This is a genomic window from Paracoccus indicus (assembly GCF_003056335.1).
Taxonomy (GTDB): domain Bacteria; phylum Pseudomonadota; class Alphaproteobacteria; order Rhodobacterales; family Rhodobacteraceae; genus Paracoccus; species Paracoccus indicus.
Genome location: NZ_PYWA01000010.1, coordinates 1 through 57,167 on the forward strand (window position 1 = coordinate 1; position 57,167 = coordinate 57,167).

A 57,167-nucleotide genomic window follows, 5' to 3' on the forward strand; every position below is an offset into this window, starting at 1 on the left:
GCCCTAGCGCGAGCAAAACACCCGATCCCATCCCGAACTCGGCCGTTAAGTGCCGCTGCGCCGATGGTACTGCGTCTCAAGACGTGGGAGAGTAGGTCACCGCCAGACCTGGAAAGAGACGCAAATCCCTCTGAAACGATGTCCAATACCCGATCAGGACAAAATTGGCGCGGGGTAGAGCAGCCCGGTAGCTCGTCAGGCTCATAACCTGAAGGTCGCAGGTTCAAATCCTGCCCCCGCAACCAAAAAATATCACCCAAAATTACAAAACCAAACCCCGCAAAAAAAGCGGGGGCTTCACAACGTCCGGCATCGCAGGAAAACCAACCATGCCTGCAAACGCGCTAGCAAGATCCAGTGTAAGCGTCTAGGCAATCCCGCAGATGGCCCCGACAGGTCGAAAGCATGCCCTCACGTCAGTGAGGCCAGAGGCACCGATGTCCCGGTTTCCATCGAACGCTGTGCGGCAAGGCCCATGAGAACCGCCCATCGACCGTCGGCAAGGCTGACCTCGGCATCGTGCCGACTACCGCGAAGCAGTTCCAAGAACCGCTTGTGCTGGTAATAGGTCGATCCGTTGTGGTCGCCGGCCTCCAGCAGGACCGGATCGACGGGAACCGGTTCCAGCCGCGGGCCCTTGGGGTGGCGGGGTGAGATGATGACCTCGGGGGTGGGTGCGGGGCCCAGGTCCTCGGGCCAGAAACGGCCGGGGCCGGGGACGAAGGCCTCGATCTTGCCCAAGGGGCCGATGGCCGAGATCTGTTCCTGAAAGCGTGCGCCCTCGGCGAACATGCACAGCTCCAGCATGGCGCGTGCCCCGTTGGCGAAATCGACGATGACATAGCCGTGGTCGAAGATGTCGGGCCGACGTCCGCCCAGCACCTCGTCCAGGTGATTGACCGCCTGCCCGCCCGAAGCCATCACCCGCACCGGGTCGGATTGCAGCAGGACCCGCATCAGGTCGAAGAAATGGCAGCATTTCTCCACGAATGTGCCGCCGGTCTGATCGTTGAAGCGGTTCCAGCCGCCGACCTTGTCCAGAAACGGGAAACGGTGTTCCTGGATGGTCAGCATCTTGATGCCGCCGGTGACCGCCTGCGCCTGCTGGATCAGCTTGGCGACGGGCGGCATGTAGCGATACTCCATCGCCACCCAGACCGGCGCGGGATAGCTGGCGGCGAAGGCGTCGATCTGGGTCAGCTGCGACAGGTCGGTGAACAGCGGCTTTTCGACCAGGACCGGCAGGGGTCGGCGCGCCGCGATCGCCTGCAGCTGTTCCAGGTGCCGAAAATTGGGGCTGGCGATCAGCAGGCAGTCCAGATCCGCGACCTCCAGCAGGGCCTCGACGCTGTTGACGAATTGCGCCTTGGGGGCCAGGGCGCGGGCGGCGGCGCGCATGCCTGCATCGGGTTCGAAGATGGCGCCGATGGCGGTATCGTCCAGCAGGGCGATGTTGCGCAGGTGTTCCTGACCCATCATGCCACAGCCGATGATGCCATAGGTGACGGTCCGGGTCTTGGCGTGGACCAGGGTCTGGGTGGTCATGCGGATCTCCTCAGATCAGGCGCTGCACGTAAAGCGCCTTGTCGGTGTCGTACCAGGTGCGCGAGAATTCGACGGCACGGGCGGTCTGCGCCCAGGACAGGCGCTGGATATGGGCGGTGACGGTGCCGGGGCGGGGGGCAAAGCGGTCATGCGACCAGTCGGGGACCGGGGCGATGCCCACGCGATCCTCGGCGCGGGTGATCCACAGCTTCAGCGCCCGCTTGTAGGTCAGATAGAGCGAATCCTGAACCTTGTCGCGCGGCACGCGGCCCGCGCCGCCATCCAGCCAGATCTCCTCGATGGCGATGGGGATGTCGTCTAGGAACCGCAGGCGGCGAAAGCGCGTGCCGTGGTCGGATGTGCCGTAATCGGGCTGCGCGGCATCCTTGGGCAGGTAATCGACCGAGATGATTTCGGCATTGGGCAGACCGCCCCCGCCGCTGGCATGTTCCAGCCGAAACATCGAATAGACCGAGGCCACCTGCTGGCCCGCGCGGACATAGTTTCCCGACCCCTGCCGACGCTCGATCAGGCCCTTGTCCTGCAACTGGGCCAGGGCCTTGCGCAGGGTGCGGACGGTGGTGCCATGCGCCTCGGCCATCTCGCGTTCGGGAGGCAGGCGCTGGCCGTCGACCAGGCGGCCCGCCGCGATGTCGCGGATGACCAACTCCTCGATCTGCAGATGGATCGGCAGGGCATCGGGGCGGGGTGTCGATGTGCGGCGGGTCGAATTCAATTCCCCGACCTCCACTTCGGAATAATTGATGCACCATTGATCTACATCAAGGCCAAGGCTATGCAAGGGGAAAGTTCGGATGAACCCGCGGAGGAAAGCATGACCGTCGTTCCCGTCACATCGGCCGATCTGGACCGCGTCGAGGTCGCGTGGTTCTCCGCGCTCTGTTCGGATGATTTCCGCCATCTGGGGGTTCCCGATGACGATTTGCGGTCGTCCTGGGCGCATTGTTCCGACATCGTGAAGACCGCCGAGGCGCAGGGTTTCGGCAACATCCTGTGTCCGTCATCCTATCAGGTGGGGCAGGACACGCTGTCTTTCGTGGCAGGCTGTGCACCGATCACGGACCGCATCAACATGCTGGCCGCCGTGCGCTGCGGGGAAATGCAGCCGATCATGCTGGCACGCACGGTCGCGACGCTGGACCACATGATGCAGGGGCGGCTGACGCTGAACATCATCTCGTCGGATTTTCCGGGTGAGAAGGCCGAAAGCGAGTTCCGGTACCAGCGCTCTCGCGAGGTGGTGCAGATCCTGAAGCAGGCCTGGACGCAGGACCGGATCGACTTCCACGGTCAGGTCTATGACTTCAGCGATGTGACGACGGACCCGGCCAAGCCCTATCAGACGGGCGGGCCGATGCTTTACTTCGGCGGCTATTCCCCCGCGGCGCTGGATCTGTGCGGCGAACATTGCGACGTCTACCTGATGTGGCCCGAGAAGACCGAGGATATCGCCGACCGGATGAAGGCCGCCCATGCTGCGGCCGAACGTCACGGGCGGGTGCTGGATTACGGCTTTCGGTCGCATGTCATCGTCCGCGACACCGAGGCCGAGGCCCGCGAATATGCCCGCGAACTGGTGTCGAAGCTGGACGACGAACAGGGGCGGCTAATCCGCGAACGTGCGCTGGACGCGGGCTCTCTGGGCGTCAGTCGGCAGGCGCGCAACCGCGAGCTGGCCGATCTGGAAGGATACATCGAACCGAACCTCTGGACCGGCGTTGGGCGGGCAAGGTCGGGCTGTGGCGCGGCCATCGTCGGATCGACCGATCAGGTGCTGTCCAAGCTGGAGGAGTTGCAGAAGATGGGCATCCGGTCCTTTATCCTGTCAGGCTATCCGCATATCGATGAGGCCGAGCATTTCGGATCCCGCGTGCTGCCGCAGATGAAGACATGCCAGTTGAACCGGGAATGGGGCCGCGTCCCCGCCACCACGCCGCAGACGCCACTTGGCGCAGGAGAACGTCGCTGAATGGAACGCGTCACGATTGCCGAAGGTCTGTCCCTGTCCCGCCTTGTCTATGGCATGTGGCGGGTGGGCGATGATGCCGACACATCCCCCGCGCATGTGCGCGCCAAGATCGATGCCTGCCTGGACCAGGGCATCACCACGCTGGACCAGGCCGATATCTATGGCGATTACACCGCCGAGGCCATCCTTGGCGCTGCGCTGAAGGCCGACCCCGGCCTGCGCAACAAGGTCGAACTGGTCAGCAAATGCGACATCGTCGCGCCCTGCGGGAAATACGCGGATGTGTCGTGCAAGCATTACGACACCTCGGCGGCGCATATCCGCGCCTCGGTCGAAAGCTCGCTTCGGGATTTCGGCACCGACCATCTGGACCTGCTGCTGATCCACCGTCCCGATCCGCTGATGGATCACCACGAAACCGGCGGCGCGCTGGATGCGCTGGTGCGTGAAGGCAAGCTGCGCGCGGTGGGCGTGTCGAATTTCCGCCCCTGGGATGTTGAACTGCTGCAATCGGCGATGAACACCCGGCTGGCGACGAATCAGATCGAACTGTCGCTGGCCGGCGTGGCGCCCTTCACCAGTGGCGATCTGGCCTTTCACCAGAAGCGCGGCGATGCCGTGATGGCTTGGTCCCCCTTGGGCGGCGGCAGCCTGATGACCGGCGAAGGCCCGGTGCAGGCGGTGCTGGACGAACTGGCGGGTGAATTCGGCGTCGATCGCGCTGCGGTGGCCGTGGCCTTCCTGCTGCGCCATCCGGCGACGATCCTGCCGGTGCTGGGCACCAATTCGCTGCCGCGAATCGCGGCCATCTCGGATGCGGCGAAGGTCGATCTGGACCGCCAGCAGTGGTTCCGCCTCTATCAGGCAGCCTTGGGCCACGAGGTCGCGTGATGAAGCATGGCGCGGCCACCAGCTTCGTTCCCGACGCCGACAACAGCCGCGACCTGCGCGATGCCTTCGGGCGATTCGCCACGGGCGTGACCATCGTGACGGCGCAGGGACGGGACGGCTGCGTGGCGATGACGGCGAACAGCTTCGCCTCGGTCTCGATGCAGCCGCCCTTGGTCCTGTGGTCGCCGGGGCGGGCCTCGTCGCGTTATCCGGTCTTCGTGGGGGCGGATCACTATGCCATCCACGTGCTGGGGGCCGAACAGGAACCGCTGGCCTTCGCCGTGGCGCGCGATCAATCCGCGCTGCCCGCCGACAAGCTGACCTTGAACGAACAAGGTGTGCCGGTCCTGTCGAACTGCCTTGCACGTTTCGACTGCGCCCGCCACGCTGTCCACGAAGCCGGCGATCATGCCATCATCGTGGGGCAGGTCCTGCGTGCCGAAATGCGCGCGGGCGATCCGCTGGCATTCTTCGGCGGCAGGGTGTCGCGGCTGGACATCGGTTAGGCGTCGCCGCATCCCGCTGAGGAGACGGGTCGCGGTATCGGGCGTAGGGGGAATGATGGGTTTTCTGAGCGGGCTGATCAGGCCCTTGTCGCGGCTGAACGACCACGTCCTGCGTGTCGGCCGTGCCATCGGCATCACCGCCGTCGCCGTCATGGTGGTGGTGACGCTGCTGCAGGTCTTCAGTCGATACGTGTTGAACAGCGCCCTGTCCTGGCCCGACGAGGCCGCACGCTTCTGCATGCTGTGGATGACCGGCCTGATGGCGCCGACGGCCTTCCGCGCAGGCGGCTTCGTCGCAATCGACGTCCTGCCCGAGATGCTGCCCGCCACGGTGGCGCGCATCCTGAACCTGATCCTGCTGTGCGTGTCCTTCCTGGTGCTCTATGTCACCATCCCCATTGCCTGGGCCGAGGTGACGGGCATCGGCGGCCGCTTTGCCAGCGCCTCTCTGCATGTGCCGATCTCGCTCGATTTCAGCCAGTGGTACCGCGTGCCGCGCAGCTGGATGATGGCCTCGCTGCTGGTGGGGGCGGTCATGCTGATCGTCGTCAACGTCGAGCTGCTGCTGCGCAATGTCGCGCTGCTGCTGGGGGTGACCGATCTGCCGCGGATCCCCAGAACCGATACGCAAGGGGCCGAATGATGCTGGTCTGGTTTCTTCCGGTCTTCCTGGTCTTCCTGCTGGTCGGCCTGCCCGTCTTCTTCGCGCTACTGGCAGCGCCGGGGCTGCTGCTGTTCCTGAACGGGCAGGAACGCGACCTGACGCTGCTTTATCGCAACCTCTATAACGGCATCGACAGCTTTCCGCTGATGGCGATCCCCTTCTTCATGCTGGCGGGCGAGATCATGAACCGTGGCGGCATCACGCTGCGGCTGGTCGAATTCAGCCAGGCGCTGATCGGGCATCTGCGCGGCGGGCTGGCGCATGTGAACGTGCTGTCATCGATGCTGTTCGCGGGCCTGTCGGGCAGCGCGGTCGCCGACACGTCCGCCCTTGGATCGATGCTGATCCCCGCGATGGAGAAGCAGGGCTATACCCGCAAGTTCGCCGCCGCCATCACGGCAGCCAGCTCGGTCATCGGGCCGATCATCCCGCCGTCGGGCATCATGATCATCTATGCCTATGTCATGGGCGAAAGCGTCGCGGCGCTGTTTCTGGCGGGCCTGGTGCCGGGGGTGCTGGTCGGCGTCGGACTGATGGCCCTGATCAAGCTGATGGCCGACAAATACGATTTTCCGGTCGCCTCGCGCAAATACACCTGGCCCGAACGCGGTCAGGCCAGCCTCAAGGCCTTCTTCCCGCTGATGACGCCGGTCATCATCCTGGGCGGGATTCTCTTCGGCATCTTCACGCCCACCGAGGCTGCCGCCGTCGCGGTCCTCTATGCGCTGGTGATCAGCCTGTTCGTCCTGCGCACGCTGCACATCCGTGAATTGCCCGACGTGCTGGGCAAGGCGGGGCTGACATCGGCCGTGGTGCTGCTGCTGGTGGGGGCGGCGATGTCGTTCAAGACCGTCGTCTCGCTCAGCCATGCGCCCCAGCAGCTGGCGGAATTCATCCTGATCCTGACCGACAACCCGCTGCTGCTGCTGTTCCTGATCAACATCCTGCTGTTCATCGTGGGCATGTTCCTGGATGCGGGTCCGGCGATCATCATCCTGGGACCGATCCTGGGACCGGTTTTCACCGGCATGGGTGTAGACAGCATCCATTTCGCCATGATCATGTGCGTCAACCTGACGGTGGGGCTGGCAACGCCACCGATGGGGTTGGTGCTGTTCGTCGCCTCGGCCGTGTCGGGGGAACGGGTCTCGACCATCTCGCGGGCGATCCTGCCCTTCCTTGCGGTCGAGATCCTGGTGATCTTCCTGATCACCTATTTCCCCGCCATCTCGCTGACGATTCCGCGCCTGACGGGCTTTGCAAACTGACTGTATTCTGTGGGAGGAACATGATGAAGACGACACTGACACTGGCCGCCGCACTGGCCTTGGGCACGGCCATCGCCCTGCCGGCCATGGCGCAGGAATACACCATCCGCGCCGTCGCCAACTCGAACGAGAACGACGAGGATTACGACGGCCTTCAGGTCTTCAAGTCCTATGTCGAGGCTGCCTCGAACGGTGCCATCGCGGTCGAGATCTACATGGGCACGCAGCTGTGCTCGAACGGTGCGGAATGTCTGCAGGGCGTGGCCGAAGGGTCGATCGACGTCTATATCTCGACCTCGGACGGGGCGGCGGGGCTGTTCCCCTATGTGCAGGTGCTGGACCTGCCCTATGTCCTGCCCAACGACCGCGTGGCCGAGGCCGTGCTGTCGGGCGATTTCACCCGCGATCTGCGCGACCGCACCCTGGCCGATTCGGGCGATACGCTGCGGCTGATGACCATCGGCAACACCGGCGGCTGGCGCAACTTCGCCAATACCAAGAAACAGGTGACCACGCCTGCCGATCTGGAGGGCATGAAGCTGCGCAGCGTCGTGGCCGATCTGCCGCAGGAACTGGTTCGCGCCATGGGCGCATCGCCGACGCCGATCCCCTGGCCCGAGCTGTTCACCTCGCTTCAGACCGGCGTGGTCGAGGGAACGCAGAACGGCATCACCGACATCATGTCGATGAAATTCCCCGACGCGGGTCTGAAATACATCACGCTGGACGGGCACGCCTACATGGGCGCCTTCTGGTGGATGTCGAACCAGACCTTCCAGTCCCTGCCCGAGGACATGCGCGTCATCGTCAACGACGGATTCTATCAGCTGCAACAGGCGACTTTCGCCTCGCCCAAGCGCAAGTCGATCCCCGCCTACGAGGAATTCACCGCGGCCGGTGGCGACATCTATGTTCCCACGGACGAACAGAAGAAGGCCTTCGCCGAGGCAGCCCAGCCCGTCTATGACTGGTTCACCGAAAACGTCGATGGCGGCGCCGAGATCCTGGAAACCCTGCGCGCCGACGTTGCCGAGGTTCAGGGCCAGATGGACGAGAACCGCGCCCGCGACATCCAGTAAGACCGCAAGGGGGGCCATGCGCCCCCCTTCGCCAGCCCGGACAATCACGACATGACGCAGATCACATCCGCCCGCCATGCGGCGCAGGCGTTGCAACGGCTGTTTCCCGGCATCGCGCTGGCGCTGATCGTGGCGATGGCCGCGCAGTTCCTGTCGGACCATTATGGTGCGCCGGTGATGCTGATGGCGATTCTGCTGGGCATCGCCTTCAATTTCCTGTCCGAGCACGACCGCACCGGCCCCGGCATCGCGGTCGCGGCGCGCGTCTTCCTGCGGGCGGGGGTGGCGCTGCTGGGGCTTCGCGTCTCGCTGGACATGATCCGCGACATCGGCTGGGGGTTCGTGCTGGTGATGGTCGGCTGCGTGGCGACGGTGATCCTGCTGTCGGTTCTGCTGGCGCGGCTGATGGGGCGCGACCGTGCCTTCGGTTTCCTGACGGGCGGATCGGTGGCGATCTGCGGAGCCTCGGCGGCCATGGCCATCGGGTCGATCCTGCCGCAGCGTCGGAATTCCGAGCGCGATCTGGCCTTCACCGTCATCTCGGTCACGGCATTTTCGACGGTGGCGATGATCCTCTATCCCATCGTGGCGGGGGCCTTGGGGCTGGATGATCACCAGACGGGGCTGTTTCTGGGCGGGACCATCCATGATGTCGCGCAGGTCGTGGGCGCAGGCTACTCCGTCAACGACGAGACCGGCGACATCGCCACGGTCGTCAAGCTGATCCGCGTCACCCTGCTGGCGCCCACGGTGCTGATCGGCGCGCTGGTCCTGCGCCGCCACCATCCGACGACAGGCAAGAGGCCGCCGCTGATGCCGGGCTTCGTCGTGGCTTTCCTGCTGCTGGCGGCGCTGAACTCGGCGCACGTGGTGCCGCAGGCGGTGATCGACCCGGCCTCGACCCTGTCGCGGTCGCTTCTGGTGACGGCGGTGGCGGCGGTGGGGATGAAGACCTCGCTGGGACGGCTGGTCGATGTGGGTGGTGCGGCCTTCGCCATGCTGACCCTGCAGACGCTGGCCTTGGCCGTCCTTGTGCTGGTTCCGCTGCTGCTCGGGGTGGTCTGAGGAAGCGGCGGTGCGACGTCAAGACACTTGCTAACCCCATGCCGCGGCGACTAGTTTTCGTCAAACGAAGCCGCCCGAAGCGTGATCCCCCAAGGGAATGCCGGACCGGGTGTTTGCCGCGAGGTTCCTGATGTTCGAAACCGTCGATGCCGTCCTGCTGGCCCGGATACAATTCGCCTTCACGGTCAGTTTCCACTTCCTGTTTCCCGCCTTCACCATCGGTCTGGCCAGTTTCCTTGCGGTGCTGAACGGGCTGTGGCTGTGGACGGGGCAGACGAAATACCTGGATCTGTTCCGCTATTGGGTCAAGATCTTCGCCCTGGCCTTCGCGATGGGCGTCGTTTCGGGTATCGTGATGTCCTATCAGTTCGGGACGAACTGGTCGGTGTTTTCCGACAAGGCCGGACCGGTCATCGGCGCGCCCATGGCCTATGAGGTGCTTTCGGCCTTCTTCCTCGAGGCGGGCTTCCTGGGCATCATGCTGTTCGGGCGCGACCGGGTGGGTCCGACGCTGCACATGATCGCCTGTCTGGCGGTGGCGGTCGGGACGGCCATCTCGGCCTTCTGGATCCTGTCGGTGAACAGCTGGATGCACACCCCCGCCGGCTTCGAGATCGACCCCGAGACGGGCCAGTTCCTGCCCACCGACTTCTGGCAGGTGATCTTCAACCCCTCCTTCCCCTATCGCCTGATGCATACGGTGACGGCGGCCTATCTGACCACCGCCTTCATCGTGGGCGGCGTGGCGGCGCTGCACCTGCTGCGCCACCGTCACCGTCCCGATCTGGTCAGCCCCGCGACGCGCACGATGTTTTCGATGGCGATGTGGATGGCGGCGGTCTTCGCGCCGGTCCAGATCTTCCTTGGCGACATGCACGGGCTGAACACGCTGGAACACCAGCCCGCCAAGGTCATGGCGATGGAGGGTCACTTCGAAAGCCACCCCGACGGCGCGCCGCTGTATCTGTTCGGCATCCCCAACCAGGAGGAGCAGCGTCTGGATTATGCCATCGGCATTCCCAAGCTGTCCTCGCTGGTCCTGAAACACGATCTGAATGCCCCCCTGGACGGTCTGGACACCATCCCGCGCGAGGATCAGCCCCCCGTCGCCATCGTCTTCTGGTCGTTCCGCATCATGATCGCGCTTGGCTTCGCCATGCTGGGGATCGGACTGTGGTCGCTGGTGGCGCGGGTGCGCGGACGCCTGTTCGAATGGTCGATGCTGCACCGTGCCGCCGTCGCCATGGCACCCTCGGGCCTGATCGCCGTCCTTGCAGGCTGGGTCACGACCGAGGTGGGACGCCAGCCCTTCACCGTCTATGGTCATCTGCGCACCGCCGACAGTGCCGCGCCGCTTGATGCGGCCGCGGTGGGGGCATCGCTCGTGGCCTTCATCGTCGTCTATTTCGCGGTCTTCGGGGCGGGCACCTATTACATCCTGCGCCTGATGAGCCGTGCGCCTGCGGTTTCCGAACCGCGCCTGAAGGATATCACCGACAGCCCGACGCGCACGGCAGGCACCACGCCCGCCCAGCAGCAGATGACCCGCAAGCACAGCCCTGTTCATCCCGGAGAATGACCATGACCATTGCAGAAGGCGTTTCCTTCGACCTGACCGTCATCTGGGCATTCGTGATTGCCTTCGCGGTTCTCGTCTATGTCGTGTTGGACGGCTTCGACCTGGGCCTCGGCATGCTGTTCGCGACCGAGGATGACGAAGAGGACCGCGACGTCATGATGAACTCGGTGGCGCCCGTCTGGGACGGCAACGAGACCTGGCTGGTTCTGGGCGGCGGGGGGCTTTTCGCGGCCTTCCCGCTGGCCTATGCGCTGATCCTGCCGGCGCTTTACGCCCCCATCATCGCCATGCTGCTGGCGCTGATCTTCCGCGGCGTCGCGTTTGAATTCCGCTGGCGCACCAAGCGCTGGCGCGGGGTCTGGGACGTGGCCTTCATCGGCGGTTCCGCCATGGCGGCGCTGGCGCAGGGCATCACCCTAGGCGGTCTGCTGCAGGGCATCGACATCGACAAGGCCGGGCGCGCCTATGCAGGCGGCTGGTGGGACTGGCTGAGTCCCTTCACGCTGATGGTGGGGATCGCGGTCATGGTCGGCTACATGCTGCTGGGCGCGACCTGGCTGGTGATGAAGACCGAAGGCCCGCTGCAGGAACGCATGCGCCGCAAGGCCTGGGTGCTGGGCATCGCCACGGTGATCTTCATCGGCGTCGTCAGCCTGTGGACGCCCTTCCTGCAGGACGGATACTACAGCCGTTGGTTCGGAGGCTGGAACATCGCGCTGGCCGCCGCCGTCGGCATCGCCGTCCTGGCGCTGGCCTTCGGCATGTTCCGCACGCTGACCGTCCGCCATCACGACTATTGGCCGTTCTTCCTGGCGCTCGGCATGTTCGTCCTGGGGTTCGCGGGCCTCGGCTTTTCGATGTTCCCCTATATCGTCCCGGTCGAGATCACCATCTGGGAGGCTGCCGCCCCCCGCAACAGCCAGATCTTCATGCTGGTCGGTGCCGCCATCCTGATCCCGATCATCCTGACCTATACCGCGTTCTCCTATTGGGTCTTCCGCGGCAAGATCATCCCGGGCGAGGGGTATCACTGATGCGTCAGGGTCTGGGTCGCCTTGCCTGGTTCGTGGGGATCTGGCTGGCCAGCGTCGCCTGCATCGGTGCGGTGGCCTTTCTGATCCGGCTGTGGATCGCCTGACGGCTGCGCGCAATCGGGAGCGGACCACAGGTGCAGCGGCCCGCCCCCTTCCGGCAGATCGTGGCAACGGCCATCCGCACAAAGACGCCATCCGCCTCCCGTGGCCCCCGACGCGCCCAGCCAGACGTCGCGCTGCGGGGACAGTCGGGGGGTATATTCCCAAGCCCCATCCCGCAGGACGGCATCGGGTGGCGGCTCCATCCCCGCGCCGGATGCGGTGATCCGGGCCGCGACGGGGGCCAGCCCCGCATCGGTGACCTGCCAGCGTTCCCACCAGGCTGTGCGTTCCACCGAATGCGTCCATTCCAGCATGAAATCCGCCGTGGCCAGCGACAGCAGAAAGGCTCCGCTGGCCACGCAAAGCATCAGGCGACCACCCTGCGCAGCCGCAGCCAGTGCAGCGCCCCGAAGGTCAGCGCCAGCGCGAAGCCAAGCTCATCCGACATCGGCATTGCCACGATCAGCGAAACGCCTGCCGCGAAGGCCAGCGTGCGCTCGACCACATTGGTGCGGTCCAAGAAGTATCCGACCATCGCCACACCCCACAGGCCCACGCCCAGCACGGTCTTCAGCAGGATATAGGCGACCTCGACCGGATAGCCCCAGGCATCGGCAATGGGACCGCCATCCTGCAGCATCAGCGACGGCGTATAGACGGCCATGAAGGGGATGATGAACCCCGCCGCCGCCAGCCGGATCGCCTGCATGGAAATCTTCAGCCCCGAGGTCTTGGCGATCGGCCCCGCCGCAAAACAGGCCAGCGCCACGGGCGGCGTCAGGTCGGCCATGATCCCGAAATAGAAGACGAACATATGGCTAACCAGCAGCGGAACCCCAAGCTCCATCAACGCCGGACCCGCAAGGGACGAGGTGATGATATAGTTCGGGATCGTCGGGATCCCCATGCCCAGCACCAGGCAGGTCAGCATGGTCAGCACCAGCGACAGGAACAGGTTGTCCTGCCCGATGGCGATGATCGCGCCGATGAAGGTCGACGCGATTCCGGTCAGCGTCAGCGTGCCGATGACGACGCCGACGATGGCGCAGGCCATACCCACGGGCAGGGCATTGCGCGCGCCCTGCGCCAGCGCGTCGCGGACGATGCCAATGGTGGGGCGGGTGCCCTTGAAACCCGCGCAGGCCAGCACCAGCAAGGCGATGACCGCCACCAGCAGGTTGATCCCGTATTTCAGGAACAGCGCCGAGGCGATGCCAAGCGCCAGCCAGAAGACGACACGGAAGGCATAGGGCCCGATCATCGCGGCCAGTGGCGCACCAAGGATCAGAACCGTGACCAGCGCCAGCCCCATGGTGCCCGCAAAGATCGGCGTATAGCCCGCAAACAGTAGATAGACCAAAGCGGCCAGCGGCAGGACCAGCGGCCATTGATCGCGCACCGCATGCCAGGGGTTCGGCAGGCTGGCACGCGGCAGGCCTTTCAGGTTGTCACGCCCGGCCTGCAGCCAGACCATCCAGAAGACCACCCCGAAATAGAGCAGCGCCGGAATGATCGCCGCCTTGACGACCGACGCATAGGGGACGTTCAGGGTTTCCGCCATGATGAAGGCGACCGCGCCCATCACCGGGGGCATGATCTGGCCGCCCATGGATGCCGTCGCCTCGACCCCGCCCGCGAAGGCCGGTTTGAAGCCGGATTTCTTCATCATCGGGATGGTGAATTGGCCGGATGCCACGACGTTGGCCACCCCCGACCCCGAAATGGTCCCCATCAGCGCCGATGACAGCACCGCCACCTGCGCAGGCCCGCCGCGCACGCCGCCGACCAGCCCCAGGGCGAAATCGTTGAACAGGTTCAGCATGCCCGCGCGTTCAAGGAAGGCCGCGAAGACCACGAAGATGAAGATATATGCGCTGCTGACATAGATCGGGCTGCCATAGATGCCCTCGGTCCCGAAAGCGAAATGTTCGACGATCTGCTCGAACCCATAGCCGCGATGGATGAAGGGCGGCGGCAGATGCTGGCCCAGGAAGCAATAGGCCAGGAAGATCCCCGCGATCACCGCCAGCGGCCAGCCCATCAGGCGGCGTGCCCCTTCGAAGACCAGCAGGACAAGGATGGTGCCCATCACCAGATCCATCTGGGTCAGAAAGCCCGTGCGGCGGATCAGGTCGTTGTATTCGACCCAGTTGTAGATGCCGGTGCTGAACCCCAGCAGCCCAAGCGCCCAGAAGAAGACCTGCCCCCGCGTCGTTCTGGCGACAAGGTTGCCGACAAGGCCGAAGCCCAGAAGCAGCAGGAACCCCACATGCATGGCGCGGACGACCTGACTGGGCAGGCTGCCGTAGCCTGCGGCCCACAGCTGGAACAGTGAAAAGGCCACGGCCAGCCAGAAGGCCACGCGGCCCATGATGCCCGTGCCAAAGCCGGGGGGCAGGCCCTCGCTGAATTCGGCCTCGGCGGTGGGATCAAGCGTGGCGGGCCCGCTTGCGGGGGAATGGGATGCGGACATCGGGGACCTTTCCTTGGGGATCGGCCCGCGGCCCTTGCCGCGGACCAAGGGGCGCTTACTCGATCAGGCCGATCTCGCGGTAATACCGCTCGGCGCCCGGATGCAGCGGGATCGAGATCCCGTCCAGCGCGGTGTCGGTCGAAATGCCCCCCGCCGCCGCATGGGCCGAGGTCATGCGGTCCAGATTCTCGAACAGCAGCTTGGTCATCTGATAGGCGGCTTCTTCGCTGACGCCCTCATGGCTGATCAGCATGTTGCCGACGGCGGCGGTCGGCACATCCTGATCCTGACCGTTATAGGTGCCCGCCGGGATGACGCTGGGCACGAAGGGCGCGCCGATGGCCGTCACGGTTTCCTCGGGGATGGCCACGATGCTGATGTCATGGGTCGAGGACAGATCCTTGATGAAGGCCACACCCAGCCCGGATGATTGCAGCGTCGCCTCCAGCTGGCGGTTCTTGATCAGCTCGCCCGATTCCGCGAAGGGCAGGTATTCGACCTTGCCCAGGTCGTCATAGCTCATCCCGGCCGCGGCAAAGATGGCGCGGGCGTTCAGCTCGGTCCCCGATGCGGGGGCGCCCACGGACATGGTCTTGCCGCGCAGATCCTCCAGCGTGGTCACGCCGGCCGATGCGTCGGCGACGATCTGGATATAGTTGGGATAGATGGCGGCGATGGCGCGCAGTTCCTCCAGCTTGCGGGGAAAGCCTGCTTCCTCGTTCCCCTCCCACGCGGCCTGAACGCTGTCGCCAAGGGCGAAAGCGATCTCTCCACGGCCTTGTGCCAGCAGGTTCAGGTTTTCCACGCTGGCCTTGGTGGCCTGTACCTGTGTGCGTGCGCCGTCGATGCCATCGGCGTAGATTTCCGACAAGGCGACCCCAAGCGGGTAATAGACCCCCGAGGTTCCGCCCGTCAGCACGTTGATGAAGTCCTGCGCCTGCGCCATGGGCGCGGTGGCCATCAGGCCTCCAAGGGCGGCCGCGGGGATGGCGGTGGCGATACGATGGAACATGTGGTCTCCTCCCATGATGTTCTGGGGCGGAGGTTAGCAAGCAATCCCCCTTGCGTGAACATGATGTTTTGCGCGCCGTGAACTTATCCCAGGTAGGCGCGCAGGCCGGGGGGCGGGTCGTCCAGCAAGGGGGCGGTGTCGCGAGGGGCATGGGCGCGGCCATCCTCGACCAGAATGGTTTGGGGTGAAAAGACGCGGGCGTCCTGCGGATCATGGGTGACCATCAGGACCGTGGCCTCGGTTCCGTCGGCGATATCGTTCAGCAGCGACAGCATTTCAGCCTTCAACGCGGGGCCGAGCGCCGCGAAAGGCTCGTCCAGCAGCAGGATGGGGCGGGCCCGCAGCAGGACGCGAGCCAGCGCGACGCGGCTTTGCTGGCCGCCCGACAGCGCGGCGGGACGGCGATCACCCATGCCGGACAGTCCCACCTGATCCAGAACCTGCGCCACGCGGTTGCGCTGGCTTGTATCCAGACGCAGATCAGGCCGAAGCCCCATGCCTATATTTTGTCTTATAGTCAGATGCGGAAACAAATTATGGTGCTGGAACAGCGTCGATATGGGTCGATCGCCCGGCGCCATGCCGGTGATGTCCTGCCCGTTCCACATCACCTTCCCCTGATCGGGGAACAGAAAGCCGCCAATCAGCGACAGCAAGGTGGATTTGCCCGACCCCGAAGCACCGATCACCGCGAAACGTCCGCCTTTGGGCAATGTCAGATCGGCGCAAAGACTGAAATCATCCTGACGAAATGCGATGTCCCGCAATTCAAGCATCCAGCCGCCCCCCCTTGTCGAAGACCCAGAACAGCCCGAAGCTGAGCGCCATCAGCAGCACCGCCGCCCCCGCCGCATCCGCCATGCGATAGCTGTTCATCAGCTGATACAGTTTCAACGGCAATGTCGGCTGATCGCTGGCGAACAATGTGATCACGCCCAGATCGCCCATGGCAAGCGCCGCCGCAAGCCCCCCGGCAAAGCCCAGGGGACGCGCAAGACGCGGCAGGGTCAGGTAGCGCAGCCGCGCCCAACCCCGCAGGTCCAGCGAGGCCGCCAGCTGGCCGTAATCGTCCTGCAGGCTGCGCGCCGCCGGGATCAGCGCCCGCAGCCCGAAGGGCAGGGCCATGGCGGCGTTGATCGCCACCGTCACCGGCAGCGCCATCTGCTGAGGGCCGGCCATATCGCGCAGCAGGATGAACAGCCCCGTTCCCAGAACCAGAGGCGAGGCGATCAGCGGCAGCATGCCCGCCGCCTCGATCCAACGGCCAGCCCCACGCGCGATGGTCAGGGCCAGCGTCAGGCACAGCATCACCGCCAGCAGGGCCGAGATCACCGCCATCACCACCGACCGCCCCGCCGCCCACCAGATATCGGCCTGCAGCATTGGCAGACGCGGCACGCCCACCGCCATTACCGCCGCCAGCGGCCACAGCAGGAACCCCGCCGCCAGTGCAATGACCGCCGCATCCGCCGCAACGCGCCAGCCGCGCGGACCGGTCGGACCTTGGCCAGCGTCCATGCCCGCCCCGAAGCCCGCCGGAATGGCGATCCAACGCGCGGCCAGCATCGCGGCGATGCACAGACCGATCTGCACCAGCCCAAGCGTCGCCGCCCGTCCCAGATCGAAATCGAAGCGGAAGGCCTGATAGATCGCCAGCTCGACCGTCGTGGCACGCGGGCCACCGCCAAGGGCCAAAGCGACGGTGAAGGATGTGAGGCACACCAGGAAGACCGCCAGCCAGACGCCCGGCAGGGCCGCGCGCAGCATCGGGCGCTCCAGATGACGGGCGATGTCGGCGGGCGCAAAGCCCAAGCTGCTGGCTAGGCGGAAGCGTTCGGACGGGATCGCCTGCCAGCCTTGTAGGATCAGCCGCACCGACAGTGGCAGGTTGAAGAAAACATGCGCCAAAATCACCCCCTGCCAGCCATAGATGCCGATCTCGGGCAGGCCCAGGGCACGCAGACCCTCATTCAACGCGCCATTGCGCCCGAAGACCGAGATCAGCCCCATGATCGCCACGATCACCGGCAGGATGAAGGGCGCCCCCAGCAGGGTCACCAGCAGCCCGCGTCCCCGGAACCGTCGCCGCGCCAGCGCCCGCGCCACGGGCACGGCCAGCGCCGCCGACAGCGTGGCCGACAGCGCCGCCTGCCAGATGGTGAAGCGCACCGCCCGCCAGTCCCATTCGCCCAGACCCGACAACCCGCCCGCCTGCCATGCGACGGCGGCCAGCGTGCCAAGGATCAGGGCGCCCAGTCCGGCGGCGACGATGCGTCCCGCGATCACCCCGCGAAGGCGCGCAGCCATTCGTCCAGCGCCGGTTGGCGCAGGGCTTCGGCCTCGTCCTCGGAATAGAACAGCGTCTTGTCGGGGCGGGGCAGGTCGCGCATGACCTGCGGCCAGTCGTCCTGCGGCAGCTTGGCGGGTAGGGACCAGTTGGCAAGCGGAATGGTCTTCTGGAACTCAGGCGTCAGGATCCAGTCCATGAACTGCTGCGCCAGTTCGGGCTGATCGGTCGAGGCCACCTGCGCTGCCAGTTCGGCCATGAAGTAATGACCTTCAGGGAAGATCGCGGCCTTCTTGGTCAGGTCATCCTCGGCCGCGATGTGATAGGCGGGCGAGGTGGTGTAGGAGAGGACCATGTCCGCCTCTCCGTCCGTGAACATGCCATAAGATTCCGACCAGCCGCGCGTCACGGTCAGCACCTTGGGGGCCAGCTTGGCCCAGGCATCCGGCGCATCGTCGCCATAGACCTGCTTGACCCAGAGCAGCAGCGCCAGACCGGAAATGGACGACCGCGGGTCCTGAATGACGATCTTCAGGTCGTCGGGCGCGTCCAGCAATTCCTGAAAGCTGGCGGGCGGGTTTTCCAGCCGCGTGTTGTCATAGACGAAGGCGGTTTCGCCCCAGTTGTAGGGCAGGAAGATGTCATCGGTCCATTCCACCGGCAGCGACATGTCCGAGGTGTCCTGCCCATGGGGCGCGAACAGACCGGATGCGCGGGCGCGGGCGGTGACATCGGTGTTCAACCCGAAGACGATGTCGGCATCCGTCCCCTCACCCTCCATCAGCAGGCGGGGCAGGATATCGCCGGTGACGAAATCCAGCGTGCAGTCGCAGAAGGCCTCGAACTCGGACTTGATCTTGGGGCCGGGGCCCCATTCGCTGGCGATGTAATCGCTGGCATAGACGGTCAGCACCCGGTCCTGTGCCAGTGCGGGGGTCGCGGCCAGCAGGGCGGTGGCGATCAGCAGGGGTTTCACGGTGGCCTCCTCTCAAACGGGTTTCGAAAGAAAGGACAGCCGTCACCTTCCCTCCGCCGGGTATCAACCGGATCAGGTTCAACGGGTCCGCAACTGCGTCTCAGCCCATGCAGGGCACCCCGAGGTAGGCTTGAATGTAATGGTTTCACCGCAGCGCGCAAGCGGCTAGATACGGGGGCCAGAAGGAAGCCCAAGGACCGTCATGACCGACCAGCCCACCCCGATGATGGCGCAGTATCTTGCGATCCGCGAGGCGAACCCCGGTGCGCTGCTGTTCTATCGCATGGGCGATTTCTATGAAATGTTCTTCGACGACGCAGTCCAGGCCGCAGCCGCCTTGGACATTGCGCTGACAAAACGCGGGACGCATCAGGGCGAACCGATCCCGATGTGCGGCGTGCCGGTCCATGCCGCCGAAAGCTATCTTCTGACGCTGATCCGCAAAGGGTTCCGCGTGGCCATCGCCGAACAGATGGAGGACCCCGCCGAGGCCAAGAAGCGCGGGTCGAAATCGGTCGTCGCCCGCGATGTCGTCCGCCTTGTCACCCCCGGCACCCTGACCGAGGAATCGCTGCTGGAGGCGCGCCGCCACAACTTCCTTGCCGCCTATGCGCAGGTCCGCGACGAAGGGGCGCTGGCTTGGGTCGATATCTCGACCGGGGCGTTTCAGGTGATGGAATGCCCGCCTGCGCGGCTGGCCCCCGAACTGGCCCGCCTGACCCCGCGCGAGGTCTTGGCCGTGGGGTATGAATTCGAGGAGTTGGTCCAAGATGCGGGCGCCGCCCTGACCGACCTGCATCCCGGCGCCTTCGACAGCGCGGCCGGTGCGCGGCGGCTCTGTGCGCTTTACGGCGTCGAGACGCTGGACGGTTTCGGCAGTTTCACCCGGGCCGAGCAGGGCGCGATGGGCGCCATCGTCGATTACCTGGACATGACGCAGAAGGGCAAGCTGCCGCTTCTGCGCCACCCGGTCCGCGAACAGGCGGGCGGCGCGATGCAGATCGACGCGGCCACCCGCCGCAATCTGGAACTGACCCAAGCCCTGTCAGGCGGTCGCGAAGGGTCCCTGCTGGCGGCCATCGACCGCACCGTGACGGCCCCCGGCGCGCGTCTGCTGGAACGCCGCATCAGTGCCCCAAGCCGCGATCTGTCGCTGATCCATGCGCGTCAGGATAGCGTAGCCATGCTGGTCGACGACCCGCGACTGCTGGCCGATCTGCGCGGCGCGCTGGCCCGCGTGCCCGACATGGACCGCGCCCTGTCGCGGCTGGCGCTGGAACGCGGCGGTCCGCGCGATCTGGCGGCGATCCGGGCGGGGCTGACCCAAGGGGCCGCGATTGCCGAGCGTCTGCCGGATGACGCCGCGCAGGTGCTGCGCGACGCAGTGGCCGATCTGACCGGCCATGACGACTTGATCGACCTGCTGGATGATGCGCTGGTGGCCGAACCGCCCCTGCTGGCCCGCGACGGCGGTTTCGTGGCCGAGGGGCATGACGAGGATCTGGACCAGACCCGCCGCTTGCGCGACGAAGGGCGTGGCGTCATCGCGGGCATGCAGGCCGACTATGCCGCGATGGCCGGTGTCGGCAGTCTGAAGATCAAGCACAACAACGTCCTGGGCTATTTCATCGAGACGACCGCCACCCATGCCGAACGCATGATGGCCGCGCCGCTGAACCAGACCTTCATCCACCGCCAGACGACCGCCAACCAGATCCGCTTCACCACGGTCGAGCTGTCCGAGCTGGAAACCCGCATCCTGAATGCCCGCGATCGTGCCTTGGAGATCGAGCGCGGCATCTTCGACCGCTTGCGCACCGCCGTTCTGGACCGCGCCGGTCCCATCGGGCAAGCGGCGCGGGCACTGGCCGAGATCGACCTGGCGGGTGCCTTTGCCGACATCGCATCCGGCGAGGGTTGGGTGCGCCCGCGCGTCGACGACAGCCGCGCCTTTTCCATCACCGGCGGGCGGCATCCCGTCGTGGAACGCGCGTTGAAGCGCAAGGCCGAAAGTTTTGTCGCCAATGATTGCGATCTGACCCAGGGCGCGACCCCGGCCATCTGGCTGCTGACCGGTCCCAACATGGCGGGCAAATCGACCTTCCTGCGCCAGAACGCCCTGATTGCCGTTCTGGCGCAGGCGGGCGGTTTCGTCCCCGCCAGCCACGCCCATATCGGCATCGTCAGCCAACTGTTCAGCCGCGTCGGCGCTGCCGATGACCTAGCGCGGGGCCGGTCGACCTTCATGGTCGAAATGGTCGAAACCGCCGCCATCCTGAATCAGGCCGACGACCATGCGCTGGTGATCCTGGACGAGATCGGGCGCGGCACGGCCACCTGGGACGGGTTGTCCATCGCCTGGGCCGTGATGGAGCATCTGCATGCCGCCAACCGCTGCCGTGCGCTGTTTGCGACCCATTACCACGAGATGACCGCCCTGACCGCGCGACTGGAGGGCGTTGAAAACGCCACCGTCGCCGTGCGCGAATGGGAAGGCGACGTGATCTTCCTGCATGAGGTGCGCAAAGGTGCCGCCGACCGCAGCTATGGCGTGCAGGTGGCGCGGCTGGCCGGTCTGCCCGCATCCGTGGTGGACCGGGCACGCGAGGTTCTTGACGCGCTGGAATCGGGCGAACGCGAAGGTGCCGCCCGCCCCGCCGCGCTGATCGACGACCTGCCGCTGTTCCGTGCAGCCCCGCCCGCCCCTGCGCCCGCAAAATCATCCCCGCTGGACGCGGCGCTGAAAGCGGTGCATCCCGACAGCCTGACCCCGCGCGAGGCGCTGGATCTGGTCTATCAACTGAAAGCCCTGACCGAGGACGCCGAACCATGAGCTACAACACCTTCGGCCGCGAATTCCGCTTCACCACCTGGGGCGAAAGCCACGGCCCCGCCCTGGGCGCGACCGTCGACGGCGTCCCCCCCGGCGTTCCCCTGTCCGAGGAATACATCCAGCGCTTCATGGACCGCCGCCGCCCCGGCACCAGCAAGCACACGACCCAACGGCGCGAGGCCGATCAGGTCCGCATCCTCTCGGGCGTCTTCGAAGGGGTGACGACCGGAACCTCGATCCAGCTGATGATCGAGAATACCGACCAGCGGTCGAAGGATTACGGCGACATCGCCACCAGCTTCCGCCCCGGCCATGCCGATATCAGCTATCACCTGAAATACGGCGTGCGCGATTATCGCGGCGGCGGTCGGTCCTCGGCGCGGGAAACGGCGGCGCGGGTGGCCGCGGGGGCGGTGGCCCATGCGGTGCTGGCCAAGCTGGCCCCCGACATGCAGATCATCGGCTACATGGTGCAGATGGGCACGCTGCGTCTGGACCGCGACCGCTTCGATGCGGAAGCCATCGACACCAACCCCTTCTTCCTGCCCGATGCGGGCGCGGTCGAGGCTTGGTCCGACTATCTGGACGGCATCCGCAAGGATCAGAACAGCGTCGGCGCCGCGATCGAGGTGCTGGTGCGCCACTGCCCGCCGGGCCTCGGCGCGCCGGTCTATGCCAAGCTGGACACCGATCTGGCCGCTGCGATGATGTCGATCAACGCCGTCAAGGGCGTCGAGATCGGCGAGGGCATGGCCGCAGCAAGCCTGACCGGCGTCGACAATGCCGACGAGATCCGCATGGGCGAAGACGGCCCCGAGTTCCTGTCGAACCACGCAGGCGGGATCCTCGGCGGGATTTCGACGGGGCAGGACATCGTGGTGCGGTTTTCCATCAAGCCGACCAGCTCGATCACGACGCCGCGCCGCTCGATCAATTCGCGGGGCGAGGAAATCGAGGTCATCACCAAGGGCCGCCACGACCCCTGCGTCGGCATCCGCGCCGTCCCGGTGGCCGAGGCGATGGCCGCCTGCGTGCTGCTGGATCATCTGCTGATGGACCGCGCGCAGACCGGCGGCCTGCGCGGGCGCATCGGTCAGGACTGATCGGCCAGAAAGGCGTCGACCTCGGCGGCCGAGGGGATGGCATCGCCCGCCCCCGGTCGCGTCACCTGCAGCGCCGCCGCAGCCGATGCGCGGCGCAGCGCATCGGGGATTGGCAGCCCCGCGTCCAGACCAGCCGCGAAATAGCCCGCGAAGGTGTCGCCCGCGCCGGTCGTATCCACCGGCGTCACCTTGAAGGACGCCTGTTCATGCGTCTGGCCGCTGGTCAGATCGCGATACTCGGCCCCCTTCGATCCGCGCGTGATCAGCAGACCCTGAACCGGCAGATCGCCGGGCATGGCGGCGAAGAGCTGCGCGGCCTCGCCCTCGTTCATGGCCAGAATGCTGACATGGGGCAGGATCTGGCGCACGGCCTCCAGATCGAAGGGCGCGGCGGAATAGATAACCCGTGCGCCTGTGGCATTGGCGACCTCGGCGGCGGCGACCTGGCCGTTGGTTTCATTCTGGATCAGCAGCGTGTCGGATGCCCCGATCCCCGCCAGCGCTTGCGCCAGACGGTCGTCGCCAATAGCGCGGTTGGCACCGGGGTGGATGACGATCGCATTTTCAGCATGGGCATCGACCATGATGATGGCGTGGCCTGTGACCTGATCGACCATCCGCGCGACGTGATCGGTGCCGACGCCTTTTTCGGCCAGCCGCTCGATCACCCAGTCATCGCCCGACCCCATCGCGCCCAGATGATGCGTCACCGCCCCGGCCTGCGCTGCGGCGACCGATTGGTTCGCCCCCTTGCCGCCAAGCCCTGAATCGTGACCGCGAGAGGTCAGCGTCTCGCCGGGTTGGGGCAGGCTGTCCAGCCGATAGACCCGGTCGATGTTGATGGACCCCAGATTCCAGATCGCCATGGCCGTCTCCTCCGTTCGACGGGCGACATCTGACCGAGGCTGCGGCCCCTTGTCCAGAGACGAAAAAACGCGCCCGTTTCGGGGCGCGTTCCTTCAGGTCGTGATGATCGCGGGCGATCAGTGCTTCAGCTTGCCCTTGTGGGGTGCCCAGAGGCGCTTGTTCACCAGGTACAGCAGTGCGCTGAGGACGATCAGGAACAGCACGGCGACCAGGCCCACGGACTTGCGATCCATCATCTTGGGCTCGGCGGTCCACATCAGGAAGGCCGAAACGTCGGTCGCCATCTGATCGACGGTGGCCGGGGTGCCGTCGGCATAGGTCACGCGGTCTTCCGACAGCGGTGGCGGCATGCCGATCCAGCCGCCGGGGAAGGCGCTGTTGCCGTAAAGCACCGATCCGGCCTGTTCCTGTTCCTCGCCGGTATAGCTGGTCAGAACGGCGTGGATGTATTCCGGTCCGCCGATGCCCTTGACCAGCTGGTTGATGCCCAGGCCGATAGGCCCGTGGAAACCGGCCCGTGCCTTGGCCATCAGCGACAGGTCGGGACCCATGCCCATGCCCGAGACGGTCGGGAAGTGGTCGGTGGCGACGCGGTCACGTTCCTCGCCGGTGGCTTCGTCCACGATGGGCAGAAGCGTCGCGGCATAGGCGCGGACCTGATCCTCGGGCAGGCCGGGGCCGCTTTCGTCCGACAGGGTGCGGATCGGGACGAACTTCATGCCGTGGCAGGCCGAGCAGACCTCGGTATAGACCTGAAGGCCGCGCTGCAGCTGGAACTGGTCGTAGCTGCCGAAGGGGCCTTCGAAGCTGAAGTCGATGTCCTCGATATGGGCGGCACCGTGGTCGCCGCCGTGATCGTCCTCGCCCTCGGCGTGACCGGCATCTGCATGCTCGGTCTCGCCGTGATCGGCTTCGGCGTCGCCGTGGTCCGCCTCGGCCTGGGCCTCGGGCTCGGCTGCGGCGGGTTCTTCCGCGGCAGTTTCCTCGGCGCCGGTCTCGGCCGGGGTGGCCACGAAGGTCGTGCCCTCGGCGGGCGCGTCCTGCGTGCTGTCTGCGGGCTGCATCGGCACGGTGGTCGTGGCGGCCTCCTGCGCCAGCGCGAAGCCGGTCGCAGAGATCGTCAGGGCCAGCGCGGCCGTGAGCGTCTTGGTTCTCAGGGTCATTGCTTGGCTCTCCTTACTCGGCCGGTGTCGCCTTGGCGCTGTAATGCGCATTGAAGTCTTCCTCGATCGTGGCCGGCATGGGCTCGGGCTTCTCGATGACGCCCAGAAGCGGCAGGATGACCAGGAAGTAGGCGAACCAATAGGTCGAGGCCAGCAGCGCGATGTAGGGGTAGGGACCCGTCGTCGGCATGGCGCCGACCCACATCAGCACGACGAAATCGACGGCCAGCAGCCAGAACCACCACTTGAACTGCGGGCGGTAGCGGCCCGAGCGCACGCGAGAGGTGTCCAGCCAGGGCACCAGCGCCATGACGATGATCGCACCGAACATCGCCAGTACGCCGAAGAACTTGGCGTCGACGATGCCGAAGGACAGGAACTGCACCAGCTGCACGGCCCAGACATCGCCGTCGAAGGCGCGCAGGATGGCGTAGAAGGGCAGGAAGTACCATTCGGGAACGATATGGGCGGGCGTCGCCAGCGCGTTCGCCTCGATATAGTTGTCGGGGTGACCCAGATAGTTCGGCATGAAGCCCACGATCGCGAAGAAGACGACCATGATGACGGCCAGCGCCAGCAGGTCCTTGATCACGAAATAGGGCCAGAAGGGCAGGGTGTCCTTCTGCGCTTCCTCTTTCGAACCGCGGCGGACCTCGATGCCCGTCGGGTTGTTGTTGCCGGTCGAGTGGAAGGCCCAGATGTGGACGATCACCAGGCCCGCGATGACAAAGGGCAGCAGGTAGTGCAGCGAGAAGAAGCGGTTCAGCGTCGCGTTGCCGACGGCGGGGCCGCCCAGCAGCCAGGTCTGCAGCGATTCACCGATGCCCGGAATGGCACCGAAGAGACCGGTGATCACGGTCGCGCCCCAGAAGGACATCTGACCCCAAGGCAGCACGTAGCCCATGAAGGCCGTGGCCATCATCAGCAGATAGATCAGCATGCCGACGATCCAGGTCACCTCGCGCGGGGCCTTGTAGCTGCCGTAATAGAGGCTGCGGAAGATGTGCAGGTAGACCGCGACGAAGAACAGCGAGGCGCCGTTCGCGTGCAGGTAGCGCAGCATATAGCCGCCGTTCACGTTGCGCATGATGTGTTCGACGCTGGCGAAGGCCATGTCGACATGGGGCGTGTAGTGCATGACCAGCACGATGCCGGTGATGATCTGCAGCGCCAGGCAGAAGGTCAGGACGATGCCCCAGATCCACATCCAGTTGAGGTTCTTGGGCGTCGGGATGACAAGCGTGTCGTAAAGCAGTCCGGCCACCGGCAGACGGCGGTGCAGCCAGCGTTCGAAGCCCGACTTGGGCTGATAATGGTCGTGCGGTATTCCGGCCATGAGAACCCTCCTCAGCCCAACTGGATGGTGGTGTCGTTGATGAACGACGCCACGGGAATGTGCATGTTCTGCGGTGCGGGGCCACGGCGGATACGGCCTGCCGTGTCATAGTGGCTGCCGTGGCAGGGGCAGAACCAACCCCCGAAGTCGCCGGCGCCGTCGCCGATCGGCACGCAGCCCAGGTGGGTGCAGACGCCGATCTGGACCAGCCATTCGCCGGCCTCGTCCAGGGTGCGGTTTTCATCGGTGGCGGGCGATCCCGCCGGCAGGTTCGGGTTCTCGGCGTCCTGATCGACCAGTTCGTTCAGCTCGACCGCGCGTCCGGCCTCGATCTCCTCGGCGGTGCGGCGGCGGATGAAGACCGGCTTGCCCAGGAACAGGACGGTGATCTGGGATCCTTCGGTCACGCCGCTGACATCGACCGGAATCGAGGCAAGGGCCTGAACGTCAGCCGAGGGGTTCATCTGGTTCACAAGCGTCCAGGCGGCGGCACCGGCGGCCACCGTGCCTGCGCCCGCCGCGGCATAATAGAGGAAATCCCTCCGGGTGCCTACGTGGTCATCTGCGTGGGACACGGGTCATACTCCAATTCGGGCCGAAATTCAGGCCGATACGACATTCCGGGCCACGTCCGGGACGCAGCCTTCGCGTGGCGGTTCTATCGTTCAAATTCCTGTCAGTCCAGACTGTAACCCGGACGGAACCTGCGCATTTCGACGCATCTGTCGCAAATCCACCACGTTCCCGTCACAGCAGGCCTTCGGCGCGGAAACTCAGTTCGCGCGATTTTCCGATGATCAGGTGATCGTGGATGGTGATCGACATGCTTTCGGCGGCCTGCGCGATGCGGGCCGTCATGGTGATGTCCGCATCCGAAGGCGTGGGGTCGCCCGAGGGGTGGTTGTGGACCAGGATCAGGGCCGAGGCGTTCAGCTCCAGCGCCCGTCGGATGATCTCGCGTGGATAGACGGGAACGTGGTCGACGGTGCCGCGGGCCTGTTCCTCATCGGCGATCAGGACGTTCTTGCGGTCCATGAAGAGGACACGGAACTGCTCGATCTCTCGATGGGCCATGGCGGTGTGGCAATAGTCCAGCAGTTCTTGCCAGCCCGACAGGACGGGGCGGTGCATGACGCGGGCGCGTGCCAGGCGCTGTGCGGCGGCCTCGACGATCTTCAGCTCGGTCACCACCGCGGGGCCCACGCCGTCGATGGCCTGCAGCCGGGCGGGGGTTGCGGTCAGAACGCGATTGAAGTCGCCGAACGCCTCGATCAGGCGGCGCGCCAGCGGTTTCACGTCCTGCCGGGGAATGGCACGGAACAGGACCAGTTCCAGCATTTCATAGTCGGGCATGGCGGCGGCACCGCCCTGCATGAAGCGGTCGCGCAGACGCGCACGGTGATCGGCAAGATACGAGGGGGCAGTCTTGCCGCGCACGGGGACCACCGGCACCACGTCGTCGGGCGCGGGGTCGAAAAGCGATTGGGGCATTTCGCCAAAGGAACGATTCGGGTCCATGCCCGCAAGCATGGACCCGATCGGTAAACAAAGGGTTAAACCGCGATCAGCGGGTCATCCCGTCCCAGAAGCTGCGGACCTTGTCGAAGAAGCCGTCGGACTGAGGGCTGTTGTCGGCCTTCACCTCCTCGAACTCGCGCAGCAGCTCGCGCTGGCGGGCGGTCAGGTTCACGGGGGTTTCCACCGTCAACTCGATCAGCATGTCGCCCAGCTCGCCACCCGCTCCGGCACCGTGGCGCAGAGGGGGCATGCCCTTGCCGCGCAGGCGCATCTGGCGTCCGGTCTGGCTGCCCGCGGGCACCTTGACGCGTGCGCGACCGCCATCGATCGTCGGCACCTCGACCTCGCCGCCAAGGGCTGCGGTCGCCATGCTGACGGGCACCTGACAGGCCAGCATCTTGCCGTCGCGCAGGAAGATCGAATGCTCCTGCACCTCGACGAAGATATAGAGATCGCCCGCCGGGCCGCCGCGCAAGCCGGCCTCGCCTTCGCCCGCAAGGCGGATGCGGGTGCCGGTTTCCACGCCTGCGGGGATGTTCACCGACAGCGTGCGTTCGCGTTCCAGACGGCCTGCGCCGTGGCAGACCTTGCAGGGGTTCTTGATGATCTGACCGGCGCCGCCGCAGGTCGGGCAGGCGCGTTCGACGGTAAAGAAACCCTGCTGCGCGCGAACCTTGCCCATGCCCGCACAGGTCGGGCAGGCGGCAGGCTGGGTCGCGCCCTCGGCGCCGGTGCCGTCGCATTCGTCGCAGGCGGCCGAGCCGTTGACGGTGATCGGCTTCTGCACGCCGACATAGGCCTCTTCCAAGGTGACCCGCAGGTTGTAGCGCAGGTCTTGGCCGCGTTGAGCGCGCGACCGTCCGCCGCCACCGCCAGCGCGACGCCCGCCCATCATGTCGCCGAAGAGATCCTCGAAGACATCGGCGAAGGCCGAACCGAAGTCGCCCTGCGGACCGGCACCGCCGCGACCGCCGAAGCCGCCGCCGAAACCACCGCCGCCGCCTTCGAAGGCCGCATGGCCGAAGCGGTCATAGGCCGATTTCTTCTGTTCGTCCTTCAGGCAGTCATAGGCCTCGTTCGCTTCCTTGAAGCGGACCTCGGCGGTCGCATCGTTGGGGTTGCGATCGGGATGCAGTTCCTTGGCCTTGGTGCGATAGGCCTTCTTGATCTCGTCGGCCGAAGCCCCGCGGCTGACCCCGAGCACCTCGTAATAGCAACGCTTGCTCATGTGTCGTCCTATTCCTTTGCCTCAAAGAAAGCGGGCCGGTCCGCATCGGAATGCAGACCGGCCCCTTTCTGAGAGTCGGCCTCGATCAGCCGCGCTTCTTGTCTTCGCCCAAGTCTTCGAAATCGGCGTCCACGATGTCCTCGTCGACCTCGCGTTCCGTTTCCTCGGAGGAGGCGGCCTCGTCGCTGCCTTCCTGAGCCTTGTAGATGGCTTCGCCAAGACGCATCGAGGCGTCCATGACGTTCTGGATGCCGGAACGGATCTTGCCCGCGTCTTCCGACTTCAGGGCCTCTTCCAGCGCACCGATGGCCAGTTCGATGGCTTCGACGGTCGAGCTGTCGACCTTGTCGCCATGATCGGCCAGCGATTTCTTGGTCGAATGGATCAGGCTTTCGGCCTGGTTGCGGGCCTCGACCAGTTCGCGACGGTTCTTGTCGGCTTCGGCGTTGGATTCCGCATCATCGACCATCCGCTGGATGTCCTCGTCGGTCAGACCGCCCGAAGCCTGGATGGTGATGTTCTGTTCCTTGCCGGTGCCCTTGTCCTTGGCCGAAACCGAGACGATGCCGTTGGCGTCGATGTCGAAGGTCACCTCGATCTGGGGCATGCCGCGCGGTGCGGGCGGAATGTCCTCGAGGTTGAACTGACCCAGCATCTTGTTGTCGGCAGCCATCTCGCGCTCGCCCTGGAAGACCCGGATCGTCACGGCGTTCTGGTTGTCCTCGGCGGTCGAGAAGATCTGGCTCTTCTTGGTCGGGATCGTCGTGTTGCGGTCGATCAGGCGGGTGAAGACACCACCCAGGGTCTCGATGCCCAGGGACAGCGGCGTCACGTCCAGCAGAACCACGTCCTTGACGTCACCCTGCAGAACACCGGCCTGAATGGCGGCGCCCAATGCGACGACCTCGTCGGGGTTCACGCCCTTGTGGGGTTCCTTGCCGAAGAAGTCGGTGACTTCCTGGACGACCTTGGGCATGCGGGTCATGCCGCCGACCAGAACGATCTCGTCGATCTCGCCCTTGGCGCAACCGGCGTCCTTCAGGGCTTCCTGAACGGGCTTCATGGTGCGCTTGATCAGATCGGCGACCAGGCTTTCCAGCTTGGCGCGGGTCAGCTTCATGACCATGTGCAGCGGCTGGCCGTTCGAGCCCATGCTGATGAAGGGCTGGTTGATCTCGGTCTGGCTGCTGCTGGACAGTTCGATCTTGGCCTTCTCGGCGGCTTCCTTCAGGCGCTGAAGGGCCATCTTGTCGGCAGTCAGATCGACGCCATGCTCTTTCTTAAACTCATCGGCCAGGTAGTTGACGATGCGCATGTCGAAGTCTTCGCCACCCAGGAAGGTGTCGCCGTTCGTCGATTTGACCTCGAACAGGCCGTCATCGATTTCCAGGATGGTGATGTCGAAGGTGCCGCCGCCAAGGTCGTAGACCGCGATGGTCTTCGTCTCTTTCTTGTCCAAGCCATAGGCCAGGGCAGCCGCGGTCGGCTCGTTGATGATGCGCAGAACTTCAAGGCCGGCGATCTTGCCCGCATCCTTGGTGGCCTGGCGCTGTGCGTCGTTGAAATAGGCCGGAACGGTGATCACGGCCTGGGTCACGGTCTCGCCCAGGTAGGATTCGGCGGTTTCCTTCATCTTCTGAAGGATCATCGCGCTGACCTGGGAAGGAGAGTAGTTCTCATCCTTGACCTGCACCCATGCGTCGCCATTGCCGCCGTCGACGATGCTGTAAGGGACCAGCTTGCGGTCCTTCTCGACGGCTTCGTCACCGATGCGGCGGCCGATCAGGCGCTTGACGGCAAAGACAGTGTTGCTGGGGTTCGTCACGGCCTGACGCTTGGCGGGCTGGCCGACCAGACGTTCGCCATCCGTGAAACCCACGATCGAGGGCGTGGTGCGTGCGCCTTCGCTGTTTTCGATGACCTTGGGCTGGCTGCCGTCCATGATGGCCACGCAGCTGTTGGTGGTGCCAAGGTCGATGCCGATGACTTTAGACATATGGATATAACCTCTCTTGCGGCGATATTTTGAGCTACGGGTCCGTTTTGGCCCCCGCGGCCCGATCCCTTGCTTTGAATTAGACCCGATACGGACCGGGCTGCTTCGGGGGTGTATATAGGGATGCAATTCTGCCCCGCAAGCACCGCCAGGCCGCAAAATCGGCCCTTTATGACGCCTTTTGCGTCCTCTTGGGGCAGGAATTTACTGCGTGGCGGCCCAGCTGATCGATTCGTGCTTGCGCGTGGTGAAGTTGATCAGAAGCCCGATCATCAGCATGGCGATGGAAAACCACAGCGGATAAAGCAGGATCGTCTTGTGGGGCGAATAGTTGATGAACAGGAAGCCGCGTTCCTGGTCGATCAGGTGAAACAGCGGGTTCCAGAAGAACCACGGCAGGATGAAGGTCGGCATGGTGTTGGCCACGAAGAACTTGCCCGATGCGAACATGTTCACCCGCTGATAAAGCGTCGTCAGCATCTTGGCGGTGGCGGGCGACCAAGGCCTGATCCCCAGGAAGACCAGCCCGACGCAGCATCCCGAGAACCAGGACAGCAGGAACAGCGACGCCGCCCCGAGCGGGTCGTAGATGGTGATGGGCGTGAACAGCACGTGATAGGCCAGAAGCAGGACGATGATGCTGATGGCCTGCTTGTAGAGAATCGCCAGCGCCGCCCCCGAGATCAGCACCGCAGCGTTCAGCGGTTCATGCTTGATGATCCCCGACGAGACCGAGTGGCTGGCCGAGACCGCCCCCACCGATTGCACATGCAGCATGAAGATGAAGATGCCCGACATGATGTACAGCAGGAAATCCCCGCGAAGCGGCGCCGTCTTGATGCCGACCAGCGCGTAAAGCGCCAAAAACACCAGCATGAACAGCGAAGTCTGCACGATCGTCAGCAACAGGCCGACGGCGGCGTTGCGGTGTTCGGTGCGCAGGTTGTAGACCGTCTGGTGATAGATCAGCGCCAGCGTGGTGAAGGCCGCCTGGACCATGTTCCGGCTTTGACGTTGCTTGAACAGCATTCCGACACCTCGGCAAGGAAATGATGCGGGATTGTCGCAGCCTCGGGGCAGCCATGGTGGCGGTGCTTGCCGATATCCCTTTGCGGCATCATAAGGATGGCAGGACCCTCACGCAATCCGGCATGGCCGGACAGGCCCCGCCACGTAAAGGAAAGTGAATGCAATTCGACCGATTGACCACCGAAATGCGCCGCCTTGCCCTGCTGGCGGGCGAGCGGATCATGGAAATCTATCAGTCCGACGACTTCGAGACGCGCACCAAGGCCGACGATTCCCCCGTGACCGAGGCTGACGAGGCTGCCGATGCCATCATCTCGGCCGGCTTGCGCGAGGCTTTCCCCGACATCCCGCTGGTCACCGAGGAACAGGCCGAGACCCATGGCCAGTCGCTGTCCACCTTCCTGATCGTCGATCCGCTGGACGGCACCAAGGAATTCGTCAAGCGCCGCGGCGATTTCACCGTGAACATCGCCTATGTCGAAAACGGCGTGCCGGTGCGCGGCGTGGTCTATGCACCCGCCAAGGACCGTCTGTTCTATACCAGCGCCGACGGCATGTCGGTCGAGGAGAAGGCCCCCTTCGGCGAGGCTCCCGGCAAGGTCGAGCCGATCGGCGTCAACGCCACGCCCGACAACCGCGCGCTGATGGTCGTGGCCTCGAAGTCGCACCGCGATGCGGCCACGGACGCCTATATCGGGCAGTATGCCGTGCGCGACATGACCAGCGCCGGATCCTCGCTGAAGTTCTGCCTGGTGGCGACCGGAGAGGCGGATCTCTATCCACGGCTGGGCCGCACGATGGAATGGGATACGGCCGCCGGCGATGCCGTCCTGCGCGGGGCGGGCGGTCAGGTCGTGCGCTTCGACGACCACAGCACCTTCGTCTATGGCAAGCCTGGGTTCGAGAACCCCTTCTTCATCGCCTATGCCCCCGGCGTCCTGCTGGTGAAGCCGTAAGATGTCGGTCGTCATCGTCATACCCGCGCGCCATGCCTCGACGCGCTATCCGGGCAAGCCGCTGGTCGAACTGCGCGGTGCTGGCGGGCAGGCGCGCAGCCTGATCCGGCGCAGCTGGGACGCCGCCATGGCGGTCTCGGGCGTGGACCGGGTCGTGGTGGCCACCGATGACGACCGCATCCGCGATCATGCCGAAGGTTTCGGCGCCGAGGTCGTGATGACCTCGACCTCCTGCCGCAATGGGACCGAGCGCTGCGCCGAGGCGATCGCCAACCTTGGCATCACCCCCGAAATCGTCGTGAACCTTCAGGGCGACGCCCCCCTGACCCCCGCCTGGTTCGTCGAGGATCTGTTCGCGGGCCTGCGTGCCGCCCCCGATGCGCAGGTCGCCACGCCGGTCCTGCGCTGTTCGGGCCGGATGCGTGCCGATCTGATCGCCGACCGCCACGCGGGTCGCGTGGGCGGGACGACGGCGGTCTTCGGGCATGACGGGCAGGCGCTCTATTTCTCGAAAGAGGTCATTCCCTTCGTGCCGGGCGATGTGGCGGATGACGCCGACAGCCCGGTCTTCCACCATGTCGGCGTCTATGCCTATCGCCCTAAGGCGCTTGGCGAATATGCCGGCTGGCCCGAAGGAACGCTGGAAAAGCTGGAGGGTCTTGAGCAGCTGCGTTTCCTGGAACGCGGGCGCCACGTCCTTTGCGTGCAGGTCGAGGCGCGCGGGCGCCAGTTCTGGGAACTGAACAACCCCCAGGATGTCGAGCGTCTTGAACAGATGATGTCCGAAATGGGTCTGGACTGACCGCCCTCGCGCCATCGGTGCCGTCAACTTGGGCGGGAACTGTGAACAATTCGCAACATAATCGCGGAATGGCTTGGCGGGTAACTGCCTAGAATATAGTCTCTCTATTGAAATCCAGACCGCTGCGTGTAGGCAGGGGCGAATATTGAAGGTGGCCCGATGGGTCGCCGTGTTATCAGAGGTAGTTGAAATGGGTCGCAAGGTTACAAAAGCCATCTTTCCGGTTGCAGGTCTGGGGACTCGTTTCCTGCCAGCCACCAAGAGCATCCCGAAGGAGATCCTGTCCCTTGTCGATAAGCCGCTGATTCAATACGCAATCGACGAAGCGCGCGCCGCGGGCATCAAGGAATTCATCTTCGTCACCTCGCGTGGCAAGGGTGCGCTGGAAGATTACTTCGACCATTCGCACGAGCTGGAATCGAACCTGAAGAAGGCTGGCAAGGACAAGCTGCTGGACACGCTGCGTCAGACCAACATGGATTCGGGCGCCATCGCCTATATCCGCCAGCACAAGGCCTTGGGCCTGGGTCACGCCGTGTGGTGCGCCCGTCGCCTGCTGTCCGATGACGAGCCTTTCGCCGTCGTCCTGACCGACGACGTCATCCAGGGTGAGCCGCCCTGCCTGCAACAGATGATCGAAGCCTACGGCGAGACCGGCGGCAGCATGGTCGCCACCATGGAAGTCGCCCCGGAAAAGGCGTCCTCCTATGGCGTGCTGGACGTGGCCGAGGACATGGGCGCCATCGTCCGTGCCAAGGGCATGGTCGAAAAGCCCGCGATGGGCACGCAGCCGTCGAACCTGGCCGTGATCGGTCGCTATATCCTGGCGCCGAGCGTCATGAAGAACCTGAACAAGCTGAAGCAGGGCGCGGGTGGGGAAATCCAGCTGACCGACGCCATCGCCGAGGAGATCGAGGCCGGACGCGACGTCTTCGGCCTGCGCTTCCGCGGCCAGCGCTTCGATTGCGGGTCCAAGGCAGGCTTCCTGCAAGCGACCGTGGCCTTCGGCCTCGAGCGTGAGGAACTGCGCGACGAATTCTCGGAGTACCTGCATCACGTCATGGCAACGAACCGCGCGGCCGAGTGATCTGATGACCGGGAATGTTCTGGTCACGGGCGGTGCGGGCTATATCGGCTCGCACGCCTGCAAGGCCCTGTCGCAGGCGGGATATACCCCCGTCACCCTGGACAACCTGACGACCGGTTGGCGGGATGCCGTCAAGTTCGGCCCGCTTGTCGAAGCAGACCTGATGGATCGCGCGGCGCTGGACGCGGCATTCGCCGAGTATCAGCCTGTGGCTGTGCTGCATTTCGCAGCGCTGTCGCAGGTGGGCGAAGCCATGGCCGAGCCGGGAAAATACTGGCGCAACAACGTCGCGGGTTCGCTGAACCTGATCGAGGCGGCGATTGCGGCGGGTTGCATGAACTTCGTCTTCAGCTCGACCTGCGCCACCTATGGCGACCGCGACGGCGAGGTGCTGGACGAGGATACCCCGCAGGCACCCCTGAACGCCTATGGCGCCAGCAAGCGTGCCATCGAGGACATGCTGGTCGATTTCGAGGCCTCGCACGGGCTGCGCCATGTCATCTTCCGCTATTTCAACGTGGCGGGTGCCGATCCCGACGGCGAGGTGGGCGAATTCCACCGCCCCGAGACGCATCTGATCCCGCTGATCCTTGATGCGGTGGACGGCAAGCGCGCGGCGCTGACCATTCACGGCACGGATTATCCCACGCCGGACGGCACCTGCATTCGCGATTACGTCCATGTCATGGATCTGGTCGATGCGCATGTGAAGGGCCTGGAGTGGCTTCAGGCCGACAAGGGCAGCCGTGTATTCTGTCTGGGCACGGGCGACGGATTCTCGGTCCGTGAGGTCGTGGATGCCACCCGTCATGTGACCAACCGGCAGGTGCCGATGGTCGATGGGCCGCGCCGTGGCGGCGATGCCGTCAAGCTGGTCTGCGGCAGCCAGCGTGCGAAGACCGATCTGGGGTGGACGCCAGATCGTTCGACCATGAAGCAGATGATCGCGGATGCGTGGCGCTGGCATCAGGCGGGCGACTACAAGCAGTGAGCTTCGGCCCCGTTCGCAACGCCTGGCAGGCCTATCGTGCCAGGTGGAAGCGACGTGAACTTCTGTGGCGCGCCATCAAGGCGCGCCGCGACCTGCAGCCCGTGATCGATCGCACCGGCCTGATCGATCCCGACGACATTCTGGTCGTCACCACGCTGCGCAACGAACTGTCCCACCTGCCGGGTTTTCTGGATCACTATCGTCAGCTTGGTGTCGCGCATTTCCTGATGGTGGACAATGCCAGCGACGACGGATCCGACCGCTATCTGGCGGCGCAGCCCGACGTGTCGTTGTGGCGTTGTCAGGCCAGCTATCGCCAGGCGCGCTTCGGGCTGGATTGGGCCAACGCCCTGCTGATGCGGCATGGCAACGGGCATTGGTGCGTCACGGTCGATGCGGACGAACTGCTGATCTATCCGCATCACGATACGCGCCCCTTGCCGCAGCTGACCGCCCATCTGGACGCCTGCGGCATCGCGGGCATGGGCGCGTTGATGCTGGACCTCGCCCCAAGCGGGCCCGTGGGCGGTGCCGACGCACCCGAAGGGGCACCGCTGGCGCAGAGGCTGCCCTGGTTCGATCCGGGCCCATATCGTGCACAACGGATGATGCCGCGTCGCAACCTCTGGGTGCAGGGCGGTCTGCGGGTACGGGTCTTCTTTGCCGATGAACCGGCCCGATCGCCGACGCTGAACAAGCTGCCGTTGATGCGCTGGAACTGGCGGCAGGTCTATGTGAACTCGACCCATTCGGTGCTGCCGCGGGGACTGAACGATCTTTACGACGGGCCGTCCGATCCGCGGCTGTCGGGGGTGCTGCTGCACGGCAAGTTTCTGCCCGACATCGTTGCGAAATCGACCGAGGAGCTGATCCGTCGCCAGCATTTCGCCCGCCCCGAGGCCTATGCCGATTATCACCGCGCGGTGGCCCGCGGGCCGGTGCTGCGTGATGAAAGCTCGCAGCGTTTCACGGGTTGGCCGCAGCTGGTGCGCTTGGGTCTGATGGGCACAGGTGATTGGCCGCAGGACCCCGAACCCTGAAAAACCCTTGCCAAGCGGGACCATGGGGCACATTGCTAGGGTCTATGCGATTGTTGTGGAATTTCCGATATCCGGCCGGCGGTGGCGATGCGTATCACTAGACTGCCCATCTCGGATCGGCTGAGCAGACGGGTCGAGCGCCAGTATCTGATCGCGCGGGCATTCAACCGACGCCGCGCCCTGAAATCCGTCGTGAACCGCACCGCGCAGATCCGCAAGGGTGATGTTCTGGCCTTCGTGACGATGCGCAATGAACGCGTCCGGCTGCCCTATTTCCTGGAGTATTATCGGAACCTCGGGGTGAAGCATTTCCTGTTCGTCAACAACAACAGCCAGGATGGCAGCGGCAATTATCTGGCCGAACAGCCGGACGTGTCGCTGTGGTGGACGAACGCCGGCTACAAGCGGTCGCGGTTCGGCATGGATTGGATCAATCGGCTGCTGATGAAATACGGGCATGGGCATTGGTGCCTGACCGTCGATCCCGACGAATTCCTGATCTATCCGCACAGCGACACGCGCCCCTTGCAGGCGCTGACGGACTGGCTGGATGCCTCGGGGCGTCGGTCGTTCCCCGCGATGCTGCTGGACATGTATCCACGTGGCAACATCGAGGACGAGATCTATCGGGAAGGCGTCGATCCCTTCACCATCGCCCGGTGGTTCGATCCGGCGAACTATACGATCACCAAGAACCCCTATTACGGAAACCTGTGGATCCAGGGTGGCCCGCGGACGCGCAACTTCTTCACCTCGGACCCGAAGTCGGGGCCGGCGCTGAACAAGACGCCGCTGGTGAAATGGTCGTGGCGCTATGCCTATGTCAGCTCGACCCACATGCTGCTGCCCCGGTCGCTGAACCAGGTCTATGACGAGGATGGGGGCGAACAGGCCTCGGGGTGCCTGCTGCACGCCAAGTTCCTGTCCACCTTCGCCGACAAATCCGCCGAGGAGCTGGATCGCCGTCAGCATTATGCCAACAGCAAGGAATACAAGGCCTATCACGCCGGGCTGACCAGTGGCACCGACCTATGGTGCAGCGAATCACGCGAGTTTCAGGACTGGCGTCAGCTGGAGGATCTGGGCCTGATGTCGCGGGGGAACTGGGCATGACCGGGGCCGCGGGCATCCGCCTTGGCGTCATCCTGTTGTGTCACGCCCAACTGGATGTTGCGGCGCATATGGCGCGCATCTGGGTCGGGGGCGGGGCCAAGGTCGTCATCCATATCGATGCCAAGGCCCCGGCCAAGGCCGTGACGGCCATGAAGGACAGCCTGAAGGATCTGCCCGACATCGCCTATTCGCGCCGGATATCCTGCGATTGGGGGCGTTTCTCGCTGATCCAGGCGACCCAGGATGCCGCGCAGCTGCTGCTGCAGAAGCATCCCGACCTGACGCATGTCTATCTGGCATCGGGGTCCTGCCTGCCCCTGCGTCCCGTGTCCGAACTGCGCGAATACCTGGCGACGGACCCCGAACGCGACCACATCGAAAGCGTCAGCGCCAATGATGTCGGCTGGACGGTCGGTGGCCTGAACGAGGAACGCTTCACGCTGTATTATCCGCTGGACTGGCGGCGCCAGCGTTGGCTGTTCGACCGCCTTGTGGAATGGCAGCGTTGGCTGAAGATCAAGCGTCGCCCGCCGAAGGGCTTCGTGCCCTACCTGGGGTCGCAATGGTGGTGCCTGACCACGGCCACCCTGCGCGCGATCCTGGGCGACCCGCAGCGCGAGGAATTCGACCGCTATTTCCGCCTGACCTGGATCCCCGACGAAAGCTATTTCCAGACGCTGGCCCGTCGCCACGCGATGCGCATCGAAAGCCACAGCCTGACCCTGGCCAAGTTCGACCAGGACGGAAAACCCTATCAGCTCTATGACGACCACGCCCGCATGCTCGAGGAATCGCATTGCTTCGTGGCGCGCAAGATCTGGCCGGGTGCCAGGCTGCTGCTGGAACATTTTCCCGTCGCCCGGACAGAGGACAGCGAACTGCGCCCGCCGCAGCCGCAGCGCTTCGAACGGATGATCAGCCGCACGGTGCGACGTCGCACCCAGGGGCGGCCGGGGCTTTACATGCAGAGCCGCTATCCGCGAAAGGACAGCGAGAACGGCAAGACCTCGGCCCCCTATGCGGTCTTCCAAGGCTTCACCGACATCTTCCCCGGCTTCGAGGACTGGCTGGCGGGCGTCATCGACGCCGACATCCACGGCCATCTGTTTTCCCCCGAGATGGTCGAATTCGCGGGCCGTCCCCGGATCGGGCCGGGGGCCATATCGTCGAACCCGCAGATCCGCGATCGCGATCCGCAGGGCTTCCTGACCGCGCTGATCCGCATCTCGCCGCGGATGCAGGTCTTCCAGACCAGCCCGCGCGACAATCAGGCGCTGAACTGGTTCATGGCCACCGATCCCAACGCCCATATTCACGTGGTCACCGGGGCCTGGATGCTGCCCCTGCTGGAATCCGAGATGCCCTTCGACGATATCCGCCGTGTCACCGCCATCCTGCAACGCGCCGAGACCGATCACCTTGCGGTCCTGAACTCGGTCTGGGTCAAGGCACGTGTGCAGGTCCATGAACTCAGCGATTTCCTGGCCCGCCCGCAGGGCGTCATCATGCAGGCGCTGCAGCAGATGCCCGTCGCGCCAAGCATGCTGGACAGCATGCCGCGGATGCGCAATCTGGACGGGTTGCCGGAACTGCTGCGCCGGTTGCGCAACTCGGGGCTGAAGCCGCGCCTGTCCGGCGACGGCCTGCCCCTTGTCGACACATCTTTGCCTGAAAGGACGGCCGCCGAATGACCGAACCATTTCGCAGCTTCGTGATCTTCGCCGAAATGCGGACCGGTTCGAACCTGCTGGAGGCGACCCTGAACGGGCTGCGCGGCGTCACCTGCTTCGGCGAGGCCTTCAACCCCTACATGATGGGCTGGCCCGACAAGGACGAGCTGGAGGGCGTCACCCGGGCCGAGCGCGAGGCCGACCCGATGGTGCTGCTGCAGCGGCTGATCGACAAGCCGGGGCATCTGTCGGGCTTCCGCTATTTCCACGATCACGATCCGCGCATCTTCGACGCCATCATGAACGATGCCAGCTGCGCCAAGATCATCCTGACGCGCAATCCGCTGGACAGCTATGTTTCGACCCGGCTGGCATGGGAAACCAACCAGTGGAAGCTGAACGAGACCGAGACCCCGATCCCCGCCACCATCACCTATGACGGCCCCGAGTTCCGCCAGATGCTGGATGCGGTCGAACGCTTTCAGGCGCGGGTGCTGCACCGGATGCAGGTCTCGGGGCAGACCGGCTTCTGGCTGGGATACGAGGATCTGCGCGATGCCGACGTGATGACCGGGCTTGCCCATTGGCTGGGGCGGACCGATGTGGCGCGTCTGGAACCGGCCCGCGACCAGGTCCCGCAGAACCCGCGCGAACTGGCCGAAAAGGTGAAGAACTTCGATCAGATGCAGCAGGACCTGCAGCAGGTCGATCCCTTCATCTTGCGCCGCATCCCGAACTTCGAACCGCGCCGTGGGCCTTCGGTCCCCAGCTTCACCGCCGTCGAGGCGGGGCAGGGGCTGCTTTATATGCCGGTGCGCTGCGGTCCGGGCCCGCAAGTGCGCGACTGGATGGGTAAGCTGGGCGATCTGGGGCATGATTTCACCCAATCCAGCCTGCGGCAATGGAAACGCAGGCACCCCGGCCATCGCAGCTTCACCGTGCTGCGCCACCCGTTGCATCGGGCGTGGCATGCCTTCCAGCAGGTGCTGACCGACGGGCCGGTCGAATTGCGCCGGCTGCTGCGCGAGGTCCAGCGCGTGCCGCTGCCCGATGACGGCGATCTGCCCGGTCTATCACAGGATCAGCAGCTGGACCTGTTCAAGCCCTTCCTGAACTTCCTGCGCCGCAATCTGAACGGCCAGACCACGCTGCCGACCTATGCCGCATGGGCCAGCCAGTCCGAGGTGATCTCGGGCTTTGCGCGTTTCGCCACGCCCGACATGCTGATCCGCGAAGATCGGCTGGGGCAGGACATGGAGCTGCTGGCGGGGGCGGCGGGGATCGGCAATGCCAAGCTGCGTCACCTGCAGATCGATGCCATGCCGGAATTTCTGCTGCGCAAGCCGCTGATCGAGGGGGCGAGGGCGGCCTATCTGCGCGACTATATCGCCTTCGGGTTCGAGGACCCGGCGTAACGGAAAAAGGGCCGCATCGGGATGATGCGGCCCCCCTTCGGGATCAGGCTTTCAGCAGGGCTGCCAGCTCGGCCTGCTTTTCGCGGACCAGGGCGGCATCGCCGTCGGCCTCGACGTTCAGACGCACCACCGGTTCGGTGTTCGACTTGCGCAGGTTGAAGCGCCACTTGCCGAAGTTCAGCGACACGCCGTCCAGATCGTCACGGCTGTCGGCCTTGGGCTCATAGGTCTCGATCAGGCGGGCGATGGCCGCATCGGGATCCTCGATGTAATAGTTCGTCTCGCCCGAGGAGGGATAGAGGCTCATCCGCTCTTCCAGCAGTTCGGCCAGCGTCTTGCCCTTGCGCGACAGCAGTTCGATCATCAGCAACCACGGGATCATGCCGCTGTCGCAGTAATAGAAGTCGCGGAAATAGTGGTGGGCCGACATCTCGCCGCCATAGATGGCGCTGACGTCGCGCATCTTGCGCTTGATGAAGGCGTGGCCTGTCTTGCTGACCACGGCCTCGCCGCCGGCTTCCCCGATCATGGCGCGGGTGTTCATGATGACGCGGGGGTCATGCACGATCTTCTCGCCCGGCGATTTTTCCAGAAAGGCCGCGCCCAGAAGGCCGACGATATATTCGCCGGGGATGAAGCGGCCGTTCTCGTCGAAGAAGAAGCAGCGGTCGAAATCGCCATCCCATGCGACGCCCAGATCGGCCTTTTCGGCGATCATGCGTTCAACCGTGGGGGGCTGGTTTTCGTCCAGCAGCGGGTTCGGGATGCCGTTCGGGAAGCTGCTGTCCACGTCGTGATGCATGCGCACGAAGGTCAGCGGTGCACCGCGGCGTTCCAGTTCGGCGGCGATGGCATCAAACGTCGGGCCTGCGGTGCCATTGCCCGCATTGACCAGGATCTTCATCGGGCGCAGCGCGTCGATATCCACGAAATCGGCCATGCGGCTGGCGTATTCGGCGCGGGCATCGCTGAAATCGGTGACGCTGCCCTTGGTGGCGGGGGCGAAATCGCCGTTTGTCGCCAGCTCGACGATGGGCGGCAGTTCCGTCGCGGGGTCCAGCGGCGCCGAGCCGCGGCCCACGATCTTCATGCCGTTGTAGTTGATCGGGTTGTGCGAGGCCGTGACCTCGATCCCGCCATCGGTATCCTGGTTGCCGGTGTGGAAATACACCTCCTCGGTGCCGGCCAGACCCAGGTCCAGCACGTCGGCGCCGCCATCGGTCAGCCCCTCGATCAGGGCCTTCGCCAGTTCGGGCGAGGATTCGCGGCTGTCGCGCCCCACGACCACGCGCTTGGCATCGCGGGCCTGCGCAAAGGCGCGACCGATGCGATAGGCGACATCGGGGTCCAGGTTCTTGCCCAGTTCGCCACGCACGTCATAGGCCTTGAAGCAGGTGATCTCGCGCCTGCCTAGCTGATCTTTTCCGGTCATTCCGGGTCCTCCGATGCTATCCTTGCCATCAGCGCTAACAGGTTCAGGCTTAAATTCAAGTCGCCGAGGTGGCGAGGGAATGAAATGCCCACCTGCAACCTTGGAAGCAGGTGACGACGCATCGACACAGGGTTAAGTTCCCTGAAAACAGCCAAGAGGACATTCATGGACGCCGTGACCCTGATCCAGACCTATTACGATGCCTTCAACGCCGGTCAGACCGACCGCATGCTGGACCTGCTGCATGATGACGTCGAACATCATGTCAACGAGGGGCAGATCCGCAAGGGGCGCGACCTGTTCGCCGCCTTCAACGCCCATATGACCGAATGTTACCAAGAGAACCTGACCGACATGGTGATCATGGCCAATGGCGACCGGGCGGCGGCCGAATTCGTGGTGAACGGCACCTATCTGAAAACGGATGAGGGGCTGCCGCCGGCCAACGGCCAGACGTACCGCCTGCCCGCGGGGGCCTTCTTCACCATCCGGGACGGCAAGATCGCCCGCGTCACAACCTATTACAACCTTGCCGATTGGATGCGGCAGGTCGGCCAATGAGCGTGACCACCCGCGTCCTGACCGGACAGGCGCTGGCCGATGCGCTGGACGATGTTGCACGGCTGCGGATGGCCGTCTTCCGCGACTGGCCCTATGTCTATGACGGGGATGCGGATTACGAACGCGAATACCTGCAGGCCTATCTGTCGCCCGGTGCCGTGGTCGTCGCGGCACTGGACGACGACCGGATCGTGGGGGCTGCCACGGGCGCGCCGATGGCCGATCACGCCGCCGATTTCGCCGCTGCCTTTCAGGACCGCCCCGAGGATCTGTCCGACATCTTCTATTGCGCGGAATCGGCACTGCTGCCCGAGTATCGCGGGCAGGGCATCGGGCATGCCTTCTTCGATGCGCGCGAGGATCACGCCCGCAGCCTAGGCCATCGCTACAGTGCCTTCTGCAGCGTGATCCGCCCCGATGATCACCCCGCCCGTCCCGCGGATTACCGCCCGCTGGACCCCTTTTGGCGCAAGCGCGGTTACGAACCGCTGCCCGGCGTCGTCGCGCGGTTCGCATGGAAGGATTTGGGCCAGCCTGAGGAAACCGACAAGCCGCTGCAATTCTGGATGAAAGCCCTGTGAGGATCGCCACCGCCGCCTATCCCATCAACTGGTTCGACAGCTTCGACGATTACCGCGCCAAGATCAGCCGCTGGGTGGCCGATGCCCTAGGCGCCGATCTGCTGGTCTTTCCCGAATATGCCGCGATGGAGCTGGCCTCCCTGGGCGGGCGCGACGTGGCGGGCGATCTGGAAGCAAGTTTGCATGAGGTCGCCCGCCATGCCGATGCCATGCGCGATCTGCATGCGGCGCTGGCGGCGGCGCATGGCTGTCATATCCTTGGTGGGTCGGGCCCGGTCTTCGATGGGCCGCGTCCGGTGAACCGTGCCGTGCTTTATGGCCCGCAGGGCGTCATCGGCCATCAGGACAAGCAGATCATGACCCGCTTCGAGCGTGAGGATTGGGACGTGACCGGCGCGCCCGGGCTGCGGGTCTTCGACACGGCGCTGGGCCGCATCGGCATCCTCATCTGCTATGACAGCGAATTCCCCCTGCTGGGCCGGGTGCTGGCCGAGGCGGGGGCCGAACTGCTGCTGGTGCCCAGTTGCACCGATACCGTAGCCGGTTTCCACCGCGTGCGCATCGGCGCGATGGCGCGGGCGCTGGAAAGCCAATGCGTCGTGGTGCAGGCTCCGACCGTGGGCGATTGCGACTGGATGCCCGCGCTGGACGAAAACCGCGGGCGGGCGGCCATTTATGGCCCGCCGGATGGCTTCTGGCCCGAAACCGGCATCATTGCCGAAGGGGCGATGGACCAGCCGGGCTGGGTCGTGGCCGACGTCGATCTGTCCCGCGTTCGTCAAAGCCGCGCCGATGGGGCCGTCCTGCCTTTCGCGCATTGGCCCGAACAGGCCCGCAGCCGCCTGCTGATCGATTAGTGCCGGGATTTACACGAAATTAACCCGATTGCGCTTTAATCGTGACATGAATGCCCCATATCCTGCGGTCATGCTTTATGTCACCGATACCATCGCCATCGAGGAATGGGAACTTTCCGAACAGTTCACCCGGTCGCAAGGTCCGGGAGGGCAGAACGTGAACAAGGTCGAAACCGCCGTCGAATTGCGATTCGAGGCGGCAAGATCGCCCAATCTCTCGGACACCGTGAAGCGCCGGTTGCAAAGGCTGGCGGGTCGTCGCTGGACGTCCGAAGGGGCGCTGCTGATTCTGGCGCAGGAAACCCGCAGCCAGTCCCGCAACCGCGAATTGGCCCGGGAACGGCTGGCCGAACTGATCCGCAAGGCCCTGACCGCCCCCAAGCGCCGCATCGCGACCCGGCCCACCTTGGGCAGCCAGCGTCGTCGCCTGAAGGCCAAGACCGTGCGGTCGGGCGTCAAGGCGATGCGCGGCAAGGTGGACGACACGGAATGAGCCGGTTTTCCCGCGTCATCAACATGCTGCTGGGGCGCAGACCCGTCGCCATGCAGGTCGGCGCGATCTGCTGCGACCCTGACGCGCAGAAGGTGCTGCTGGTGACCAGCCGCGACACGGGGCGTTGGGTCATACCCAAGGGTTGGCCGATGGCGGGACGCAGCCTCTCCGAGGCCGCAGCCCAGGAAGCGTGGGAGGAAGCGGGCGTTCGCGGTGACATCAAAACGCGCGAATACGGGCGCTTCGGCTATGACAAGGGGCAGGACAGCGGCTTTGCCGTTCCGGTCGAGGTTCGGGTGTTTCTGCTGTCGGTCACGACCCTTCACGATGACTTCCCTGAAGCCGAAGAACGCAAGCGGCGCTGGTTTTCGCCTGCCGAGGCTGCCCGAATGGTGATTGAGCCGGAACTGAAAGCCTTGCTGAACAGTTTGAAACACCATGATTTCCAGCTTTGACCCCCGCCCCGACTTGCGTTTCTCTGCATGAGCGAACGCCCAGGTTTCAAGACGCTCGACAAGGATCTTGGTCGCATCACCCATGCCGAGGTCGCGCAGATGCATGCCTTCCGCCCCGTCTGGCGGCTTGGGCTGTCGATGCTGGCCCTTGTGGGGGTATTGCTGATCTTTCTGGCCTTGTCGGGGGCCGCGCCGGGGGTCTTGGCCACGGGGGCCGGACTGATCGTGGCGGCTTGGCTGGGCGTGGCCATCGGGTCGAACGATGTCGCCAACTCGCTTGGGCCTGCGGTCGGGGCAGGGGCGATCCGCCTGCTGCCGGGACTTCTGCTGGTGGCCGGGGCGGGACTTCTGGGCGCCTTTCTGGCCGGAGGTGCGGTCTCGGACCGGCTGGCGGGGGGGATCATCGATCTGGCCCCCGTCAGTCAGGGCATTCGCGGTCCCATGGTGATGGTGGCGGCCCTGATCGGGGCGGCATCCTGGATCACGGTGGCGACGGGGATCGGCCTGCCGGTCAGCACCTCGCATTCCATCGTCGGCGGGATCGCCGGTGCGGGTGCGGTGGCCTTGGGTGTTACGGCGGTCCATTGGACGACGGTGCTGATGATCGCCTCGGTCTGGATGGCAACGCCGCTGGTGGCGGGCGGTCTGGCCGGGCTGCTGCTGGCCTTCCTGCGTGCCAAGGTGGTCGATGTGCCCGACCGAGGAGAAGCTGCCCTGCGCTGGTTGCCGGGCATGGTCGCCACCATGTGCGCAGCCTTTGCCGTCTATATCTGCGTGCTGACCTTCGACGGATCGCGGCTGATCCTGATGCAGCCGGCGGCGGCGGCCCTTGCAGGTGCGGCAGGTTACGGCGTCACGCATCGCGGCGTTCTGCGTGAACTGCAGGACCATCCCAAGAAGCCCAGCACCAAGCGCCTGCTGCGTCCCGCGTTGCTGATCGCGGTGGTCATCATGGGCTTCGCGCATGGCGCCAACGATGTCGGCAACATCGCGGGCCCCTTGTCGGTGATCCTCAAGGGGCAGGTTCCCGATTGGCAGATCGGGCTTGTGCCCTCGGTCATCCTGATCGGGGCGGGGCTGGCCATCGCGGCGGGCACGCTGCTGTTCGGGCGGCGGCTGGTCAACATGGTCGGCAGCGGCATCACCAAGCTGAACGCGGGGCGGGCTTTCTGCGTGTCGCTGGCGACGGCGGTGACGGTTCTCGGGGCCTCGGGGTTCGGGCTGCCGGTCTCGACCACCCATGTGGCTGTGGGTGGCATCTTCGGCGTGGGTTTCGCGCGCGAATATCTGGACCGCCGTCGCGGCGCCCGCCACGACGCCATGCCGGTCGAGGAGACACGCCGTCGCATGCTGGTTCGCCGCAGCCACGTCGTGACGATCACGGCCGCATGGCTGATCACCCTGCCGATCACCGCATGCCTTGGTGCGCTGGCCTGCGCCCTGGTCCTGCGCGCGACGGGGGTCTAGACGGTGACGGCCTGGGTTTCCTGCGTGCCGACGCCGAAGACCCGCTTGTAGCGTTCGATCTCGGATGCGGGGCCGGTGGCCTTGGCGGGGTTGTCCGACAGCTTGACCGTCGGCCTGCCGTTGGCCGCAACCGCCTTGCAGACCAGGCTGAAGGGCGCCAGCCCGTCGCCCGGCACCAGCCCGCGGAAATCGTTGGTCAGCAGCGTGCCCCAACCGAAGCTGACCTTGACCCGCCCGTGGAACTGCTTGTGCAAGGCCACAATACGGTCCTGATCCAGCCCGTCGGAAAAGATGATCAGCTTCTGGCGCGGATCCTCGCCCCGGTCCTTCCACCACTGGATGGCAGTTTCCGCGCCCGTGGCGGGATCGCCGCTGTCGATCCGGATGCCGGTCCATCCGGCCAGCCAGTCGGGCGCATCGTTCAGGAAGCCCGCGCTGCCATAGGTGTCGGGCAGGATCATGCGCAGGTTGCCCTCGTGTTCCTCGTGCCAGTCGGCCAGCACGTCATAGGGGGCCTGCTTCAGCGCCGCATCGGTTTCGGCCAGCGCGGCATAGACCATGGGCAGTTCATGGGCGTTGGTGCCGATTGCCTCGATGTCGCGATGCATGGCGATCAGGCAGTTCGAGGTGCCGATGAAGCGGTCGCCCAAGCCCTCGATCATGGCCTGCACGGCCCAATCCTGCCACAGGAAGCTGTGGCGGCGCCGCGTGCCGAAATCGGCGATGCGCAGGTCGTCCAGCTTGCGCAATGTCTCGATCTTTTCCCACAGGCGCGTCATGGCGCGAGCGTAAAGGACCTGCAGCTCGAACCTTCCCATGTCCTTCAGGACGGCGCGGGACCGCAGCTCCATCAGGATCGACAGGGCGGGAATTTCCCACAGCATCACCTCGGGCCATTTGCCCTCGAAGGTCAGCTCGTATTGGCCGTCGCGTTTCTGCAGGTGATAGGCGGGCAGGCGCAGCCCTTCCAGGAACTCCATGAAGTCGGGGCGGAACATCTGGCGCTTGCCATAGAAGGTGTTGCCCCGCAGCCATGTGCTCTCGCCGCGCGTCAGCGACAGGTCGCGCACATGGTCCAGCTGTTCGCGCAGCTCGCCCTCGTCGATGATATCGGCCATGCGGACCGATTTGCTGCGGTTGATCAGGCTGAAGGTGACATTGGTTTCCGGGTGGTTGCGGAACACCGACTGGCACATCAGCAGCTTGTAGAAGTCGGTGTCGATCATGGACCGCACGATGGGGTCGATCTTCCACTTATGGTTATAGACGCGCGTGGCGATATCGACCATGACCGCTTTCCTTATGGCATTTCGTCTTTGGTGCCTGTTCCGCCCCGCGGGCGCAAGCCCGGGTCAGGCCAGCGTCACGCCCGCCTGGCGCATGGCCTGGCGGGCGGCGTCAAGGCTGCCGTCCATGTCGATGGCGCGGCAGGCATCCTCGATCACCCGCGTTTCGAAGCCCAGGCTGGCGGCGTCGATCGCGCTCCAGGCGACGCAGAAGTCGTGGGCAAGGCCCACCAGCGACAGTTGCGTGATGCCGCGTTCGCGCAGATAGCCCGCCAGCCCGGTCTGGGTCTTGCGGTCGTTTTCGTGAAAGGCGGAATAGCTGTCGATTCCGGCGCGGAACCCCTTGCGCAGCACCATGTCGGCCCGCTTGACGTTCAGGTCGCGGTGAAAGGCGGCGCCCGGCGTGCCGATGACGCAATGGCGCGGCCACAGGACCTGCGGACCATAGGGCATCTGTGTCACGCTGAAGGGTTCGGCGCCCTCGTGGTTGTCGGCAAAGCTGGCGTGATCGGCGGGGTGCCAGTCCTGCGTCAGGATGACGGTCGGAAAATCCTCGATCAGCCTGTTGATCGGCCCGACGATCTGATCGCCATGAGGCACGGCCAGATTGCCGCCGGGGCAGAAGTCGTTCTGCATGTCGATCACGATCAGCGCCTGAGTCATGGATGACCTGTCAAATTGCCTTGGGTGCGCAGTAAGCCGAAGCCATGCCGCCAGCGTCAACCCCCGATGCATCGCGAACCCTTGCCCCGACCCGCGCCGCTGTCTAAATCACGCCCATGCTGATCGTTGCCGCCCTCTATCATTTCGCCAAGCTGCCCGACCCCGCCCTTCGGCAGGAACCGCTGCTGGATCTGTGCCGCGCGCAGGGGCTGTGCGGCACGCTGCTGCTGGCGCGCGAAGGCATCAACGGCACCATCGCAGGCCCGCGCGAGGGGATCGATGCGGTGCTGGCGCATATCCGCGGCTGGCCGGGCTTCGGCGGGCTGGAATGCAAGGAAAGCACGGCCGCGACCCCGCCCTTCGCCCGCATGAAGGTGCGCCTCAAGTCCGAGATCGTGACCATGGGCCAGCCGGACGTGGATCCGACGGCGGCTGTCGGCAGCTATGTCGACGCGCGGGACTGGAACGAGCTGATCAGCGCCCCCGATGTGGCGGTCATCGATACCCGCAACGAATACGAGGTGCAGATCGGCACCTTCCAAGGCGCGGTCGATCCGGGCACCGCCAGCTTCCGCGATTTTCCGGCCTGGTGGGAGGAGAACGCCCATCGCTTCCACAACAAGCGGATCGCGATGTTCTGCACCGGCGGCATCCGCTGCGAGAAATCGACAAACTACCTGATGTCGCAGGGCGTCAAGGACGTCTTTCACCTGAAGGGCGGCATCCTGAAATATCTGGAAGAGGTCCCGCAGGACGACAGCCTGTGGCAAGGCGAATGCTTCGTCTTCGATCAGCGCGTCAGCTTGGGGCACGGGTTGCAGCAGGGGCAGCACCTGCTGTGCCACGCCTGCCGCCGCCCCCTGTCCCCCGAGGACCGCCAGCGCCCCGAATACGAGGAAGGCGCCTGCTGCCATCGCTGCGTCGACGAATATACCGAGGCCGATCGCGAGCGCTTTCGCGAACGCCAGCGTCAGTTCGACCGGAACGGCTGAGGGGCGCCCTCAGCCTGCCGCGCCGACGCCCCCCGCGGCGATGGCCGCCATGTTCAGGATGTCGCTGACGGTCGAGTTCGTCGAACAGATCTGGATGGGCTTCGGGACGCCCGTCAGGATCGGGCCGATGACCGTCGCCCCCGCCATTTCCTGCAGCAGCTTGACCGAGATCGACGCCGAATGTCGCGCGGGCACCACCAGCACGTTGGCGGGCGCGGTCAGGCGGCTGAACGGATAACGGGCGGCGGCCTCGGGGTTCAGGGCCACGTCCACGGTCATCTCGCCCTCGTATTCGAAATCGACGCCGCGGGCATCCAGCACGCGGGCCGCATCGGCCATCTTGATCGCGCGTTCGCTGACCGGATAGCCGAAGTTCGAAAACGACAGGAAGGCCACGCGCGGGTCCAGCCCCAAGCCTCGCGCCACGGATGCTCCACGGCTGGCGATATCGGCCAGATCCTCGGCCTCGGGCCATTCATGGACCAGCGTGTCCCCGATCAGCACGATGCGGCCCCGATGCAGCACGGCGGTGATCCCCACGGCCCCATCCTGCGGGCGCACGTCGAAGACATGGCCGATCTGCGCCAGCACCGGCGCGTTCTTGCGGGTCGCGCCCGTCACCAGCCCGTCGCCATGGCCATGCGCCAGCATCAGGGCGGCAAAAATGTGGCGGTCGCGGTTGGCCAGCTTGTAGGCGTCCTCGCGGTCGACGCCCTTCCGTTGCAGGCGCTGGTAGAGGAAATCGTGATAGCTCTCCAGGTGGCGGGTGTTGCCGGCGTTCACCACGGTGATCTCGCGGAAGGCGTCGCCCATGCCGAGGGTCTCCAGTTCGGATTTGACCTCGGCTTCGCGGCCGACGACGAGCGACTGGCCCATGCCGCCGCGCTGCCATGCGACGGCAGCGCGCAGCACGCGGGGATCGTCGCCCTCGGCAAAGATCATCCGGGCCTGCTTGGACCGGGCGCGGGCATGGATGCCCTGCAGGATCGAGGCGGTCGGGTCCATCCGGTTCTTCAGCGTCTGGACATAGCCCTCCATGTCGATAATCGGACGGCGGGCGACACCGGTGTCCATACCTGCGCGGGCGACGGCGGGCGGGATGACATGGATCAGGCGCGGATCGAAGGGTGTCGGGATAATGTAGTCGCGCCCGAACTGCAGCTTGCGGCCATAGGCGACGGCGACCTCGTCGGGGACATCCTCGCGTGCCAGTTCGGCCAGGGCGCGGGCGCAGGCGATCTTCATCTCGTCGTTGATGGCGCGGGCGTGGATGTCCAGCGCACCACGGAACAGATAGGGGAAGCCCAGGACGTTGTTCACCTGGTTCGGATAATCGCTGCGCCCGGTGGCCACGATGGCATCGGGGCGGACGGCATGGGCGTCTTCGGGGGTGATCTCGGGGTCGGGGTTGGCCATGGCGAAGATCACCGGATTGTCGGCCATCGCGGCGACCATGTCCTGCGTCACGGCCCCCTTGGCGCTGACGCCCAGGAAGACGTCGGCGCCCTTCATCGCCTCCTCCAGCGTGCGGGCGTCGGTGACGACCGCATGGGCCGATTTCCACTGGTTCATGCCCTCGGTCCGGCCCTGCCAGATCACGCCCTTGGTGTCGCACATGATGCAGTTGTCATGCCGCGCACCCATGGATTTCAGCAGCTCAAGGCAGGCGATGCCCGCAGCCCCCGCGCCGTTCAGGACGATGCGCACATCCTCGATCTTCTTTCCCGACAGTTCCAGCGCGTTGATCAGACCGGCGGCGCAGATGACGGCGGTGCCATGCTGGTCGTCGTGAAAGACCGGAATGTCCATCAGTTCCTTCAGGCGCTGCTCGATGATGAAGCATTCGGGCGCCTTGATGTCTTCAAGGTTGATGCCACCGAAGGTCGGCCCCATCAGCTTGACGGCATTGATGAATTCGTCGGCGTCTTCGGTGTCCAGCTCCAGGTCGATGGCGTTGACGTCGGCGAAGCGCTTGAACAGGACCGCCTTGCCCTCCATCACCGGCTTCGAGGCCAGCGCCCCCAGATTGCCCATCCCCAGGATCGCCGTTCCGTTCGAGATGACGGCGACCATATTGCCCTTTGTGGTGTAATCGTAGGCCGTCTCGGGGCGGTCGGCGATGGCCTGCACCGGCACTGCGACGCCGGGCGAATAGGCCAGCGACAGGTCGCGCTGCGTGGTCATGGGGGTCGATGCGACGATGTCGTATTTCCCCGGCCGCGGTTCCAAGTGATAGGCCAGCGCCTCTTCGGGGGTGATCCGGGTGCTGCGCGTGGTCTTCTCGGTCATGGTGGTCCCCCAAAGCATCTGTCCGACATGCTTAACGCGCGGTTCCGGGGGCATCAACGCGCAACCCCAAGGGGGTTGCGCTAACAGCGGATCAGATCGTGACCTTGCCGAAACTGTCGCGCAGGGCGTTGGACCAGGCGGCGCTCATCTGCATGAAATCGGCGTCGCCATCCTCGATCCGGCGGCGCAGGGTGATGCCGCAATGGTCGCGCGCGATGACCGCCAGATCCAGCGGCATGCCCACCGACAGGTTGGACCGCAGCGTCGAATCCATCGACAGCAGCACGGCCTTCTGGGCGTCCTGCAGGTCGGTCTGCGGCGTGACCACGCGGTCCAGGATCGGCTTGCCGTATTTGTGTTCACCGATCTGCAGGAAGGGGGTGTCCTCGGTCGCCTCGATGAAGTTGCCCTCGGGATAGATCAGGAACATGCGCATGTCGCCGCCCTGCCGCTGGCCTGCGACGATCATGCTGGCGGATGCCTGCTGCTTCAGATCACGGCACTGCTCGGCGATCTCGCGGCGGGTGCGCGACAGGGTGTCACCGATGATCGTGGCAACGCGCAGCATCGTCGGCGCCTTCAGGATCGAGGTGGTCTCATCGGCCAGCTCATCCTCGATCGCCTCTTCCAGGCGGGCGATGGTGGTCTGGGTGACCGACAGCGATCCGGCCGTCATGATGGTGATGATGCGTTCGCCCGGGTTCTCGAAGAAGAACATCTTGCGATAGCAGGATATGTTGTCCAGCCCCGCATTGGTGCGGGTGTCCGACAAGAGCACCAGCCCGGCATCCAGTTTCAGTCCGACGCAATAGGTCATCGGCAGTCGTTTCCCTTCGTATTCCAGCGCGCAGACTAGGGTTCTGCCGCAGGCAGGGCAATCTGTTCTGTCGGACAGGCGCGACGTCGCCTTTCGCAAGACAGTTCTTGGCAACAGGCTTTCACATCGTGCAACTTCGGGACATCACGATATTCGGAGCCTTCGACATGCCCAATCCCCTTGCCCTGACCCGCCGCGGCTTTCTGACCTCGGGGGTGGCCGGTCTGACGCTGGTGGCGCTGCATCCCTTCTCGGCCCGCGCCGAGGCGGGGCAGGCGCATCTGCGCATCATGGAGACGACGGACCTGCATGTGCATGTCTGGCCCTATGATTACTATGCCGACAAGCCGGTCGATACGGCAGGTCTGGCCCGGACGGCGGCGCTGGTTCAGGACATCCGGTCGCAGGCCACGAACTCGATCCTCTTCGACAACGGCGATTTCCTGCAGGGCAACCCGATGGGCGATTACCTCGCCTATGAGCGCGGCATGGCCGAGGGGCAGATGCACCCGATCGTGACGGCCCTGAACGAGGTTGGCGTCGCGGCAGGCACCCTGGGGAACCATGAATTCAACTATGGCCTCGATTTCCTGAAGAACACGCTGGCGGGGGCGGGCTATCCGGTGGTCTGCGCCAATGTGGTGACGGAACGCGGGGCCACGCCCGACCTGGATCAGACGCTGGTGCCGCCCTATGCGATCATCGACCATCAGCTGACCGACGGGGCGGGCGAACAGCATCCACTCCGCATCGGCGTCATCGGCTTTGTCCCGCCGCAGATCATGCAATGGGACCGTGCGCATCTGGAGGGCAAGGTCACCACCCGCGACATCGTCGAGGCCGCCGAGGCCTGGGTGCCCAAGCTGCTGGAACAGGGGGCCGAGCTGGTCGTGGCCCTGTCCCATTCCGGCATCGGCGATGCGCAGGCGGTTCAGGGGATGGAGAACGCCTCGGTCCCGCTGGCGGGCGTTCAGGGGATCGACGTGGTCCTGACCGGCCACCAGCACCTGGTCTTCCCCGGCCCCGATTTCGACGGTGTCGAGGGCGTGGATGTGGCGGCGGGCACCATCAACGGCAAGCCGGCGGTCATGGGCGGCTTCTGGGGCTCGCACATGGGTCTGGTCGATCTGCTGATGGAACGTCAGGGCGACCGTTGGGTCATCGCCAGCCATCAGTCCGAGGCGCGCCCCATCTATGAACGCGACGAGGATCGCAATGTCACGCCGCTGGTCGAAAGCGTCGCCGCCGTCGAGGATGCGACCAAGGCCGAGCATCAGGAAACGCTGGATTACATCCGCCGTCCGGTGGGACAGACCAGCGCACCGCTCTACAGCTATTTCGCGATGGTGGCGGATGATCCCTCGGTGCAGATCGTGTCGAACGCACAGTCGTGGTATATCCAGCAAATGATGGCGGGGACCGAACACGAGGGGCTGCCGATCCTCTCGGCGGCGGCGCCCTTCAAGGCGGGCGGACGCGGGGGGCCGGATTACTATACCGACGTTCCGGCGGGCGATATCGCCATCAAGAATGTGGCCGATCTGTATCTGTATCCCAACACCATCCGCGCGGTCCGCATCACCGGCCAGCAGGTCAAGGACTGGCTGGAGCGCAGCGCCGGGGCCTTCAACCGGATCACGCCGGGACAGGCGGATCAGCAGCTGATCAACCCGGATTTCCCCAGCTACAACTTCGACGTGATCGACGGGGTCAGCTATCGAATCGACCTGTCCCAGCCCGCGCGTTTCGACAGCGAAGGGGCCGTGGCCGACGCAGGCGCGAACCGGATCGTCAATCTGATGTGGCAGGGCAAGCCGCTGGACAAGGCAGCCGAATTCATCGTGGCGACGAACAACTATCGTGCCTCGGGCGGGGGATCATTCCCGGGTGCGGATGGCTCGACCGTCGTCTTCGAGGGACCTGACACCAACCGCGACATCATCGTGCGTTATATCGTCGAACAGGGGACCATCGACCCGCAGGCGGATGGCAACTGGTCGTTCGCGCCCTTGGACGGGGCAACGGTGCTGTTCCAGACCGGACCGGGGGCGGCGGATTACGTTACTGATATCACCACGCTGGACATCGCCGCTGCGGGCGAGGGGGAGGAGGGCTTCGCCCTCTATCGCATCACCTTGTGACCGCGTGAGATCCGGGGGCGCAATGCCCCCGGACAGGTCACTGTGCCAGTTCCTCGACCCGGACGGCGACGGCCAGTTCCTCGGCGCCGCTGCCCATGGCCACGCCGCGGATGGGGGCGGCGTCGGATGCATCCAGCCCGGACCCAAGCCGGACATAGCGTTCGTCGGGGCAGCATTTGTTGGCGGCGTCGAAGCCGACCCAGCCCAATCCCTGCACATGGATCTCGGCCCAGGCATGGGCGGCGTCATGGGCCTGCCCGTCGATGGTCGAATGCAGATACCCCGAAACATAGCGCGCCGGCAGGTTGCGGATACGCGCCAGCGTCAGCAGCGCATGGGTATGGTCCTGACAGACGCCTTCGCCCAGTGCCAGCGCCTCGGCGGCGGTGGTGGCATGGCCGGTCACGCCCGGCTTGAAGGCGATCTTGTCGGTAACCGTCGATGACAGGCGATGCGCCAGATCGAGGCTGTCGTCGGTGCTGCCCTGCACCGATGCCGCCAGATCGCGCAGGGCGTCGTCGGGCCTGGTAGCAGTGGTGTCGCGCAGGTAGGCCATCGGGTGGATCATCTCGCGGTGGCCGCGCAGGACGCCGGCCAGATCGCGGGTGTCGATGCGACCCTCGATGCTGATGGTCACCTGATCGACGGGGCCGCGCACGGTCCAGCCCTCGATCCAGTCGCCCGCCCCGTCGCGAAAGCCCGGCCCGCGAATGCCGTCCGTCACGTCGATCTGCCATTCGTGGATCTTCTGCCCCTCGAAGATCGAGGGCGTCAGGCGCAGGCTTTGCACCAGGTTCCGGATCGGGCGGCCATAGCGATAGGTCGTCTCATGCGAAATGCGCAGTTTCATGGCCTTACGCGCCCCCCAACAGGTAATCCTGGTGCACCAGGTTCGAGATGGTCCCCAGTTCGCGGATGAACCAGCTGAGGAATTCGTGCAGACCTTCGTCGAAGATCATGTCGATGTCGCGGCCCTGCAGCTGTTCCAGAACCTCGCGTGCCTTGTCGCGGGCATTGCTGTCGACCGCGTCGCCATAGCGCCGGGCCAGCCCCTCCAGGTGCCAGACGACCTCATAGAGCGAGGTGATCAGCGACCGCGGGCTTTCGCCGTTCAGGATCAGGAAATCGGCCACCTGACCCGCGGTGATGTCGCCGCCATAGGCCCAGTGATAGGCGCGATGAGCGGAAAGCGACCGCAGGATCACCTGCCATTGATAGGTGTCCAGCCCCGAGCCGACGAATTCAATCCGTGGCAGCAGGACGAAATACTTGACGTCCAGCAGGCGGGCGGTGGCATCGGCCCGTTCCAGCCCATAGCCCAGGTTCATGAAATGCCAGCCGTCGTTGCGCAGCTGGGTCGCATTGATCGCGCCCCGCACGGTCGAGGTATGGCCCGTGGTGAAATCCGTCAGCGAGGCCGTGCCCAGCCTGCTGCGTGGGGTATTCTCGATCTTGCGCAATTCCTGATAGGTGACGTTCAGCGCGTCCCAGACCTGGCTGGTCAGGGCGGTGCGGACGATGCGGCCCGCCTCGCGCGCCTTCTCGATGCAATTGACGACGGACGACGGGTTGTCGCGGTCGAAGAAGATGAATTCCTCGATGTTTTCCTGACTGATCTCGCCGTATTTGGCGGTGAACATGTCCGAGGTGCCCGAGGCCTGCAGAAGCGATCGCCATTCGTTCTGATACCCCGCGTCGGTATTCGGCAGAAGCGTGATACGCTGACCCACGTCCAGCAGACGGGCGGCGGTTTCGGCGCGTTCCAGGTGGCGACCCATCCAGAACAGGTTGGCGGCGGTACGGCTGAGCATCGTGTTACGTCCCCTCATTCCGACAGCACCCAGGTGTCCTTGACGCCGCCACCCTGAGACGAGTTCACGACAAGGCTGCCGTCGCGCAGCGCCACGCGCGTCAAGCCGCCCGGCACCAGCTCGATCCGGTCGCCGCACAGGCAATAGGGGCGCAGGTCGACGTGACGGGGGGCGATGCCCTCATCGACGAAGGTCGGGCAGGTGGACAGCGCCAGCGTGGGCTGGGCGATATAGTTCGACGGATTGGCCTGGATCTTGGCGCGGAAGGTCTCGATCTCTTCCTTGGTGGATTTCGGGCCGACCAGCATGCCGTAGCCGCCCGAACCATGCACCTCCTTCACGACCAGGTCACCAAGGTTCTCCATGACGTATTTGTAGTCGTTGTCCTTCCACAGCGTCCAGGTCTGGACGTTGTTCAGGATGGGTTCCTCGCCCAGATAGAAGCGGACCATTTCCGGCACGAAGGTATAGATGGCCTTGTCGTCAGCCACGCCCGCGCCGGGGGCCGAACAGATCGACACCCCGCCCGCGCGATAGACGTTCATCAGGCCGGGGATGCCCAGCATGCTGTCGGGGCGGAAGCACAGCGGGTCCAGATATGGGTCGTCGATGCGGCGATAGATGACGTCGACGCGGCGCGGGCCGGTTGTCGTGCGCATGTAGACGAAGTCGCCATCGACGAACAGATCCTGCCCCTCGACCAG

At 65.1% G+C, this 57,167-nt stretch carries 50 protein-coding genes, 1 tRNA gene, 1 rRNA gene, 1 pseudogene and 1 riboswitch (1 of these 54 running past the window's edge); of the genes and pseudogenes, 29 read left to right on the top strand and 24 right to left on the bottom strand.

Going from position 1 to position 57,167, the window contains the following annotated elements:
- Nucleotides 1-108, top strand: a 5S ribosomal RNA gene (rrf, locus tag DDE75_RS14975); the annotation flags it as partial.
- Nucleotides 109-168: 60 nt separating this feature from the next.
- Nucleotides 169-245 (top strand) — tRNA-Met (locus DDE75_RS14980).
- A gap of 166 nt (nt 246-411) precedes the next feature.
- Here DDE75_RS14980 and DDE75_RS14985 read toward each other — a convergent pair.
- Entirely contained in the window at nt 412-1,545 is a 1,134-nt protein-coding gene (locus DDE75_RS14985) for a Gfo/Idh/MocA family protein (RefSeq protein ID WP_108503193.1), read from the bottom strand.
- Nucleotides 1,546-1,555: 10 nt separating this feature from the next.
- Entirely contained in the window at nt 1,556-2,296 is a 741-nt protein-coding gene (locus DDE75_RS14990) for a GntR family transcriptional regulator (protein ID WP_245894768.1), read from the bottom strand.
- Nucleotides 2,297-2,380: 84 nt separating this feature from the next.
- Here DDE75_RS14990 and DDE75_RS14995 point away from each other — a divergent pair, with 84 nt between their 5' ends.
- From DDE75_RS14995 to cydB, 9 genes are all read left to right on the top strand, one after another.
- Nucleotides 2,381-3,535, top strand: coding sequence for an LLM class flavin-dependent oxidoreductase (locus tag DDE75_RS14995; RefSeq protein ID WP_108503195.1), 1,155 nt, complete (start codon nt 2,381-2,383; stop codon nt 3,533-3,535).
- Nucleotides 3,536-4,426, top strand: a complete 891-nt coding sequence (locus tag DDE75_RS15000; protein ID WP_108503196.1) for an aldo/keto reductase — start codon at nt 3,536-3,538, stop codon at nt 4,424-4,426.
- Nucleotides 4,426-4,932: a flavin reductase family protein gene (locus DDE75_RS15005; protein ID WP_108503197.1), complete on the top strand. Its 507-nt coding sequence runs from the start codon at nt 4,426-4,428 to the stop codon at nt 4,930-4,932. Before DDE75_RS15000 ends, DDE75_RS15005 begins: the two co-directional genes overlap by 1 nt.
- Before the next feature lie 55 nt (nt 4,933-4,987).
- Nucleotides 4,988-5,575: a TRAP transporter small permease gene (locus tag DDE75_RS15010; RefSeq protein WP_108503296.1), complete on the top strand. Its 588-nt coding sequence runs from the start codon at nt 4,988-4,990 to the stop codon at nt 5,573-5,575.
- Nucleotides 5,575-6,864 carry a TRAP transporter large permease gene (locus DDE75_RS15015; RefSeq protein ID WP_108503297.1) on the top strand — a complete coding sequence of 430 codons (1,290 nt, stop codon included), beginning with the start codon at nt 5,575-5,577 and terminating at the stop codon, nt 6,862-6,864. Before DDE75_RS15010 ends, DDE75_RS15015 begins: the two co-directional genes overlap by 1 nt.
- 20 nt (nt 6,865-6,884) lie before the next feature.
- Entirely contained in the window at nt 6,885-7,943 is a 1,059-nt protein-coding gene (locus DDE75_RS15020; RefSeq protein WP_108503198.1) for a TRAP transporter substrate-binding protein, read from the top strand.
- Nucleotides 7,944-7,994: 51 nt separating this feature from the next.
- Nucleotides 7,995-9,008: a YeiH family protein gene (locus DDE75_RS15025; protein ID WP_108503199.1), complete on the top strand. Its 1,014-nt coding sequence runs from the start codon at nt 7,995-7,997 to the stop codon at nt 9,006-9,008.
- Between the two features lie 130 nt (nt 9,009-9,138).
- Entirely contained in the window at nt 9,139-10,587 is a 1,449-nt protein-coding gene (locus tag DDE75_RS15030) for a cytochrome ubiquinol oxidase subunit I (protein ID WP_108503200.1), read from the top strand.
- Nucleotides 10,584-11,621 carry a cytochrome d ubiquinol oxidase subunit II gene (gene cydB, locus DDE75_RS15035; RefSeq protein ID WP_272482571.1) on the top strand — a complete coding sequence of 346 codons (1,038 nt, stop codon included), beginning with the start codon at nt 10,584-10,586 and terminating at the stop codon, nt 11,619-11,621. Before DDE75_RS15030 ends, cydB begins: the two co-directional genes overlap by 4 nt.
- Here the strand turns inward: cydB and DDE75_RS15040 are convergent.
- The 6 genes from DDE75_RS15040 to DDE75_RS15065 all read right to left on the bottom strand — a co-directional run bounded on the left by DDE75_RS15040 (nt 11,615) and on the right by DDE75_RS15065 (nt 18,471).
- On the bottom strand, nt 11,615-12,091 hold the full coding sequence (locus DDE75_RS15040) for a DUF1850 domain-containing protein (protein ID WP_245894769.1): 477 nt from the start codon (nt 12,089-12,091) through the stop codon (nt 11,615-11,617). The genes cydB and DDE75_RS15040 overlap by 7 nt on opposite strands.
- On the bottom strand, nt 12,091-14,196 hold the full coding sequence (locus DDE75_RS15045) for a TRAP transporter permease (protein ID WP_108503299.1): 2,106 nt from the start codon (nt 14,194-14,196) through the stop codon (nt 12,091-12,093). Before DDE75_RS15045 ends, DDE75_RS15040 begins: the two co-directional genes overlap by 1 nt.
- Nucleotides 14,197-14,251: 55 nt before the next feature.
- Complete coding sequence (locus tag DDE75_RS15050) at nt 14,252-15,208, bottom strand: TAXI family TRAP transporter solute-binding subunit (RefSeq protein ID WP_108503202.1); 957 nt, start codon at nt 15,206-15,208, stop codon at nt 14,252-14,254.
- An 83-nt stretch (nt 15,209-15,291) separates the two neighbouring features.
- Entirely contained in the window at nt 15,292-15,984 is a 693-nt protein-coding gene (thiQ, locus tag DDE75_RS15055; protein WP_108503203.1) for a thiamine ABC transporter ATP-binding protein, read from the bottom strand.
- Nucleotides 15,977-17,515: an ABC transporter permease family protein gene (locus tag DDE75_RS15060; RefSeq protein WP_108503204.1), complete on the bottom strand. Its 1,539-nt coding sequence runs from the start codon at nt 17,513-17,515 to the stop codon at nt 15,977-15,979. The genes thiQ and DDE75_RS15060 overlap by 8 nt, the downstream gene beginning before the upstream one ends.
- On the bottom strand, nt 17,491-18,471 hold the full coding sequence (locus DDE75_RS15065) for a thiamine ABC transporter substrate-binding protein (RefSeq protein ID WP_108503205.1): 981 nt from the start codon (nt 18,469-18,471) through the stop codon (nt 17,491-17,493). The genes DDE75_RS15060 and DDE75_RS15065 overlap by 25 nt, the downstream gene beginning before the upstream one ends.
- 31 nt (nt 18,472-18,502) lie before the next feature.
- Nucleotides 18,503-18,603, bottom strand: a riboswitch (TPP riboswitch).
- Nucleotides 18,604-18,673: 70 nt separating this feature from the next.
- On the opposite strand from DDE75_RS15065, the gene mutS reads away from it, so the two are divergent.
- Nucleotides 18,674-21,304 carry a DNA mismatch repair protein MutS gene (mutS, locus tag DDE75_RS15070; protein ID WP_108503206.1) on the top strand — a complete coding sequence of 877 codons (2,631 nt, stop codon included), beginning with the start codon at nt 18,674-18,676 and terminating at the stop codon, nt 21,302-21,304.
- Nucleotides 21,301-22,407: a chorismate synthase gene (gene aroC / locus DDE75_RS15075; RefSeq protein ID WP_108503207.1), complete on the top strand. Its 1,107-nt coding sequence runs from the start codon at nt 21,301-21,303 to the stop codon at nt 22,405-22,407. The genes mutS and aroC overlap by 4 nt, the downstream gene beginning before the upstream one ends.
- Here the strand turns inward: aroC and DDE75_RS15080 are convergent.
- The 8 genes and pseudogenes from DDE75_RS15080 to DDE75_RS15115 form a co-directional block, all read right to left on the bottom strand.
- Nucleotides 22,398-23,273, bottom strand: a complete 876-nt coding sequence (locus tag DDE75_RS15080; RefSeq protein ID WP_108503208.1) for a ribokinase — start codon at nt 23,271-23,273, stop codon at nt 22,398-22,400. The genes aroC and DDE75_RS15080 overlap by 10 nt on opposite strands.
- Before the next feature lie 117 nt (nt 23,274-23,390).
- Nucleotides 23,391-24,113 (bottom strand): annotated as a pseudogene (locus DDE75_RS15085) (cytochrome c1); the annotation flags it as partial.
- 337 nt (nt 24,114-24,450) lie between these two features.
- Nucleotides 24,451-25,773, bottom strand: a complete 1,323-nt coding sequence (petB, locus tag DDE75_RS15090) for a cytochrome b (RefSeq protein ID WP_108503209.1) — start codon at nt 25,771-25,773, stop codon at nt 24,451-24,453.
- A gap of 11 nt (nt 25,774-25,784) precedes the next feature.
- The gene (gene petA / locus DDE75_RS15095) at nt 25,785-26,348 is read right to left on the bottom strand and encodes a ubiquinol-cytochrome c reductase iron-sulfur subunit (RefSeq protein WP_108503210.1); all 564 of its coding nucleotides are present in this window, start codon (nt 26,346-26,348) and stop codon (nt 25,785-25,787) included.
- A gap of 172 nt (nt 26,349-26,520) precedes the next feature.
- Nucleotides 26,521-27,291: a RadC family protein gene (gene radC, locus DDE75_RS15100; protein ID WP_162799065.1), complete on the bottom strand. Its 771-nt coding sequence runs from the start codon at nt 27,289-27,291 to the stop codon at nt 26,521-26,523.
- A gap of 46 nt (nt 27,292-27,337) precedes the next feature.
- Complete coding sequence (dnaJ, locus tag DDE75_RS15105) at nt 27,338-28,519, bottom strand: molecular chaperone DnaJ (RefSeq protein WP_108503211.1); 1,182 nt, start codon at nt 28,517-28,519, stop codon at nt 27,338-27,340.
- 85 nt (nt 28,520-28,604) lie between these two features.
- Nucleotides 28,605-30,515 (bottom strand): molecular chaperone DnaK, encoded by a 1,911-nt coding sequence (gene dnaK, locus DDE75_RS15110; protein ID WP_108503212.1) that lies wholly within the window; start codon nt 30,513-30,515, stop codon nt 28,605-28,607.
- A 204-nt stretch (nt 30,516-30,719) separates the two neighbouring features.
- Entirely contained in the window at nt 30,720-31,544 is an 825-nt protein-coding gene (locus DDE75_RS15115; protein ID WP_245894770.1) for an ABC transporter permease, read from the bottom strand.
- 158 nt (nt 31,545-31,702) lie between these two features.
- Between DDE75_RS15115 and cysQ the strand changes: the two genes are divergently transcribed.
- From cysQ to DDE75_RS15155, 8 genes are all read left to right on the top strand, one after another.
- Entirely contained in the window at nt 31,703-32,500 is a 798-nt protein-coding gene (cysQ, locus tag DDE75_RS15120) for a 3'(2'),5'-bisphosphate nucleotidase CysQ (RefSeq protein ID WP_108503213.1), read from the top strand.
- A 1-nt stretch (nt 32,501) separates the two neighbouring features.
- The gene (locus DDE75_RS15125; RefSeq protein ID WP_108503214.1) at nt 32,502-33,302 is read left to right on the top strand and encodes a 3-deoxy-manno-octulosonate cytidylyltransferase; all 801 of its coding nucleotides are present in this window, start codon (nt 32,502-32,504) and stop codon (nt 33,300-33,302) included.
- A 190-nt stretch (nt 33,303-33,492) separates the two neighbouring features.
- Entirely contained in the window at nt 33,493-34,389 is an 897-nt protein-coding gene (locus tag DDE75_RS15130; protein WP_108503215.1) for a UTP--glucose-1-phosphate uridylyltransferase, read from the top strand.
- 4 nt (nt 34,390-34,393) lie between these two features.
- Complete coding sequence (gene galE, locus DDE75_RS15135; RefSeq protein ID WP_108503216.1) at nt 34,394-35,380, top strand: UDP-glucose 4-epimerase GalE; 987 nt, start codon at nt 34,394-34,396, stop codon at nt 35,378-35,380.
- Nucleotides 35,377-36,420, top strand: coding sequence for a glycosyltransferase family 2 protein (locus DDE75_RS15140; RefSeq protein WP_108503217.1), 1,044 nt, complete (start codon nt 35,377-35,379; stop codon nt 36,418-36,420). The genes galE and DDE75_RS15140 overlap by 4 nt, the downstream gene beginning before the upstream one ends.
- An 87-nt stretch (nt 36,421-36,507) precedes the next feature.
- A complete protein-coding gene (locus DDE75_RS15145) occupies nt 36,508-37,533 on the top strand; it encodes a glycosyltransferase family 2 protein (RefSeq protein WP_108503218.1) in 1,026 nt (341 codons plus the stop codon).
- A complete protein-coding gene (locus tag DDE75_RS15150) occupies nt 37,530-39,224 on the top strand; it encodes a DUF5927 domain-containing protein (RefSeq protein WP_108503219.1) in 1,695 nt (564 codons plus the stop codon). Before DDE75_RS15145 ends, DDE75_RS15150 begins: the two co-directional genes overlap by 4 nt.
- Complete coding sequence (locus DDE75_RS15155; protein WP_108503220.1) at nt 39,221-40,618, top strand: hypothetical protein; 1,398 nt, start codon at nt 39,221-39,223, stop codon at nt 40,616-40,618. The genes DDE75_RS15150 and DDE75_RS15155 overlap by 4 nt, the downstream gene beginning before the upstream one ends.
- 43 nt (nt 40,619-40,661) lie before the next feature.
- Here the strand turns inward: DDE75_RS15155 and DDE75_RS15160 are convergent, their stop codons facing one another.
- Nucleotides 40,662-42,050, bottom strand: a complete 1,389-nt coding sequence (locus DDE75_RS15160) for a phosphohexomutase domain-containing protein (protein WP_108503221.1) — start codon at nt 42,048-42,050, stop codon at nt 40,662-40,664.
- A 165-nt stretch (nt 42,051-42,215) separates the two neighbouring features.
- Here DDE75_RS15160 and DDE75_RS15165 point away from each other — a divergent pair, with 165 nt between their 5' ends.
- From DDE75_RS15165 to DDE75_RS15190, 6 genes are all read left to right on the top strand, one after another.
- Complete coding sequence (locus DDE75_RS15165; protein ID WP_108503222.1) at nt 42,216-42,611, top strand: ketosteroid isomerase-related protein; 396 nt, start codon at nt 42,216-42,218, stop codon at nt 42,609-42,611.
- A complete protein-coding gene (locus DDE75_RS15170; RefSeq protein ID WP_108503223.1) occupies nt 42,608-43,192 on the top strand; it encodes a GNAT family N-acetyltransferase in 585 nt (194 codons plus the stop codon). Before DDE75_RS15165 ends, DDE75_RS15170 begins: the two co-directional genes overlap by 4 nt.
- The gene (locus DDE75_RS15175) at nt 43,189-44,049 is read left to right on the top strand and encodes a carbon-nitrogen hydrolase family protein (protein ID WP_108503224.1); all 861 of its coding nucleotides are present in this window, start codon (nt 43,189-43,191) and stop codon (nt 44,047-44,049) included. The genes DDE75_RS15170 and DDE75_RS15175 overlap by 4 nt, the downstream gene beginning before the upstream one ends.
- Nucleotides 44,050-44,119: 70 nt before the next feature.
- Nucleotides 44,120-44,542: an alternative ribosome rescue aminoacyl-tRNA hydrolase ArfB gene (gene arfB, locus DDE75_RS15180; RefSeq protein WP_108503303.1), complete on the top strand. Its 423-nt coding sequence runs from the start codon at nt 44,120-44,122 to the stop codon at nt 44,540-44,542.
- Nucleotides 44,539-44,997, top strand: coding sequence for an NUDIX hydrolase (locus DDE75_RS15185; RefSeq protein ID WP_108503225.1), 459 nt, complete (start codon nt 44,539-44,541; stop codon nt 44,995-44,997). The genes arfB and DDE75_RS15185 overlap by 4 nt, the downstream gene beginning before the upstream one ends.
- 27 nt (nt 44,998-45,024) lie before the next feature.
- Nucleotides 45,025-46,464 (top strand): inorganic phosphate transporter, encoded by a 1,440-nt coding sequence (locus DDE75_RS15190; RefSeq protein ID WP_108503226.1) that lies wholly within the window; start codon nt 45,025-45,027, stop codon nt 46,462-46,464.
- Here the strand turns inward: DDE75_RS15190 and pncB are convergent.
- A complete protein-coding gene (pncB, locus tag DDE75_RS15195) occupies nt 46,461-47,753 on the bottom strand; it encodes a nicotinate phosphoribosyltransferase (protein ID WP_108503227.1) in 1,293 nt (430 codons plus the stop codon). The two genes, DDE75_RS15190 and pncB, sit on opposite strands and share 4 nt — an antisense overlap.
- A 63-nt stretch (nt 47,754-47,816) precedes the next feature.
- The gene (pncA, locus tag DDE75_RS15200) at nt 47,817-48,413 is read right to left on the bottom strand and encodes a bifunctional nicotinamidase/pyrazinamidase (RefSeq protein ID WP_108503228.1); all 597 of its coding nucleotides are present in this window, start codon (nt 48,411-48,413) and stop codon (nt 47,817-47,819) included.
- A gap of 116 nt (nt 48,414-48,529) precedes the next feature.
- Here pncA and trhO point away from each other — a divergent pair, with 116 nt between their 5' ends.
- Nucleotides 48,530-49,405 carry an oxygen-dependent tRNA uridine(34) hydroxylase TrhO gene (gene trhO, locus DDE75_RS15205; protein WP_108503229.1) on the top strand — a complete coding sequence of 292 codons (876 nt, stop codon included), beginning with the start codon at nt 48,530-48,532 and terminating at the stop codon, nt 49,403-49,405.
- A gap of 9 nt (nt 49,406-49,414) precedes the next feature.
- Here trhO and DDE75_RS15210 read toward each other — a convergent pair whose 3' ends face one another.
- On the bottom strand, nt 49,415-51,694 hold the full coding sequence (locus tag DDE75_RS15210) for an NADP-dependent malic enzyme (RefSeq protein WP_108503304.1): 2,280 nt from the start codon (nt 51,692-51,694) through the stop codon (nt 49,415-49,417).
- Nucleotides 51,695-51,785: 91 nt separating this feature from the next.
- Complete coding sequence (locus tag DDE75_RS15215; protein WP_108503230.1) at nt 51,786-52,511, bottom strand: proteasome-type protease; 726 nt, start codon at nt 52,509-52,511, stop codon at nt 51,786-51,788.
- A gap of 167 nt (nt 52,512-52,678) precedes the next feature.
- On the opposite strand from DDE75_RS15215, the gene DDE75_RS15220 reads away from it, so the two are divergent.
- Nucleotides 52,679-54,652, top strand: coding sequence for a bifunctional 2',3'-cyclic-nucleotide 2'-phosphodiesterase/3'-nucleotidase (locus DDE75_RS15220; protein ID WP_108503231.1), 1,974 nt, complete (start codon nt 52,679-52,681; stop codon nt 54,650-54,652).
- 37 nt (nt 54,653-54,689) lie between these two features.
- Here DDE75_RS15220 and DDE75_RS15225 read toward each other — a convergent pair whose 3' ends face one another.
- The 3 genes in view from DDE75_RS15225 to DDE75_RS15235 are tightly spaced (at most 14 nt apart) and all read right to left on the bottom strand, a layout consistent with a single transcriptional unit that may run on beyond the window.
- The gene (locus DDE75_RS15225; protein WP_108503232.1) at nt 54,690-55,502 is read right to left on the bottom strand and encodes a transglutaminase family protein; all 813 of its coding nucleotides are present in this window, start codon (nt 55,500-55,502) and stop codon (nt 54,690-54,692) included.
- A 4-nt stretch (nt 55,503-55,506) separates the two neighbouring features.
- Entirely contained in the window at nt 55,507-56,463 is a 957-nt protein-coding gene (locus tag DDE75_RS15230; RefSeq protein WP_108503233.1) for an alpha-E domain-containing protein, read from the bottom strand.
- 14 nt (nt 56,464-56,477) lie between these two features.
- On the bottom strand, nt 56,478-57,167 hold the 3' end of the coding sequence (locus tag DDE75_RS15235) for a circularly permuted type 2 ATP-grasp protein (protein WP_170310958.1). Its footprint extends 720 nt past the window's final position; 690 of the gene's 1,410 nt are visible here — the last part of the coding sequence; the start codon falls outside the window, past its right edge; the stop codon is at nt 56,478-56,480.

Excerpts from the sequence above, each read along its gene's own strand:
- DDE75_RS14985 (WP_108503193.1), bottom strand. The coding sequence starts at position 1,545 with ATGACCACCCAGACCCTGGTCCACGCCAAGACCCGGACCGTCACCTAT.
- DDE75_RS14995 (WP_108503195.1), top strand. The coding sequence starts at position 2,381 with ATGACCGTCGTTCCCGTCACATCGGCCGATCTGGACCGCGTCGAGGTC.
- DDE75_RS15000 (WP_108503196.1), top strand. The coding sequence starts at position 3,536 with ATGGAACGCGTCACGATTGCCGAAGGTCTGTCCCTGTCCCGCCTTGTC.
- DDE75_RS15005 (WP_108503197.1), top strand. The coding sequence starts at position 4,426 with ATGAAGCATGGCGCGGCCACCAGCTTCGTTCCCGACGCCGACAACAGC.
- DDE75_RS15010 (WP_108503296.1), top strand. The coding sequence starts at position 4,988 with ATGGGTTTTCTGAGCGGGCTGATCAGGCCCTTGTCGCGGCTGAACGAC.
- DDE75_RS15015 (WP_108503297.1), top strand. The coding sequence starts at position 5,575 with ATGCTGGTCTGGTTTCTTCCGGTCTTCCTGGTCTTCCTGCTGGTCGGC.
- DDE75_RS15020 (WP_108503198.1), top strand. The coding sequence starts at position 6,885 with ATGATGAAGACGACACTGACACTGGCCGCCGCACTGGCCTTGGGCACG.
- DDE75_RS15025 (WP_108503199.1), top strand. The coding sequence starts at position 7,995 with ATGACGCAGATCACATCCGCCCGCCATGCGGCGCAGGCGTTGCAACGG.
- DDE75_RS15030 (WP_108503200.1), top strand. The coding sequence starts at position 9,139 with ATGTTCGAAACCGTCGATGCCGTCCTGCTGGCCCGGATACAATTCGCC.
- cydB (WP_272482571.1), top strand. The coding sequence starts at position 10,584 with ATGACCATGACCATTGCAGAAGGCGTTTCCTTCGACCTGACCGTCATC.
- DDE75_RS15040 (WP_245894769.1), bottom strand. The coding sequence starts at position 12,091 with ATGCTTTGCGTGGCCAGCGGAGCCTTTCTGCTGTCGCTGGCCACGGCG.
- DDE75_RS15045 (WP_108503299.1), bottom strand. The coding sequence starts at position 14,196 with ATGTCCGCATCCCATTCCCCCGCAAGCGGGCCCGCCACGCTTGATCCC.
- DDE75_RS15050 (WP_108503202.1), bottom strand. The coding sequence starts at position 15,208 with ATGTTCCATCGTATCGCCACCGCCATCCCCGCGGCCGCCCTTGGAGGC.
- thiQ (WP_108503203.1), bottom strand. The coding sequence starts at position 15,984 with ATGCTTGAATTGCGGGACATCGCATTTCGTCAGGATGATTTCAGTCTT.
- DDE75_RS15060 (WP_108503204.1), bottom strand. The coding sequence starts at position 17,515 with ATGGCTGCGCGCCTTCGCGGGGTGATCGCGGGACGCATCGTCGCCGCC.
- mutS (WP_108503206.1), top strand. The coding sequence starts at position 18,674 with ATGACCGACCAGCCCACCCCGATGATGGCGCAGTATCTTGCGATCCGC.
- aroC (WP_108503207.1), top strand. The coding sequence starts at position 21,301 with ATGAGCTACAACACCTTCGGCCGCGAATTCCGCTTCACCACCTGGGGC.
- DDE75_RS15080 (WP_108503208.1), bottom strand. The coding sequence starts at position 23,273 with ATGGCGATCTGGAATCTGGGGTCCATCAACATCGACCGGGTCTATCGG.
- petB (WP_108503209.1), bottom strand. The coding sequence starts at position 25,773 with ATGGCCGGAATACCGCACGACCATTATCAGCCCAAGTCGGGCTTCGAA.
- radC (WP_162799065.1), bottom strand. The coding sequence starts at position 27,291 with ATGGACCCGAATCGTTCCTTTGGCGAAATGCCCCAATCGCTTTTCGAC.
- dnaJ (WP_108503211.1), bottom strand. The coding sequence starts at position 28,519 with ATGAGCAAGCGTTGCTATTACGAGGTGCTCGGGGTCAGCCGCGGGGCT.
- dnaK (WP_108503212.1), bottom strand. The coding sequence starts at position 30,515 with ATGTCTAAAGTCATCGGCATCGACCTTGGCACCACCAACAGCTGCGTG.
- DDE75_RS15115 (WP_245894770.1), bottom strand. The coding sequence starts at position 31,544 with ATGCTGTTCAAGCAACGTCAAAGCCGGAACATGGTCCAGGCGGCCTTC.
- cysQ (WP_108503213.1), top strand. The coding sequence starts at position 31,703 with ATGCAATTCGACCGATTGACCACCGAAATGCGCCGCCTTGCCCTGCTG.
- DDE75_RS15125 (WP_108503214.1), top strand. The coding sequence starts at position 32,502 with ATGTCGGTCGTCATCGTCATACCCGCGCGCCATGCCTCGACGCGCTAT.
- DDE75_RS15130 (WP_108503215.1), top strand. The coding sequence starts at position 33,493 with ATGGGTCGCAAGGTTACAAAAGCCATCTTTCCGGTTGCAGGTCTGGGG.
- galE (WP_108503216.1), top strand. The coding sequence starts at position 34,394 with ATGACCGGGAATGTTCTGGTCACGGGCGGTGCGGGCTATATCGGCTCG.
- DDE75_RS15145 (WP_108503218.1), top strand. The coding sequence starts at position 36,508 with ATGCGTATCACTAGACTGCCCATCTCGGATCGGCTGAGCAGACGGGTC.
- DDE75_RS15150 (WP_108503219.1), top strand. The coding sequence starts at position 37,530 with ATGACCGGGGCCGCGGGCATCCGCCTTGGCGTCATCCTGTTGTGTCAC.
- DDE75_RS15155 (WP_108503220.1), top strand. The coding sequence starts at position 39,221 with ATGACCGAACCATTTCGCAGCTTCGTGATCTTCGCCGAAATGCGGACC.
- DDE75_RS15160 (WP_108503221.1), bottom strand. The coding sequence starts at position 42,050 with ATGACCGGAAAAGATCAGCTAGGCAGGCGCGAGATCACCTGCTTCAAG.
- DDE75_RS15165 (WP_108503222.1), top strand. The coding sequence starts at position 42,216 with ATGGACGCCGTGACCCTGATCCAGACCTATTACGATGCCTTCAACGCC.
- DDE75_RS15170 (WP_108503223.1), top strand. The coding sequence starts at position 42,608 with ATGAGCGTGACCACCCGCGTCCTGACCGGACAGGCGCTGGCCGATGCG.
- arfB (WP_108503303.1), top strand. The coding sequence starts at position 44,120 with ATGCTTTATGTCACCGATACCATCGCCATCGAGGAATGGGAACTTTCC.
- DDE75_RS15185 (WP_108503225.1), top strand. The coding sequence starts at position 44,539 with ATGAGCCGGTTTTCCCGCGTCATCAACATGCTGCTGGGGCGCAGACCC.
- DDE75_RS15190 (WP_108503226.1), top strand. The coding sequence starts at position 45,025 with ATGAGCGAACGCCCAGGTTTCAAGACGCTCGACAAGGATCTTGGTCGC.
- pncB (WP_108503227.1), bottom strand. The coding sequence starts at position 47,753 with ATGGTCGATATCGCCACGCGCGTCTATAACCATAAGTGGAAGATCGAC.
- pncA (WP_108503228.1), bottom strand. The coding sequence starts at position 48,413 with ATGACTCAGGCGCTGATCGTGATCGACATGCAGAACGACTTCTGCCCC.
- trhO (WP_108503229.1), top strand. The coding sequence starts at position 48,530 with ATGCTGATCGTTGCCGCCCTCTATCATTTCGCCAAGCTGCCCGACCCC.
- DDE75_RS15210 (WP_108503304.1), bottom strand. The coding sequence starts at position 51,694 with ATGACCGAGAAGACCACGCGCAGCACCCGGATCACCCCCGAAGAGGCG.
- DDE75_RS15215 (WP_108503230.1), bottom strand. The coding sequence starts at position 52,511 with ATGACCTATTGCGTCGGACTGAAACTGGATGCCGGGCTGGTGCTCTTG.
- DDE75_RS15220 (WP_108503231.1), top strand. The coding sequence starts at position 52,679 with ATGCCCAATCCCCTTGCCCTGACCCGCCGCGGCTTTCTGACCTCGGGG.
- DDE75_RS15225 (WP_108503232.1), bottom strand. The coding sequence starts at position 55,502 with ATGAAACTGCGCATTTCGCATGAGACGACCTATCGCTATGGCCGCCCG.
- DDE75_RS15230 (WP_108503233.1), bottom strand. The coding sequence starts at position 56,463 with ATGCTCAGCCGTACCGCCGCCAACCTGTTCTGGATGGGTCGCCACCTG.